We start from the raw sequence: 55765 nt of genomic DNA on the forward strand, positions 1-55765 counted from the left end.
CCCGCACCCAGGAACAGTCCGGTTCCGATCGCGCCGCCGATCGCGATCATCTGCAGCTGGCGCGGGCGCAACGCCTTGTGATAGCCCGCATCCTCGACGTGCAGCGCGTCCGCGGGCGTAGACAACTCGGGATCGGGACGAACTGTCGCCATCGGTTGGTCTCCTCCGGTGACGGGAATAAATCGTTAATCAATGTACCGTCGAATATTGGCACGATCAATAGAGGTGTGAATTCGCCCAGGTGAGACCCCATTTCCCAGGCACAGAGACTGGCGCGGCTTTGCCGCCGACGTCAGCGGCCCAGCCAAAACGCTGGCCGCGCAACGCGAATAGGGCTGCGGGCGGCCAGCAGCGCAACCATCGCCATGCCGACACGAAAGCTGCCCAAGACCCGGACCACACCTAAATCCGTTGGGCATCAAAGTATTTCGTTGTCAATGACACCGGCTTGCTTCGCCTCGGCCGGCACAGCCCGGCGCCGGATGCGCCGGGCGCGAAAGCCGAGCCTAGACAGGCGGCCGATACGTGACTTCCCGAGTGACGGCTTCGTCGACCTGCTCAGGGGTCAGCAGCGCCACGGTGTGCGATATCGCCGCACCGGAAGCAGCGGTGCGGATGGCGAGTGCCGCGGCCGAAACCTCGTCCGGGACATCACCGATTACGAACAGGTCATCCTCACCGAAAGCGAAATAACAGACGTCCACATGGCCGCCCACACTCTCGACCATTTCGGTGATGGCCGCTCGGCGTGCGCTGCCGCCCTGCGCGAGCAAACCGCGCGCCCCCTCCGGTGAGTAGCCGACCCGCCACAGGTACTTCGACATGTCCAGTCGCCTCCTTCTCGCAGAACGATCTCGGCGAGACGACCCTACGGTCTCGCCGACCGCCGGGCGGCAACCGAGGAACAGCGTCCCAGCAATGATGCAGCAACGTAACAGTGGCGATGCCGCAACTGACATTCATGCGGACAAGTCGTGCGCACCGCAGCGGCTCACCAAGTGGATCATGATTCGTCCAAACGGCCTTCCCTATGCAAACGCGCCCGCCTCGGCGAACCGCTTGCCGCCCGCCCGATGCGAGGGAGTGAGACCGGCTCCGGCGTCTACCGGTTACACGGCGACCGCGGTCTTCGAACCGGCAGGCGGGTGCACGACGCCGGTGAATCTTCCGCTGGAGATGTCGTAGGTGTGCTGGCGCACGGCGTCGCCGGAGTTGCCTTCGATGGTGGTGATGCTGTTGCCATTGCGGGCCACCACCACGCCGATGTGATTTTGGCCAGCGAAGACGACGAGGTCGCCGGGGCGGGCATTCGCCATGCTGCTGTCGGCCCAGCCTTTGCCCACGGCGTCGGACCAGACGCTGGGCACGTAGTTCTTATTGCTCCAGTCCACGTTGATGCCGGACTGTTTCCAGACCCAGGTGGCGAAGGACGCACACCATGCGTCATCGATGTTGTACGGCCGGTTCACGTGGTTGGTTCCGATTTCGGCGACGCCGAGTTCGTTCTCGGCGAATCCCTTGATCTTCTCGATGGTGCTGGCATCGGCGGGCGGCACATAGCTGTGACCCGACCACGCGGTTGTCAACGCCCTTGTCGTCCCGCCGTAGTAGCCGCTCGTCGGATTTTCGGGTGCGTAGTAGTTGATGTGGTCGGCATGCCGCTGGATATCGGTCGCGGCGTCGCGCATCCGCTGCTCCACCGTTGCAGCGGCGGAGGCGCATGCGGTCCGCAGTGGGCCCTCCACCGATTCCGGCCAGTACTGATTGCCCGTAATCCGATCGGTGCTCGGTCCCGGCGCCTTCGCTGCGTCGTCGATGGCGCCTTGGAGTTGCTTGACCGCTTTCTCGATGTCGTCGTATGCGTCGCCCGCCACCGAGTAGGTTCCATAGGTCGAGCTGTCGACGCCTTCGTCGTTCTCTTCCATCGAGGCTTCGATGTCTCTCAGCGCGGCGACGGTTTCGTTGTGGTTGGTCGTCGCGATCGACTGGTTCTTATCATCGATGAGGTTCTTGTCCTGTAGCAATTTCACGAATTTCGGAGCCCTGGACGGCGTGCCCGCGCCCAGCCTGTCGACATTGGCCTGAACCGCCGCATGGGTGGCATTGACGATGCCCTTGAGTGTGTCCGATGCGTAGCCGGGAACGGTCAGCGACGGGATGATCCGATAGTGATCAACGGTCGGGCTCATCGCAGACCCCGATCGCCACTCAGCTGTGGACTCACGAACAGCATCATCCGTAATCCTCTACGCGCCAGGGACATACGCGATTCGAGTATTACCCATTCCCAGAATTGGGGACAGTCTCGGTCACCACCCTCACTCGCTACCGATGGCTTCGTCGGGCGGCATCGATCGGGTGTCATTGCGCGCCTCGGCGCGACGCAACGAGGCCTGGGTTCCGGACGAATGGGCACCGAGTCGACCACCGGGGACCGACGAAAGATCAGTTCGCTGAAGACCCGGTTGTGATCAGCAATGTTGCAGGCAATATATCGTATCTCACATTGTAGCGGCAGATACTGATCAAACGTAAGAGAAGTTGCTGTTCAGCGCAGCATCCTACTCGCTTGCACCCAATCGGAAATGAGATACGATATCTCGAACAGCCGCTGCTGCTGTATCCACTCCGGCGCGACAAGAGGACATCCATGCGATTGGCCAGCATCGTGCGAGATGGGCGAGTGCACGCCGCAGTCGTCACCGACGACGGCGTGGCCGCGATGGCGGACATCGCGCTCATCTCCACCGGCACGCCCGGTGCGATCGCCGCCACGGGCGAGGATGCGGCCGAGGCCGTCATACCCGGGGTCGGCCATCTGAACACGACGGTCACAGCAGAGGTATGACCGGAGCCGCAGTCCGGGACATATTCACGATCTCTCAACTTCCAGGAGCAATTGGTGGATCTCGAACTTCAGGACAAGGTGGCGCTGGTGTTCGGCGCTGGCGGCGGACTCGGCAGCGCGATCGCCGACGTGCTCGCTACCGAAGGCGCCAAGATCGGCCTCGCCGACATCAACAAGGAGGCGTTGGACGCGGCGACTGAGCGAGTCGGCCCGCAAACCGATACCGCAGCCGTTCAGTGGGACCTGAGCGATCTCGATTCCATCCCGGACAACATCGCCGCTGTCGAGGACAAGCTCGGACCGATCGACATTGTTGTCAATATGACCGGCGGCCCGCCGCCGACCCCGATCTCCGGCCAGAGCCGGTCGGCCTGGTCGGAGCACTTCGAAGCGATGGTGCTCTCGGTCATCGGGATCGTCGACGCCGTCGTACCGGGTATGCGTGAACGTGGCTGGGGTCGCATCATCACCAGTACGTCCAGCGGCGTCGTCGCCCCGATCCCCAACCTCGGACTTTCGAACGCGCTTCGCTCCACATTGGTGGGCTGGAACAAAACCCTGGCGCGTGAGGTCGGCCCGTACGGCATCACGAGCAACATCATCATTCCGGGCCGGATCGCGACTGCCCGAATCACCCAACTCGACCGGGCCAAGGCCACTCGCGAGGGCCGGTCGGTCGAAGACGTCGCGGCCGAGAGTGTCGCCTCGATCCCTGTCGGCCGCTACGGTCGCCCGTCGGAGTACGCGGACTTGGTTGCCTTCCTGGCCAGCCAACGGGCCAGCTACATCACCGGCAGCATGATTCGCGTCGACGGCGGCCTGATCGCTTCCGTGTGAATCGCAACGGTGCTGCATCGAAAGGAACCGTCAACCGAATGAACGCCGCACTCGATCTCGACCGGCCAGCGGCACGACTCGCCGAGATCACCCCCTCTTCGATTCGCGCGATCTTCGATCGTGCCAACGAATTGGAACGCACCGGGGAACGCGTCATCCACTTGGAAATCGGACGCCCGGACTTCGATACACCCGACGTCGCAAAGCAGCACGCGATCCAAGCGATCGCGGATGGCAAGGTCCACTATGGCCCCAACTCCGGACTGCTGGAGCTCCGCGAGGCGCTGTCACGGTATCTCGGCCGCCGACACGGTCTGTGCTACCGCCCGGAGGACGAGCTGCTGGTGACCATCGGCGCCAACGAGGCGGTCTTCCTCGCCATGATGGCGTTCTGCGGGCCAGGCGACGAGGTCGTAGTTCCGGTTCCTGCATGGTCGGCCTATGTAGCCTGCGTGCGGTTGGCCGGGGCCACCCCGGTATTGCTGCCACTGCGTGCGGAGAACGGCTATCAGGTGGACCCCGATGAGCTGGCATCCGTTATCACCCCGCGGACCCGCATGGTGGTGTGGTGCACGCCGCACAACCCGACCGGCGCCGTGACGGATCCGGAGCGGTTGGCGCGGATCGGCGAAGTTCTGCACAGTACGCGCGCCCTGCTGCTGTCGGATGAGATCTACGGCGAGCTCGTCTATGCGGGCCGTCGGCACGTCTCCCCCGCATCGATCGGCGACCTGCGGCACCGCACATTCGTCGTCGGCGGGTTCGCCAAGGCCTATGCCATGGACGGCTGGCGTCTGGGGTGGCTGGCGGGGCCGCCGGAACTGATCCGACCTGCATTGCGGATCCGCCAGTTCACCACCATCTGCCCGACAACGTTCGCCCAGCTCGGCGCCGCCGCCGCACTCGAGGAAGCCGACGCCGATCGAGAAGCGATGCGCCAGGAATTCGAGCGCCGTCGCAGTGCGGCGCTAGATCTGCTCACGCAACAGAATCTGCTGTCACCCGGTCAGCCGCACGGGACGTTCTACCTGTACCTCTCCTACCCCGAACAGCTCGGGCCATCCGACGAGATCGCCTGGGAGCTGCTCGAAGAACACCGCGTTGCGGTCGTGCCCGGTACCGCTTTCGGGGCGGCCAGCGGCAAGCACGCACTACGAATCTCCTACGCCTGCGGCATCGAAGACCTCCGCGAAGGTTTGACCCGAGTCATCACCGCGATGGCCGACCGCAGCGGCAGTCGGTCAGGTTGAGCCGAGAAGCCGACCACATAGCTCTTCTTCCGGCCGCAACATAGCCGACGCTCGGTGATCCGCCCCAGCCGAAAAGATAACCGTCTCTATCCGGGGCACTGGATTGGCAACCGAACAGCACATGCCGGATTCGCCGCCGGCCTGTGCTGTTCGCGCTGCGGCTGATGCTCAGGGGTTGAGCTCCGGCTGACCGTCGTCTGCCACCGGCCGCGCGGCGAGCACGATCGCCATCACATGCAACACGTGCTCCGACATCAGCTCCCCCGCCTTCTCGGCCTGCCCGGCGAGAATCGCCTGGGCAATTGCGACGTGCTCATGGGCGCAGTTGATCGAGTCCTGCGAGGGCGGAACGTCGCGCTCTCGGAGAACCGAGGTCAATACGAGTGAATCGTCGACGGCCTCGGCGAGCACCGAATTCCCGCTCGCCTGCGCGATGGCGCGATGAAACGACCGGTCGTGGCCGCGGAAGGTCGCGGCATCGTGCGCCTCGGCGGCCTTCACGGACTTGTGTGCCAGCATCACGAACTGTTCCCGCGCCTCCGCATCCGCGCGATTGGCGGCGTAGAAGCTCGAACTGCGTTCGATCCCAGCGCGGAACTCATAGGCATCGCGAATGCCTCGGATCGACGGGCGGACAACTCGCAGCCCACGCTCACACGGTTCGACGAGACCGACATGCCGCAGTCGGAGCAACGCCTCGCGGACGGGCGTCTTGCTGACATTCAGCATCGACGCCACCTGCGCCTCGCTGACCCGGCTTCCGGCGGCCAACGCCCCGCTGACGATGCTGTCCCGAATCGCGTGAAGTACCCGATCGGTCAGGTTTTCCGGCCGATCAATATAGGGGAGCGGCGATGCGTTCATTGCCGCGATGGTATCTGAGATATCGACCGCAAACCAAGATGGCGTGCGCCGTTCAGGGCAGACGCGCGGCACCTGCTGTCACGGCAGGTCGGTCCGCCGCGGCGTATGGGAGTGCCGTGCCGTTGGTAGCGCCGGTCGGACTACGCATTCCGGTGCCCGGTTTCGCTACTGCCCGTCCAGATAAATCGCTGCGCTACCCACTCCGACTGCTCGCCGAGCGCAGTCGTATGGCGGTCGATACGGCCCTGCGCGACCACCATTCGGCGACGTTCGACAGACCCAGGCCCCTGGGGCTGGATAGGGCAGGAGCCAGCGGGATGCGGCGCTAGGCATGCTGCGTCGGGATGTCATATTCCATTGTTGGATGGACAGCACCCTTGCGATCTTCTCGAGCTACTCGATCAGAGTCTCTTCAGTGCGGTGAACTGGCGCTTCCTTTCATATGTCTCCGACGCTCCTGGATTGATATACGATATATTGGCAGCGCTTGTTGCGGGTATCCGACTGGTCTGCCGGGCGACGGTACGCCGCTATTGGCGTACACCGGCGAGAAGAATGAATGGAGTTGGTGAGTGAGCCGCGGTGTATTGGTAACCGGTGCATCTCGAGGAATCGGGCGAGCCGTGGCGGCTGCGTTCGCGGAGGTCGGTGATCGGGTTGCGGTGCATTACTCGTCGCGTCGCTCCGATGCGGAGGCGACGCTGCGCGGGCTGCCCGGCGACGGGCATGTCCTGGTCTGCGGAGATATCGCGAATGCGGCGGATGCCGCGGCGATCGTCGACGCGTCCGTGGCTGGGCTCGGAGGGATCGACGTCTTGGTCAACAACGCGGCGGTCAATCTGCCGCATCCGCTGCCGTCGACCGATTATGAACAGTGGCAGCAGGTTTGGCGCCGGACGGTGGACGTCAATCTGCTCGGCACCGCCAACGTCTCCTACGGGGTGGCGCGGCACATGATCGAGCGCGGCATCTCCGGACGCATCGTCAATGTGGGCTCGCGCGGCGCGTTTCGCGGCGAACCCGACCATCCCGCCTATGGCGCGACTAAGTCCGCGGTGCAGGCAATGGGGCAATCGCTGGCAATATCATTGGCGCCCTACGGGATTGTGGTGGCCTCCGTTGCACCAGGGTTCGTCGCCACCGAACGGGTCGCGGATCGGGTCACCGACGAGGTGCGCGCACAAAGCCCCTTCCACCGGGTAGCCGAACCTGCCGAGATCGCCGCAGCCGTGCGCTATCTCGCCACACCGGAGGCGGCATGGAGTTCGGGCGCCGTTCTCGATGTGAACGGTGCTTCGTATCTGCGGTGACGTATCTGATCAGGTCACACGGTTCATCGCAGACCTTCGGCGCGTTGGCCGGAGGCAAGCCGGGCGACGCGGTTGTTCTCGAACTGCTCCGTACCGTCCTCACCGAAGGAATCGAGGCTCTCGCGGTCGAGGCATCGACACCGCACTCGGCCGACTGCTGACCACGCACTCCTTGCAGAAAGTACAGATCAAATGACGAAAACAACGTTGCCCCGGGAAGCCAGCGGTGTCTACACCATCGCTCCCACCCCCTTCACCGACGACGGCGCGGTCGACGAAACCTCGCTGGACCGCCTGATCGACTTCTATGCCGAAATCGGCGCGAACGGAACCACGATCCTCGGCCAGCTCGGCGAGGCCCCCAAGCTGGATCAAGACGAAGCCCTGGGGATTGTGCGCCGCGTGGTGAAACGGGCGCAGTTTCCGGTCGTGGTCGGAGTCTCGGCACCGGGATTCGCGTCGATGCGCTCGGTGAGTTCGGCAGCGATGGACGCGGGAGCCGCTGGCGTCATGGTCGCGCCACCCCCGTCGCTGCGGACCGACGACCAGATCGTCAACTACTACGCCAACACGGTCGAAGCGATCGGCGCCGACGTGCCGTTCGTCATCCAGGACTACCCACTCACCTTCTCGGTTCAGATGGCCCCCGCCGTGATCCGGCGCATCGTCGCCGACCACCCGAGCTGCGTGATGCTGAAACACGAGGACTGGCCGGGCCTCGAGAAGATCACGGCATTGCGCGGCTTCGAGGCAGACGGATCGATGCCACATATTTCCATCCTGTGCGGCAATGGCGGGCTGTTCCTGGATTTCGAAACCGAACGCGGCGCCGACGGCGCCATGACCGGCTATTGCTTTCCGGAGCTCCTCGTCGACGTCGTGCGACTGACTGCCGCGGGAGACCGCGACGCCGCACACGATCTGTTCGACGCCCACCTGCCGCTGATCCGCTACGAGCAACAGCCCGGCGTTGGGCTCGCCGTGCGCAAGTATGTCCTGGCGCGGCGCGGCATTCTCGCCAGCGCCGCACAACGCCGCCCGTCCACAGCGCTCAGCGACCGAGCCCGGGCCGAAGTCGACTACCTGCTCGCCAGGACAGCTCGCTACGACGGCCGCGCGCAGCTCGGCTGAGCGTCGGAGCCTCGTTCCGCGGGCAGCGGTTCGATCCGACGCGTCGCCGATCCGGCAGCCCGCGACTCCAACAGCCGCCGAGGATGACGACGGCTTTGGCCGCGAATTACGGGTCGCGGTGGGAAATCCATGACCGGCGCTGCCACGGTGCGAGGGCATCGCGGGCCAGCCAGCGCCGGATCGTGGCCGCCGAGATCGACTCGCAGATCCCCTGCGCCCCGCGAATTCGATGTGGGAGCACCTGTCATCTGATTGTATCTGCTCTCAGATAGACGTAGGCTGACTGCATGAACCCACAGGCGTCTATGTCGACGGCCCCAGGACCGGCGGGTCACAACGTCGCCGGGCTGGGCTCCACCCGGTCGGAGGTGTTTACAGCGGCACGAGTGGAGACGCGCCCGACCCGCATCGGGAAGGACAACGGCGTCGTATGGCCGGTGCATGATGCGCGACCACTTCCACCAGCAACGAAGGAGTGAAATGACATGAACGACCAGCATGCCGAAACCTCGATCGTCGCCGACTATGTTGTCGTCGGTACCGGATCGGCCGGCTCGATCATCACAGAACGGCTCAGCGCCAACTCCCGCAATCGGGTCGTGGTGTTGGAGGCCGGTGGAAAAGACACCGACCGGCGTATTCACATGCCGGTCACCTGGTTACAGCTGTTCCGCAGTGACGTCGATTGGAACTATTCGACCGAGCCGCAGTCCGAGTTGGACGGGCGACGGATCCATTGGCCGCGCGGTAAAACCCTGGGCGGCTCGTCTTCGACGAACGCGATGATGTGGGTGCGCGGGTTTGCGGCCGACTACGACGAATGGGCGCAACATGCTGGTGAGCAGTGGTCGTTCAACAATATCGTCGGATACTTCCGCGCAATCGAGGACGTACAGGCAGCGCGCGAACCCGATGAGGGTGTCGGCGGGCGGATGCACGTCTCACATCAGCGCAGCCCTAATCGTCTCACTGCGGCCTGGCTACAGGCGGCTCGACAGTCGGGCTATTCGACCGAACGCGCCAACCTTCCTCAGCCGAGCGGGTTCACCCAAACGGTCGTTACCCAGCATCGAGGCGCCCGATGGAGCACGGCTGATGCCTACCTGCGACCCGCCATGCGACGGGAAAACGTCACCCTCATTACCGACGCCACGGTCACCCGCGTGAGGTTCGTCGACAAACAGGCCGTTGGCGTGGAGTTCGAAAAAGACGGCCGAATCCAATTCATTCGCGTCAGCCGCGAAGTGATCCTGTCGGCGGGCGCGGTGAATTCGCCGCAGCTGCTGATGCTTTCCGGTATCGGGGATCATCGCCAGCTGGCGCGCCTTGGCATCGACACACTGCACCACGCTCCGCAAGTAGGCCGAAACCTCTGCGATCACTTGGTGTCGGTGCTCGGATTCGACGTGAACGAGCCGACGTTGGTCCGGGCCGGACGACCGTTGCACATCGCTGATTATCTGATCCGACGCCGCGGCATGCTCACTTCTCCGGCTCCCGAGGCCTACGGATTCGTACGCAGCGACCCACGCCTGAGGCTGCCCGACCTGGAGCTGTTCTTCGGGCCCGGCCCCTTTTTTGACGCCGGACTCGGTGAACCGTATGGACACGACGCGGTGTCCCTCGGATCGATTCTCGTCAAACCACACAGCACCGGGCACATCACCTTGGCCTCGTCGGACCCGAAAGCAAAACCGATCATCGATCCCCAGTATTTGTCCGACAGTGACGGAGCTGACCGCGCCGCAATGATGGAAGGTCTGCGGATCTGTGCGAGGATCGCCCACGCACCGGCATTGAGCAGCGTGCTCGGCACGATGGCGCGCCCGGTCGGTGCCACCGACACCAGCGAAGCCACCCTCGAACGCTCACTCGAGAGCGAATCCCACAGCATCTACCACCCCGTGGGCACCTGTCGGATGGGCAGCGATGCCGACAGTGTGGTCACACCGGAATTGGAAGTTCGCGGGGTGCGGGGACTGCGCGTCGCCGACGCTTCCGTCATGCCGACCATCATCCGAGGCCACACGAACGCGCCGAGCATCCTCATCGGCGCCAAGGCGGCAGATCTCATCACGACAGCCAAGGCAGCGTGACAAGCTCGAGTCCACTCACCATCTGATGCAACTGCCATCAGATGGTGAGTGCCGCTACTTTTCAAATGATGTAACCAACGTCGGCGGACACGTCATCAGCCGTAGCTTCGCGGCTCCGCACATCATGCCGAGTGAATATGGAGACACCGATGAGAGACTACGACGGGAAAACCGCGGCCGAGCGCACCGCCGAGCGGCGCCAACGCTTGATCGACGCCGGTTTCGAGCTGTTCGGCGAACACGGCTATGCCGGGACATCGATCCGCGCGGTGCTTCGCCGAGCCGAGCTGCGAGACCGCTACTTTGCTGAGAGCTTTCCCGACCTCGACTCACTGTTGGCCGCCGTGTATTCCCAACTCATCGAAGAAGAGATCACCGCGTGCCGTGCCGCAATCGACGCCGAGAGTGGTTCATCGGACGGAGGAGCCCGCGCGATGATCGCCGCGCTGGTTCGATCCCTGGAAGGGGATCCGGGACGAGCTCGAATCAAATTGCGGGAAGCTGCCGCCGGCGGCCCGGTCTCACGAAGGCGCCGACAGGACGGGCTACACAAACTCGCCGAACTAGTCGCCAGCTTGCTACCACCATCGAAAACTCGCTCAGCAAAAGACCAGCTGTTGCTGTCGGTCGGCATGGTCGCTGCCGCCGACGAATGGCTCACCATATGGATCGACGGCGAACAGAACCTCACTCCTCGCGACGTGGTCAACCTCGTCATGACGATGTTCGTCGCTCTTGCTGAACCAGATGCAACCGACGCCACCCACGACTGACCAGCTCGAGGGCGAATGCACGCCGAACCGGACCTGCGACATCACCCGATGACACGACACCGCCGCCCGTGCACGTCGGCATGTGGCACTGGTGCGGGGTTGTCCCTGCATGAAACGTACATCCGAGCCAGCTGCAACGCCCCGAAGTAGCCGGATCCGGGGACGAAATCCGGTGCGGGCCTATTGCTCCGCGGTTGTCGGCGATCCGGTGCGCGCCCAAACATCGTGTCGCGCAAGATCGCCGGTGTCGGCTACCGCTTGGGAAAAGGCCCGGATCAGTGGGCTTTCGGCGGCCGTGCGCCACACCAGCGCCCACCGGCAGATCGGTGCGTCGCGAATCGGAACGAATGCCAGGCCCGGCCACGGGTAGAAGAGCGCGGCCTCTGCGGCGACGGCGGAAACGCCCCGTCCGGTGGCCACCATATTGAGAAGCTCATGCCACGTAGAGATCGCGGGTCCGCGCGCAATCGGTCTACCCGTTGGCGTGTGGAAAGGGTTGAGCGCTTCCTCCATATAGGGCGGAATCGACCGGCCCGCCACGATGACGCACTCGCCGAGGTCTTCCAGACAGATCGACTCACGCGCGGCATACCGGTGACCGACATCGACCATCAGCACCATTGACGAGGTATGGGTGACCGGCCCGACCGTAAGGTCGGGCTCACGCACCGGCATCCACACCAGCGCGACGTCTACCTCGCCGGACCGCAGCAGTTCCAGTGGCGCCGGCGGCTGGATCTCACGATGGTTCAGCTCGACCGACACATGCCGGGCTTGAAATAGCTCGATGGCGTCGACCAGCACCGATGGATGTGGGCCCATACAGCCCACCGTCAGCACACCCGCTATACCGCGCGCTACGGCGGACACGCTCTCGACACCATCCATGATCTGCCGGTATCCGGCTCGGAGCTCCCGATGCAGTTGTTCGCCGAGCGGCGTGAGCCGCACAGCTCGCGTCGAACGGTCGAACAGCAGCCCGCCGATACGGCGCTCCTGCTTCTTGATCGACTGGCTGACCCGAGCCTGGGTGATGTGCAGGCGTTCCGCGGTACGGCGAAAATGCAGCTCCTCGGCCAACGTCAAGAAGATCTCGATGTCCCGCAGCTCCACACCGCACTCCACACGCCAATGGCCGATTCCTCGAAGGAATCAACTATAGGGAGCTGATCGTTCCAAAACATCGGTCAGGTCGTTCCACAACATCGGTCAGGTCGTTCCACAACATCGGTCATGGCGCCTTGTGCCGCAATACCTCTGACAAAACCACCCCTCGAAGGAACGCACCATGCGGTCCGGCCGCCGGATCCCGCCGTCGGCGCGATCCGCCAACCGCAGCCCAGTCAACCGGTGGTGCGGACTTCCGTCTCGCCGATCTGCATTTGCCCGAGGTTTGCGACCCGGCTTGCTCACACCCGCGGTGGGTGTTTACTGAAAGAGCGTCTCAGTTGGCCCACCCTCCAATGGCAGTTCGAGGTGCGTATGCCGGTATGGCGACTGCGTGAATTCCGCGACGATGATCTGGATCAGGCAATCGAGATCTGGGAACAGAGCCGGGCGATCGGCGAGGAGCCGGTGTTCGCGTTGGCGGAGGTGCTGGCGTCCGCGCGAGCAGGGCAGCCAGCTGTGGTGGCCGAGGTCAGCGAAGAAATCGTCGGAATGGCGGTCGCCCAGATCCAGAACGAGCGTGCCTGGGTCCTGTTGGTGGCGCTGGGTACGCAGTGGCGGCGGCGCGGTATCGGTAGTGCGCTGCTTACCGAACTGGAGCGGCGGCTGCGGTCGAATGGCGTGCGGCGGATCTGCACGCTCCTCCCGCAGGATGCCACCGGGTCGGTCGCGTTCGAGAATTCCGGATATCTGCGCAGGACGGGTTTGGTCTACTACGAACTGCTGGAGCCGTTGGCGCCCGCGCAGTCATCTTTGCTGACCGAGTTGGGTGGGCGGCTGCTGCCACCCGGGTTGTGGCAGTCGATGGGAGGGATGGACCGGGAGAAAGAAATCATCGAACGACGGATCGTGTTGCCGTTGGCGAACCCGGATGTCGCCGAGCGCTATCGGGTTCGGCCGCCCAAGAGCGTGATTCTGTTCGGTCCGCCGGGCACCGGAAAGACCAGTTTCGCGAAAGCGGTCGCCTCGAGACTGGGGTGGCCGTTCGTCGAGTTGTTCCCGTCTCGGTTGGCCGCGACGGCAAGCGGCGGGCTCGCGGCGTCCTTGCGTGAGGTGTTCGCGGACTTGGCCGAACTCGACGAACTTCTATTGTTCATCGACGAGGTGGAGGAGATCGCGGGCGCCCGCGAGGGGACGGCGACCAGCGCGGCACACGGAGTAACGAACGAGCTGCTCAAGCTGATTCCGGCATTCCGGGAGGATTACAGCCGCCTGCTGATCTGCGCCACCAACTCGGTTCGTTCGCTGGACTCGGCGTTCCTGCGGCCGGGCCGCTTCGACTACGTGATACCGGTCGGTCCACCCGACGAACCCGCCCGCGAGGCGATCTGGCGGCGCTACCTCGGCCCCGTCGCCGAACACATCGACCTCGACCATCTGGTGCGCGCTACCGCCCACTTCACCCCCGCCGACATCGAATACGCCGCCCGTGCCGGTGCGCAATCGGCGTTCGAACGCGCGATGCGCGAGAAGACGAACGAACCCGCCAATCTCGCGGACTACCTCACCGCCACTGCCAACACCCGCCTGACCTTGACACCGGACATCCTGACGGCGTTCGAACACGACCAAGCGAACTACACCAGACTCTGAGACCCGCCGCCTCAGTTCATGCTCGCGGTCATCCAACGCCGATGAGCAGGCGACGGTCCGGCAGGTCGGGGCGCCGGGAGTTCTACCACGGGACTGTCTCCCCGTGGCGATCGAGGAACTGCAGGCCGGGGGCGCCGGCCTGCGCTTCGATGACGTCAGCGACGGCGGGGATGCTCTCGCGGGGTGTGAGGGGCGCGTCGGGTCCGCCGAGCCGGGTCCGATTGTGGCCGGGGTCGATGAGCAGCTTGGTCTGTCCGTCGTCGGCATGGCGGGTGGCGTAACTGCGCATCAGCTGGTTGAGCGCGGCCTTGCTGGCCTTGTATAGCTCAAAGCCGTCCTCGGTGTTTCGCGAGATGCTGCCCTGCTCAGAGGACATAACCGCGACGGTCCCGCCGGGCGCGACGAGTCCGCGCAGGGCCTCGAGGGTGCGCAGCGGGCTCAACGCATTGGTGGTCATCACCTCGGTGAACATGTCGGTCGAGACCTCGCTGATCGGCAGATTGCCTCGGTCGATCGCAGCGTTGACGAAAAGCAGATCGAACCGACGGCCGGCCAGGCGCTCGGACAGCTCGGCCAGCTGAACGGAGCTTGTCATCTCCAACGATTCGACCTCTAGCCGTCCCTGCGAGGCATCGGCATTCGCCTGCAGCTCGCCGCCGCCGCGGCGCGTCGTGGCGATGACTCGCCAGCCGCGTCGAGCGAGCTCGTTGGCCAGGACGAGCCCCAGCCCGCGAGAGGCACCGATGATGAGAGCTCGGCGGTCGGACGTGGTGGACACATTCACTCCTATTAGTCTAGACGCAACGTTGCGACTAGACTACATCCCGACAGCACGGATGAGTATGGTGTCTCGCATGCCCGCCGCGAACTCCCAGCCCCGCAGGGCGCATTCCGGCCCTCGACGCGATGAGGCCGCGCGCCTGGCTGTGCTTCATGCCGCCGACGATCTGCTGGTCGAGCACGGATTCGGCGCTCTCACCATCGAGGCGATCGCGCGTCGCGCCGGCGTCGCAAAGCAGACGATCTACCGCTGGTGGCCCTCCAAGGTCGAGATCCTGCTCGATACGCTCATCGAAGACAGCAACAAACACCTTGCCGTCCCGACGGAAGAGCCCACGGCCGAAAGCATCCGTGGCTACCTGCGCCGCTTCGCGCGATTTCTTGCCCAAGACCCCGCCGGCAAGGTCCTGCTCGCCCTCATCGCCCAGGCGCAGCATGATCCCGACACGGCCGAAAGCTTGCATAAGCGCTATCTCGGTCCACGCCGTGACCAGGAGCGCGACATGCTCACGCGCGGAATCGACGCCGGCGAGATCTCGCCCTGCCTCGGCCCCGACGCCACGATCGACGCTCTTGTCGGTCCGATCGTCTATTGCACCCTGACGGGGTCGAGCATCCCGCGTGAACTGGTGGACACCCTCGTCGAGAACCTGCTCAGGCCCCGCGGAACTCGAGTGTCCGCTCAGCAGCTCGCCGAGCCGAACAGCGAATCACCGCAGATGAACGCGCCAACAGAAGGCGCCAGGTGACCAAACTGGCCCGATGTCGAGACGTACGACACGCGGCAGCGGCTTGTCTGCTCCCTACCGGCTGATCTGACGCGGAACCGCCACCGCGACGAGTTTGTCCGGGTTGCGGATGGCGTAGAAGTTGGTGATCTTGCTGTCGGCGATCTCGATCAGGAAGACCCCTTCGAGGCGGTCGTCGCTGTAGACGACCATCGCGGGGGCGTTGTTGTAGTTGACCGTCTCGATTCGTAGGTTCGGCGTCCTCCTCGCGCTGTGGAACAGGTCCACGAGGCATCGGGCCACCTTCTCCGCGCCCACCATCGGCCGGCGCGCCGCGATGGCCTTGCCGCCGCTGTCGGCGGTCCAGGTGGCGTCCGGGGCGAGGAGCGAGAGCAGCCCCTCGGTATCACCGGTGGCCGCCGCTGTCATGAACTGCTCGGTGATCTGCGTGATCTGCGCCGCGTCGACGGGCTCGAAGCGTTTACGCCGCGCCTGCACGTGCGCACGGGCGCGGTGCGCCACCTGGCGCACCGTCATCACGGATTTGCCCACCGCTGCGGCGATGTCGTGGTAATCGAATCCGAATACTTCGCGCAGCACGAACACCGCGCGCTCGTCGGGGGACAGTGTTTCGAGCAGCACGAGCATCGCCATCGACACCGACTCGGCGAGCACGACGTCTGCCGACGCGTCGTGCTCGTCGAGCAGCAGCGGCTCGGGCAGCCACGGGCCGATGTAGTCCTCACGTCGGCGCGCGCTGGCGCGCAAGGCGTTGAGCGCCTGACGGGTCACCAGCCGTGCCAGATACGACTTGGTGTCCCGCACCGTCGCGAGGTCCACCTCGGCCCACCGCAGATAGCTGTCCTGCAGCACGTCGTCGGATTCGGTTGCCGCGCCGAGGATTTCGTAGGCGATCGTGAACAGCAACGGCCGCAGCACGGTGAACCGCTCGGCATGCTCGTCGGTTGTCACGAGGAGGCGACCACCGGCGCAGCGGCGGCCGGCTGCTCGGGCCGCGGGCCACCCTTGGGCCAGATCAGGGAACCCGGCTTGCGGGCCTCGCGGCGGATCTTCCCTACCCCGATCCGGCAGGTCACCTCCTTGATCCTCGCGCCCATGCGGCCGCCGATGTAGAGGTTCACCGAGGTGTCGTCTTTGCGGGCGAGCTGTCGGATGCCGACGCGCCGGCCGAGGCTGATACACGTCCCCATGACGGCCAAGTTGATCACCGCGGGTTCGGTCCCCGCAATGTGGCTCAGCACTGTGTTGGCAGCCTGCGCCCCGAGCGCCCCCGCAGCCTGGGAACTCATCCGAAGCGGCTGGCCCGACGGTGCGGCGGCGTCGCCGGTCGCGACGATGCGGTCGTCGTCGATACTGGTCAGCGTCTCGTCGGTGAGCAGTCGGCCGAGTGCGTCGGTCTGCAACCCGCTTGCGGCCGCCAGCTCCGGCACGCCGAAACCGGCCGTCCAGATGGTGAGTGCGCTCGGACGCACCGCTCCGTCGGCGAAGACGACCGCATCCGGCCGGACCTCGGTCACCACGTCGGCTTCGAGCACGGTGACACCGTGCCTGGACAGCCACTTGGCGACGTACCGGCGACCCGGCGCACTCAATGACGGCATCAGGGTTCCGCCGCATACCAGCGTGACCGTGCGTCCTTGTTCGGCAAGTTCGGCGGCCGTTTCGATGCCGGTTGGTCCGCCGCCGACCACGGTGAGCGACGCATCGAGGGGCAACTCTGCCAGATCGGCGCGCAGCCGCTGTGCGGACTCGAATTCGGCGATGGGGAAAGCGAACTCGGCCGCGCCGGACACAGACGGTATCGCTGCGGTGCTGCCGACCGCGTAGATGACATGGTCGTAGTCGAGCACACGACCCGACGTCAGCCGCACCGTACGGGTGGCGGTGTCTATGCGCGTGGCGCTGTCGACAACCAACTCGATGCCCTCGCCGAGCAGCGTGCCATAGTCAATTGTCGCATCGCCGGTGCCGGATACGAACTGGTGCAACCGGATTCGATCGACGAACTTCGGGCGGGGATTGACCAGCGTGATATCGACATCGGTGCGCAACCGCAGATGGTTGGCTGCGAGTGTTCCGGCATAACCGCCGCCGATAACGACGACCTTGTGGCGTGTGTTGTGCTCAGTCATGCCCTCAAGACACCGCGGATCGCTGAAACATGACACGATCCGACGTGACGTGCATCACTCCACTCGAGCGGCTTCCAGCCGAGCACCCGATGCGCCTTCTCGCTCTACGCGACACTGATCGCCGGGTCGCCCGACCGTCGGTCACCGACTACCACCGGGAAGTCACTACCGCAGCCGATCGCTGTCAGCCGTCGCCGAAGTTGGTGTCTGGCAGCGCGTTCGGATTCGGGATGCCGAAAGACAGAAGTCGCCAGGCATCTCCCGGGACCATCTGGCGGAATCCGAAGATTCGCGGGTCGCCGCGGGCGAGCATCGCCGTGCGGGCTCGGTCAACGCATAACCCGCATGGTCCGCTCAGTAGAGCAGTGGGCCGAGCCGAGCGGCACAGTCGCGCGCTGAATCACGATGGGTTTCCAGCACGGTGAGGCGATTGCTCGGCCCGCTCAGGCACAGCGCTCCGGTCAGCGTGCCGGAGGGTTTGTAGATCGGCAGCGCGAGGCAGGCGATGCCGGGAATGAGTTCGTCGATGGCTGTGGCATATCCGCTCTCTCGGATGAGCTGCAGATCACGGGCGAGCGCACCGTGGTCGACCTTGGTGCGTGCGGCAATCCGCACCGGGGTGGCGACCATGGTCCGCCACTCCGTGCGGGAGGACAGCAGCAGCTTGCCCGCGGCGGAGGCGTGTAGGTGCCGTGCCAACTCACGTGCACCCGGAATGGGGTGGTCCGGGTCTTCGCTGATTACTTGGACGGCGGCGGGTCTGAAGTTCATGAGGTGCACCGCGAATCGGGTCGAGTCTCGGAATTCGTCGAGCAGCGTGCGCGCTGCGGTGGGCACCACCGGGACGTTGATGGCGGTAGCGAGCCCGCGCAGGCGCGCGCCGAGAGCGAAACCACGCAGATCTGCAGTACGAACCAGGTACTCATCGGCCACCAGCGAATTGAGCAACCGGTAGGTCGTCGCCGGGGCCATGCCGAGGCGCTCGGCAATTTCCTTGGCGGTCACACCGGCTCCGCAGTCGGCGACGGCCTCCAGTATTGCGATCGAGTTGGTTACGGTATTCGTTCGCCGGGAGTCTTTCATGCGCCGCCTACCGAAAGATCGTGCTCTGTAAAAGATCGGTCGGCAGCGGTTCGTCGTAGATCCCGATGCCTCGCAACCGATCCGGCGCGAAGACTCGCAGGCCGAGTGTGAAGACCGCCGAAGCCAGCAACACGACGATATATACGCCTACCAGCACGATATTGTTGCTCTGCGTCGAGAATGCGGACGTGATCATGAGAGCGCCGAGTACGACTGCGGTCACAGCACCGAGAATCGTTATCCCCGTACTGGATTCACCGATCCGACGCAACAGCGCAGGGGCGGCCAGGCACGCCGGAAGGTATGAGCCGAGGTATCCGAGCGCACTCAGTGTGAGGAAGGACCGTATCCCGTCCTGCGGTTCGGCTCCCGACAGTAGATAGACGACCGCGCAACCGGCCACCGCGCCGACCGCCGCGACAATGGCAGCCGCGGGCGTATGGAACCGTGGATGCGCGCGGCCGACCGCAGCCGGGGCGATTCCCTCACGGCCCATGGTGAACAGCACTCGCACCAACGCATTGACCGAGGCAACGGTGCATGCGAAGAATGATGCGGCCACGCCGAGATCGAGTACGGCACCCAGCACTCGGGAGTTGTCCTGAACGAATAGCTCGGTGACCGGCGTCGAACTACCCGATACCGCGGCGGGCGCGGCGGCCAGCGCCACCGCCTGCGCGCACACCGCGACCAGATAGATAACCGCCGCCGCGATCGGTGTCCATATCAACGTCCGCGGCACCGAACGGAACGGCCGGTAGGCCTCGGCGGACAGCGTGGTCGCACTCTCGAACCCGACGAACGCACTGATGGCGACGACCGCTCCCATAGCGAGATCGCCGGTGCCACCACGCCATGCGAATACCCGTCCGCCACTGACATCATCTCCGGATCGGGCCAGCAGGTAGACCATGAGAGCAAGCACCGTCACCACCGAAACACATTCCACCAGCAGGGTTGCCGACGCCGAGAGACGAATCCCACGCACCATGAGGACGAGCGCCACGAGCGCGGCGACCACCAGTAGTCCAACGATGGTGGCCGTGCCACCGAATCCAGCGAGCCCGGCGGCCACAGCGATCTGATCGAGATAGGTTCCCACTGCGATCAGACCGGCGACACTCACACACCCGTACCCGACAATCGCGGACCAGCCGACCGGCACGGCGACCACCGAACCGAGCCCTTGCGCGACATAGGTATACAGCCCACCGGTCACGGCCAGCCGCTGCGCCATCGGCCGAATGACCAGCGCGACGCACCAGGCCAGCAGCGCCGCCGCCAGAAATGCGGCCACACTCGCGGCGCCTCCCGCGGCGGCGATCACGAATGCCGGTGTTACCACGGCTGTCCCCGATGGTGCGATAGCTGCCACCGACTGCGCGAACACCGGCACGAAAGGTAATTCCCGGCGCGTCAATCCACGGATCGAGGGGCGCCGGACCACCACGGGTGGACGCGGCGGAGCTGATCTCATCGGCCCTTCCTCCTACTCCGGATCTCGGGCGCGCTTGCGCCGCCCGTTCTGTCGATTTGCCATAGGGTCGCTGATCAGCGTTTCGCCGACGTTAATTCCGGTAACGCCGCTTTGTCGCGACTCGAGACAAAGCCGCTCCACACTTTCTCGTCCGCGGTCACCGTCAGATGCCGACGCCGTTACAGACCGCCGATAGCGTTCCGCGCTATCGAAAACCGAATCGCCCCGGGTCTCCGGATACCGACAACGAGTGGGTCCGATCATCGGCCACCGCTGAGCTCATCACCCGAAGATCCGAAACCCGTTAGTAGAGAGATGGATTCATGACACAGCAGATCGATCGCGCACCCAGCGCGACGCCACCCGGCGACACGCCACCCGATGGAATCCATCGGCTCAAACCGAATACGGTCGGCTTGGTCGGCGTGGTTTTCATGGCCATCGCCACCGCCGCGCCGATCACCGCCATGACCGGCAATGTGCCGTTCATGATCTCGGCGGGAACCGGGACCGGAACGCCCGCCGCATTCTTGATCGCCATGGTGGTGCTCGCAGTGTTCTCAGTGGGTTTCACCACCATGTCCAAACACATCACAGCGACAGGCGCGTTCTACGGATTCATCTCCTTCGGACTGGGCAGGTCGATCGGCTTGGCGTCGGGGCTGCTGGCAACCCTGGCGTACATGGTGTTCGAAGGGGCGCTCGTCGGCATCTTCTCCAGCTTCGGCACCGACACCGTTGCCGCGCAGTTCGGGGTGGACGTGCCCTGGTGGGTGTTCGCGGTCGCCATGCTCGCCATCAATGCGGTCGGCACCTGGTTCGGCGTGGCCGTCGCGGAGAAACTGCTGGTCATCCTGCTCGGAACCGAGTGCCTGGTGCTCGCCGTGATGGCCGTCGCGGTGGCGTTGCACGGCGGCGGGCCGCATGGGTTCTCCTTCGAGCCGCTGAATCCGATCAACGCCTTCACCGGGCCGTCGGCCGGCTTGGGCCTGTTCTTCGCTTTCTGGTCGTGGGTGGGCTTCGAATCGACCGCGATGTACGGAGAAGAGTCGCGCGATCCCAAACGGATCATCCCCAAGGCCACCATGATCGCGGTGGTCGGCGTCGGCGTGTTCTACGTGCTGGTGTCGTGGATGGCCATGTCCGGCAACGGCATTGCCGAATCAGCTACGTTGGCCGGGTCGGACAGCCCCATGGATGTGTTCTTCGATCCGACTCGAACCTATGTCGGGCACTGGGCAGTCAGTGCAATGCAGTGGCTGATGATGACCGGATCGCTGGCCTGCGGTATGGCATTCCACAACTGCGCGGCGCGCTATCTGTATGCGCTTGGACGAGAAGGGGTGTTCCCCGTGCTCAAGCGCACGGTCGGGCGCACGCACGCTCGGCATGGATCGCCCCATATCGCGGGGTTGGTGCAGAGCATGATCGCGGTGTTGCTAGTGGCCGGCTTCGGTATCGCGGGTAAGGATCCGTACACCGGGACCTACACGCTCCTGGCCATTCTCGGCACCATGGCGATATTGGTCGTGCAGGCGGCCTGCTCGTTCGCGGTGCTGAAATACTTCCGCAGCAATCACCCCGAGACCCGACACTGGTTCCGCACCTTCCTGGCACCACTGGTGGGTGGGCTGGCCATGATCGGTGTAGTGCTCCTGCTTGTCTTCAATATGGGCACCGCCGCCGGTAGTGAATCCGGGTCGCTGGTGTTGAAGGCGACGCCGTGGCTGGTCGGGCTTATTGCGTTGGGCGGCTTCGGATTCGCCGAATACCTCAAGCGCCGCGAACCCGCCCGGTACGCCCTTATCGGCCGCACAGTCCTAGAAGAGACACACGAACGCTGACCCTCCATGCCACGCCAGGGCCGTTACCCCCGCATCGAGAGTAACGGCCCTGGCGTCCAACTCCTGTCTCCGAGGCAGTCAACCGGGTCACCTGTCGGAATCACTCGCCTCCAGGACAAGCCCATCCGCTGAGTTCAGCGAGCTGCTACCAGACGTGTCCTTGAGATCGACGCCGGACCGTCCCAATCGCCGTGCTCCATTGATCAATCCCACCGCCACCTGGGCGGCCCGCTCGTACCCGAGACCATCAGGCGGATGGATGTTGGAGATGCAATTCCGCTCCGAATCCGCCCGCCCCGGCCGTGGCAGATGCGTCAGATAGATGCCCAGACTGTCCACAACGGAAAGGCCGGGCCGCTCGCCGATCAGCACCAGTACCGTCGAAACCCCCAGTGCCGCACCGATATGGTCTCCCAGTGCAACACGTGCCTGGGTAGCGATCACCGGCGGGGCCAGGGTGTATCGCTGTCCCAGTGCAGCAACGAGCGCAGCGAGCATAGGTACACCATGATCGGCAAGCGCCCGCGGCGACAACCCGTCCGCCAAGACAAATCCGATGTCCGCGCCGACCTTGGCAGCAGCCGAAAAATCTTGTTCGACAGCAGGATACGAGATGGGATCGAGGGGTTCGCCGAGCAACCGACCGAGGTCCGGCCTGCGCAAATACTCCGAACGATCGGCTGCACGGCTGCGGACGTGGAACGGCTTCCCCAACCCGACCGCTGCGAGCGCGGCGGCAAAACCGACTACTTCGAGTGGATGATGCACCGCATCCCGTGCGGCCGCATGCGCGGCTCGGAGGGCGAGCACCTCCGCGGTTGCCAGCGTGTCCCCCATCCGGCCGAGCCCGATCCGGGCCTGGGTTGTCCGCCGCAGCTCGGTCCAGAAGTTCTGCACGGCAATGTCTTCTGCACCGTCACTGCACGCGGTGCGGGGCGCCGCTGGCATCGTGTTCAAGCCACACCTCCGGAAGCCAGCGCCCGCAGCGGAGACGACAACGGTTCAACAGGGAGGATGCGACCGTCGGTGTCCATCATGCCGAGACTGTCGAGCCAAGCGCCGAACTCGGGCGCGGGGCGCAGACCGAGAACTCTTCGTGCATAGAGCGCGTCGTGGTAGGCGAGGCTCTGGTAGCCCAGCATGATGTCGTCGGCACCGGGCACGGTGATGACGAACGGACAACCCGCGGCGGCGAGCAGAGTGAGGAGTGTGTCCATATCGTCTTGGTCGGATTCCGCGTGGTTGGTGTAGCAAACGTCCACGCCCATAGGGAGGCCGAGCAGTTTTCCGGTGAAGTGGTCCTCTAGTCCGGCGCGGATGATTTGCTTTCCGTCGTAGAGGTATTCGGGTCCGATAAAGCCGACAACGGTATTGATCAACAGCGGGTCGAGGTCCCGCGCGATGGCGTAGGCGCGGGTTTCCAAGGTCTGCTGGTCGACTGGTCTGCCGCCGACACCCAAGTGTGCCCCCGCCGAAAGCGCGGAGCCCTGACCGGTTTCCAGGTACATGACATTCTCGCCGACGGTGCCGCGCCGTAGTGCGCGCCCGGCCTCGTTGGCTTCGCGCAGCAGCGAAATATTCACGCCGAAACCTGAATTCGCCCCCTCGGTGCCGGCGATGGACTGGAACACCAGGTCCACCGGCGCGCCCGCTTCAATGAGTCCCAGCGTGGTAGTCACGTGCGCGAGCACACACGATTGGGTGGGAATGTCGAAGCGCTGCCGCACCTCGTCGAGTAGGTGCAGCAGGTCCGTGGTGGCCTTCGGCGAGTCGGTCGCGGGATTGATGCCGATGACCGCGTCACCGCAGCCCAGCAACAGCCCGTCCAGAACCGCGGCGGCAATGCCGTGCGGATCGTCGGTGGGATGATTGGGTTGCAGCCGGGTGGCCAGCGTGCCGGGCAGGCCGATCGTGGTCCGGAATCCGCTGCGCACGCGCACGGCGCTCGCCACAGCGATCAGATCCTGATTGCGCATGAGTTTGCTGACAGCCGCCACCATTTCGGGGGTAAGTCCGGGTGAGACCGCCGCCAGCGTGTCGGCGGCGTCCTGCTCGGCCGCCACGGTGAGCAGCCAGTCACGCAGCCCGCCAACGGTCAGATGCGAAATCGGTTGGAATGCGGCGCGATCGTGGGTATCGATGATCAGCCGGGTGACCTCGTCGGTCTCGTACGGCACCACAGGATCGTTCAGGAAGGTGGTGAGCGGCACCTCGGCCAGGGTCCACTGGGCCGCAGCGCGTTCGGCGTCGGAATGCGCCGCGCATCCGGCGAGTTCGTCGCCGCTGCGCCGGGGTGTGGCCTTCGCGAGCAGATCGATCAGACCGTCGAAGGTATAGGTCGTCCCGCCGATTCGCTGGTGGTACACGGTCATAAAGGTTTCCTTTTCAGCGCGGACAGTCGCCGCTCGAAAAACCGATAGTCAGCACCGTGTATTTCTGCAATGTAACCGACGCCTACCTGCCGCGTTAATACACGTAACGCCGCCTGACCCGCTCCGAATTGTTGTGCGCATCCGACTCAGCCTGGCACGGGGGCCGGGGTGGCGAGGGTGGCCATGCGTTTGCGGCTCGGTTTCGCCCGCGCGGCGAGCCGGGTGCGGAACACCGGTGCCGCGTGGGCCGCGGGCTACTTCGCGCCGATGCCGTCCCGGAAGAAGTCGCCGAGCTGCTCGCCGAACGGTTTGGCGATCTGGGTGTGGTAGTCGTTCCAGCCCTCTTGCTGTGCCTGCTGCAGGTAATCGGGCAGCGGTCGGTGCAGTTCTTCGCTGACGGCCTGGTCGTGCAGTCGGCTCATCGCCTCGCGCAGGCTCCCGCCCGCCGCGGCGGTGTTGTCCAGTTCGAGTTCACCGCCGCGGGTGGAGTAGTCGTAGAGCTCGTATTCCTCCTCGCGCGACGAGTCGATCTCTGCGGAGCCCTGCATCCAGTGCGAATAGCGGACGTACTTCGCGTCGGCGGTCCGGACGGCCACCACATGGCCGGGTGCGTTGTGGTCGAACAGCACCGCGGCTTCCTCGATGGAGTGTTCGTCGGTGGTGTGCACGATCCAGGGCCGCCCCGGCGTGCGCGGGTCGCGGCAGACCGCGGCGATGTCGTGTCTGCCTGCCAGATGGGCGTAGCGGTTGTCGCCGCGCCAGCCGTTGCCGCCCGCGCCGATGGTCAGGAGCAGCGGGGCGAGGTCGACGCTGGAGGTCAGCTGGGTGCGGGTGCCGGCTGCCGGAGTGAGGTCACCGCGCGGGTCGTAGACGAACAGCGGCACCCGGATGGCCTCGTCGTAGGCCCCGCCGCCCTTGCCGTGCAGGCCGTGGGAGCCGGCGTAGTCACCGTGATCGGAGGTGAACACCACCACGGTATTGGCCGCCACCTCCGGACGGGTCGCCAGTTCCGTCAGTACCCGGCCGATCTGGATGTCCACCTGCTGCTGGAACCACAGGTAGAGATTGAGCAGGTCGATCCACTCCTGGTCGGCGTCGGGCGTGCCGTACGGGGCGACGCCGAAGGTCGCCGCCGACACCTGCACCAGGGCCATCTGCAGCCGAGGCTTGCGCGAGAGTTGTTCGAGGGTCTCGTGATTGGCGGGCAGGGTGTCGATCCAGCGCGGAATGTTGTTGAACGCCAAGGTGCGCCGGGTCCAGCGCGGCCACCACTGGACATCGTGCGGGTTGACCAGCGACACCGTCGTGCACCAGGGGCCTTGGCCCGCATCGGTATTGAACCAGTCGACGAACTGGTCGACGATCCGGCCGTCCATTTGCAGGCCCTGCTCGGGCGTGCCGTTGGGCGAAGGGTAGGTGCCGCCGTCGAAGCCGTGCCGTGCCAACCCGCCCGGCGTCGTGTCGGCGTCGTGGCCCAAGTGCCATTTGCCCCACCACGAGGTGCGGTAACCCTGTTCGCGCAGCATCGAGCCCCAGGTCGGGAAGCTCGGCGACAGCTGGGAGGTCGAGGTCGATAGGCAGCCGGTCTGATGTGAGTACAGGCCGGTCACCAGCGCGCCGCGGGAGGGCGTGCAGTCGTTGGCGGCGGTGTAGTGCTGTTCGAACGAGACCGACTTGGCTCGCAATCCGGCGATGTTCGGCAGGATGGTGTCGAGCACGGCCTGGTCCGGGAACCACATGGGGGTCCGCATCTCGTCGACGATGACGACGAGAATATTCGGCTTGTCGGGGTGAATGTCCATCCGCGGCTCGGCGGATGCGCTCGGGCTCCCGGTGGCCATGGCAGCGGTCGCCATGGCGGCGGTCGCCGCCGCTCCGCTACCGAAGAACCCACGCCTGCTGATCGACACGTGTCCTACTGCCTTTCGGTCGGGTGCTGAGAAGAAGCGTCCATGAAGTGGTTCACCACCGATGCGAGCCGAGGACCGCTGTCCTCCTGTAGAAAATGTCCCGCGCCCTCGATCACCGTGTGCGGTTGACCGGATGCTCCGGGAATCTTGCGCTGGAAGACCTTCTCGCCGCCGGCGGTGATCGGGTCGCCATCGGAGAAGGCGGTGAGAAACGGTTTGTCGAAGCGGGCCAGCTGCTCCCAGGCCCGGCGGTTCGCCGCGGCGGCCGGATCGTCGGGCCGGGTCGGGACCAGGAGGGGGAAGGCGCGGGCACCGGCCTTGTAGCTCTCATCGGGAAACGGAGCGTCGTAGGCGGCCACTGCCTCGGGGGAAAGATTTGTCCGGCAACCATTTTCGATAATGGCACCGACCGGGAACTGCGGCGTCTCCTGGGAGAACCGCTGCCAGGCGAGAAAGGCGTCGGTCAGCTTTGCCGTTCCGTCGGGAAGTCCGGTGTTGGCCGTGACCACCCTGGCGAAGCGTTCGGGATGTTCGGCGACGAGCCGCAGCCCGATCAGACCGCCCCAGTCCTGGCAGACCAGCGTGATGGACGCGAGATCCAGGTGGTCGAAGAGCGCTTCTCGCAGCCATTCGACGTGGCGGGCATAGGTGTAGTCGGCTCGGTCGACGGGCTTGTCGCTGCGGCCGAAGCCGATCAGATCCGGCGCGACACACCGCCGGCCCGCCGCGACGAGCACCGGAATCATGCTGCGGTACAGGAAACTCCAGGACGGCTCGCCGTGCAGCAGCACGACGACTTCGCCGTCTCGTGGACCTTCGTCGAGATAGTGCACCCGCAGGCGGGTGTCGCCGCCGTCACCGGCCGCAACCTCGGCATAGTGCGGCGAGAACGGAAAGTCGGGCAGGCCGGCAAACCGTTCCTCGGGCGTGCGCAGTGCGTGCATGGTCCTGACCCTAAATGTTCTTGCATCATGAGTGCAACTTTTTCTCCGGCTTGTTAAGGTGATCCGCGATGGATGGACGCACCGCTCGGGCGGCAAGGAACCGTCAGGCGGTACTCGAAGCCGTGCTGGCGCTCACCGAAGAAGGCAATCTGCAGCCGACCGCACGGGCCGTGGCCGAGCGGGCCGGAGTCGCGACCAGGTCGGTGTTCCATCACTTCACCGACCTCGAGTCGTTGTATGTCGACGCCGCGCAGACGCAAATGGAGCGACACTGGCTCCCCCTGCTCCGTCCGGTGACCGGCGATCCGGGTCATCGCATCGAGACCCTGGTCGAGCTGCGCGCCGAACTGTACGAGCGCATTTCGGGCACCCGCCGCGCCGCCGTGCTGCGCGAGCACGAATCCGTCTTCCTCGCCGAGCGTCTACACGAAAGCCGCGCCGCCCTGCGCGCCCACCTGCGCGCCAACCTCCCCGAACTCGAGCGCCTCGACCACTCGGCCCGCGAGGCCGCCTACGCCGCCGCTTCATGGGAGACCTGGGACATACTCCGCCGCCATCAAGGCCTGTCCGCGGAGACCGCCCGAGGCGCCGTCGGCGCTACCCTTACCGCCCTGCTCGCCCCCGCACCGACCACTACCGGCGAAACCCCGAAGTAGGAGCTACCGCGGTCAGGCTCGTCGACCAGGATGATCTGCAACGTTCCTGACCGCGACCACCCATGGGACTCCTCACGGCCTTCGGGGTCTTCAGCAGTGATGCCGGTTGATGGGATGGGATGGGTGTCAGACAGGTGTGATGTCCGAGATGAGCCATTGGTCGGCGACTTTCGTCATGCTCACTCGCACCCGGCTGCCATCCAGGCGTGGTCCCTGGTACTTGGTGCTGGTGGTCTCCTGATCGAGGAACAGCAACAGTGTGACCTTGCCGGGGTCGGCCGCTACCACCGACGTGCCGACGACTTTCGCGTGCGTGATGATCGAATCACGGTGTGCCGCAGGCACGATGACCCGCGAGCTGAGCTGAGCGAAATCCGCTCGGAACGGGCCGGTGAGATTGTCTGTGGCGGAGGCGAATTCACTGTCCATGGTATTGAAGTCATAGGACAGCACCCGAGGAATACGCGACTCCGCGGAATCCTTGGCCGCCTGCCCGGCAGCAACCGTCGCGCGATGATCGGCCGCACTGCGTTCCAACAGCATCGTGGCAGTTGCCAACGCGACCAACAGGATTCCCAGCACGGCAAAAGTGGCGACGGTGGCGCGGGGGCTCAGGGTCGATGCGTGCTGAAGCCATCCGCGTGGACCGCGCGGTACCGTCCTGACGGGCGCGGACTCCACACCGGTCGGAGCGGCGGTGTCGGACTCGGGTGCGTCGTCATCGCTGGAGCCGATGGCGCCGGTGGTATCGGTGGTATCGGTGCTGCTGGTGGTCATGCGACGAACTCCACGTTCGAGACGAGCCATCGACCGTCGTTGTGGTCAAGGGTCATCTTCATGCGGTAGACCCGCTGCTGTCCCTCGGGAGCTTCGGTGTTCTTGACCACGGAAGTGACAGCGGTCAGCACCGTGGCATGGTCATCGTCGATCGCGACGATGCCGGATTCCTTGATCTCGCCGGTGGATTCGACCTGACCGCTCTGCAGCACCGAGGCGAAGTTGCCGGAGATCTTGTCCCACTGGTCGCGGAACGATCCCGTCGAATCGGCCGCGATCGTGTCGAGATTCTGCTTCGCCGAGGTGTGGTTGAGTGAGACCAACTGAACTGCGATTCGACGGGCCGTGTCCGCAACGGCCTGGTCGCGGTTGTCGTCGTGCTGGTTGTCGCGGACTTCGAGCGCGAGCTGCACACTCACCACACCCAGCGTCAGCACCGCGACGGTGAGCGCGATGATCGCCCACGCTCGCCACCGTGGACCCGGCGGATTCAGCGAATTCGCCGACTCGGTAATGGATTCCACCTCGAATGGGGTCGCGACCTCAGCTACTTGATCAGTAGTGACTGCCATCCCTGGTACTCCTTTCCTTGGGTGGCGAACTGGGCTGATTGCCCCAGGACGTAGGTGAGACCGTCGGGTCCCCGGAACGTTCCATCTCCTTCGGCGTAGGGGGCGGTCACGGCCGCCGCCGGAGTGTCCGGAGCCCGCGGCGGAGCCGCGGCCGGAACCTGCGGCGGTGCCGCACCAGGAGCGGGCGGTGCCGCAGGAACCGGTTCGCCGGGACGGGCCAGCATCTCCGGCCAGGTAGAGGGCAACCCGCCGGGGCAGTTCGCGACATCGGCGGTACGGACGGCCGGATCGGTGGCACACGGCACGTTTCGAGCGCCTCGCGCGGCCTTCGGATTGTCCGGCGCGACTTTGCAATAGTTGTCGCGGGGGACTTCGGCCGGGCCGGTATCGGACGGGTCGCGCCGCTGGGTGGCTTGATACCCCTCGGTGCACGGCGGCGGGTTGAGTGTGTCGCCCAGTTTGACATCCAGTGCCGCCGCCGGCGCGCGCAAATCGTCGTCGGTCTGGAATCCAGCGCCCACGACGCTGTAGGCCGTGACGGTCGCAAGGGCTGGATAGACGACGAGGATCTGGCGCAGTTGCGGCACATTGACCCGAAGTACCTGACCGACGGTCTGCAGATCCGCCAGCAGCACCGGCAGTGGTGTGGTCAGGTCGGCGAGTGTGCCCGTGACGGTGTCGGCGGCGAGCGGCCCCTGATCCAGAATGTCGCGAAACTGGGCGTCGTTGCGCACGAGCTGTTCGGTGAAGGATGCGAGATCACGTGTCGCGGAAGGGATCTCGGTACGCACCGAGTTCCCGGTGCGCAGCAGCGGCTCCGCGTCGTCGAGTAGCGCGATGGTCGGGCCGATATCGGCTTGCGCGAGATCGAGCAACGCGGCCGAGGACTCGATCAGCGATGCCAGCGCCGGCCCGGTGCCATTGACCGCCTGGTAGGTCTCGTCGAGCGCGGTGCGCAGGGAATCGGTGGATACGCTGCGCAGCAACATCTGTGTCTTGTCGAGCACCTGCCCCGTCGGAATCGGCACGGTGGTCTTCGTGCGGCGGATGACGGCTCGGTCCTCGAGATAGGGACCGCGGTCCTCGGACGGAACAAGATCCACGTACTGCTCACCGATGGCGGACATGCTCTTGATCGCGGCCGCGGCACTCGCCGGGATATTCCGACCGTGACGCAACTGCATCCGAACCAGGACGGAACCGGAGTCCAGGTCCACACCGCTGACCCGGCCGACCTCGACGCCGCGGTAGGTGACCACCGCGGACTCGTAGATCCCACCCGCATCGGCGAACTCGGCTGTCACCGTGTACGTTCCGAGCCCGGTGACACGCTGGATGCTCACGTAGTGGATCAAACCGTAGACCAGGCTGACCACCGCGAGAATCGCGAAGACGATCAGCTGACCCCTCACCAATCGGGTTTTCATCACCGTCCCCCGTTCTGGTCGCCGGTACCCGGTCCGGGCAGGGTCGGTGCGACCAATGGATCCACCGCCCGGTTCGACATCGGTACCAGGTCCTTGAACGGGATGCTGCCGATGATCTTCTTGTCGATGGCCTCCACACTGAGGTCGAGGGTGAGGAACAGGTTGACGTAGTCACCCTTGATGGCTTTGTCGGCAACGGTGACCGGGAACGGAAAGGTCAGGCCGACGAGCAGCGCGCCGGTCAAATCCGAACCGGCAGCGGCGAGTTGGGTCAACGCTGGTTCCAGGCTGTGCAGGTCGGCGGTGAGGTCGGCCTTGCTGGTACGCAGCACCTGAGCGGCTCGGTCGCCGAAGTTGCCGACGCTGTCGAGCATGGTGACAAGTTGTGCCTTCTGATCATCGAGAATGGCCAGCGCCGGCTGGATCTGTTCGATGCCGGTGCGGAGTGTGTCCTTCTGGTCGGCGAGTTCCCGGGAGAAGGCGTCGAGACTGTCGATCGCGCGCACGATGCTGTCGCGTTGGACGTCGAGCCCGTTGACGAATGTCGCGATTCGCTGGAAGGACTCGTTGATGGCACCTTCCCGACCGCCGAACGCACCGTTCAGCTCGGTCATGATGGTCCGGATCTGTTGCAGCCCACTTCCATTGAGAACCAGCGACAGCGCGGCGAGAACCTCTTCGGTCGCGGGGTATTCCGCACTGGCGGCGAGGGGAATCACATCGCCATCGCGCAGTTGCCGATTTGTCCTGCCGTCCTTCGGGGTGGTCAGCTCGAGATACTGAGCGCCGAGCACACTGGTCTGCGCCAGTTGGGCTTTCACATCGGCGCGCAGGTGGACATCGTTGTCGATCTCGACGGTCGCCACCGCGATGTTGTTGTGCACCGCGATCGAGGTGATCGTCCCGACGGTGACGTTATCGGCTTTGACGAATGAGTTGCCGACCAAATTCTGGATGTCTCGCAGTTCCACCCGCACGGTGTACGAGCCGTTATGGATCGAGTTGCCCGGCAGCGGAATCGAATTGGCTCCGTTGAACCGGCAGCCAGCGGACAGTAGCGCGCTGAGCAGCAGTACGCCGCCAGCCCGCAGTGCTGTCGAGGGTTTCATCGTCCTGCTCCTGGAATGAGTAGCTCGGTGAGCCCGGGAATGGCTGGCAGACCGGGAATACCGGGAGCCGCCGCGGCGGGACCGGGCGCGGACCCCGAACTGCCCATTGCCGCGCGCGCGGCGGCACCGAAGAGGTCGCCGAAGTGTGCGCTGGCGCGCGAGCATTCCTCCTGTGGCGCATCGACAGTGGTGAGCAGCGCGCAGATCAGCGACATGGGGTCGGGGAAGTCCGGAAGTGCGACGTTGCCGGTCAGCGAGTTCGATTGGGGGTCGTAGATGTTGTAGAGGTTGTCCACTACGGTCGGCGCGAGATGCAGGATCTGGGCGAGGTCGTCCGCACGGTTCACCAGCAGCGAGGTAATGCGCGTGAGCGATGCGACGTCTTTGTTGAGCGCGTCGCGGTTGTCGGCGACGAAGCTGCGGATCTCCGGCAGCATCGCCTGCATCGACTGCAATGCCGCGTCGAGCTGAGTGCGGTTGTCGTTCAACAGATTCGATACTCCGGCAAGCTGGTTGACGAACATCCGAACCTGACCGTCGTTGGCTGCGAGTGCGGACACGACGGCTTGCAGGTTGCGTATCGTCCCGAACAGATCGGGACCGCCATCGGCAAGGGTCCGCATGGCCTGTGACAGGTTCGTCAAGGTGTTGTTGAGGGTTGCGCCGTTGCCGCCCAGGGCCTTGGCGGTGGCATCGGTGAACCGGGTCAACGTGCCGGTGGGGTCGCCGTTCTTGGGGCCGAGTTGGTCGGCGAGGTCGGTGACCTGCCGCTTGATCTGGTCGTATTCGACGGGCACCGCGGTGCGCTCGAGTGGAATCACCGCTCCGTCCCGAAGTTCCGGCTCGGTCCCGTGCTTCGGCATGAGCTGGATGTAGCGACCCGACACCAGCGTCGGTGCAACGATCACCGCGTGCGTGTCGGCGCTGACCGGATGTGATGAGTCGAAATGCATGGTGATGCGGACACGGTCACCGATCGGTGTGATGTCGTCGATTTCCCCGACCGGAACGCCACGGATCGTCACCCGGTCACCGGGATAGACGCCGACCGAGTTGGTGAAGTACGCGGTAACCCGCACCGTGGCGGCCCGGGCCAGCCAGGGTGTGGCGCCGACAGCGATGACCGCCAAGGCGATCAGGACGGCGAGAATCCGTCCGGGCAAGGGTACGCGGGACAGGCCCGCGCGCAATGCTGTCATCGGTGACTGTCTCCTCCAGGGCTTCCCGGCTGTTGTCCGTTGAGATTCGCGGGAGTGATGTTGTGCAGCAGTGCCCCGAAGAACGGCCCGCTGGCCACCGCCTCGCCGAGCTGGGTGATGTAGGGCCGCAACCCGAGGATGGCGGCGTTCAGATTGTCGTAATTGGTGTTGAGCAGTCCTAGAACTCGATCTACCTCGGCAAGCATCGGAGCGGTAGTGCCCTTGTTATCCCGGGCCAGTCCGTGCAGTTCGTCGCTGACCGCACGGACATTGGCCAGCAGTGTCCGGATCATTGCGGCGCGGTCGTTGAGCGCGGCGAACAGCGATCCGCCGTCGGTCATCAGTGCGCTGAGGTTCTGGTTGCGTTCGGCGAGAATGCCGGTGACCGAATTGGCGTGGGCCAGCAGATCCCGCAAGGCACCGTCGCGGGAGGCGATGGTGGCCGACAGCCGCGAGACACCATCCAAGGACGAGCGCAGATTGTCCGGGAGAGTATCGAGCACCCGCGACACACTGTCGACCGCATCGGCGAGCTGCTTCTTGTCGGTGCCCGCCAACCGGCTGGTCAACTGGTTCAGTGATTCGGTGATGTCGTAGCCAGAGGTGGTGTGGTCCAACGGAATCCGGTCACCGATGCCACCGTCACCGTCCGGACGCAGCTCCACGAACCGGCGTCCGAGAGCGGTTTCGACCTTGATCGCCGCAGTGGTTCGCCTGCCGAGGGTTCGACCGTGCGTGTCGAGCCGCATCGCGATATCGACGTGGTCGTCGGTCAGCGTAATGTGTTCGATCCTGCCGACTTCGATACCCGAAATCTGCACGGCGTCACCAGGTTTCAATCCGCTGGCATCCGCAAATTCGGCTACCATCGACTTCGCGCCGGGCCATCCTGGGATGCTCTCGTAGTTGAACGCCAGGACGAGCAGCGCGAGGACGACACCGGTTCCGATGAGACTCATCCGGACCGGGTTGCGTTCCGAGAACGGTTTCATGGCTTGCACCTTTCGGCGGGCGCGGTGAACATCGGCGTGTCCTGATGGCCGCCGCCGATGGCCGGGTAGCGAATCGCGAGTCCGCAGACGAACCAGTTCACGAAATTTCCGTAACTACCGACGCGGGTGATCAGCGGGTACGTCGTGGGCAGCTTGGACAGCAGCAGCGACAGCGTGTCCGAATCCGCGTTGAGATTGCCGGCCAACTGCTGTAGTTCGGTGATGTCGCCGGCAATAGCGGGCCGGTTGTCCGTGAGAATCTGCGCCACCTCGGCCGTGCCAGCGTCGATCCGCTCCAGGCCCGTTATAAGGGTGGCGCGGTCGTTGTCGAGGCCGCTGACCAGCGACTGCAGGTTGACGACCAGTTTGTCGAATTGATCACCGGTCTGATGGATCGCACCCAACGCGGTATCGAGCCTCGCAATGGTCTCGCCGATGACCTGGTCGCGGTCTGCCAGCGAATTGCCGAGTGTGCCGATCTGTTCCACCAGTGCGGCGATGTTCTGTTCCTGGCCGTTGAGCACGGCGATCAGCGACCCGGACAATTTATTGGTCTGGTCCGGGTCGAGACCTTGCAGCAGGGGTTTGAACCCGTTGACGAGGCTGTCGATGTCGAGGGCAGGTTTGGTTTGCGCCGCCGGAATCGGATCGTGCTCGGATCGGATACCGGAACCGTCCGACTTGACGGTGACCTCGAGGTAGCGGTCGCCGATGAGGTTCTTGTATTTGATGGCGACGGTGGAACTCTGGAGCACATCGATGTCACGGGAGACGGTGAACGCGACCTCGATCAGCTTGTCGTGCGCGAATGCCACCGACTTCACCTTGCCGACCGGGACACCGGCGAGCTTCACATCGTCACCGGACTTCATGCCCGAGGCCGAGGTGAACAGCGCAACGTAGCTGCGTGTGGGGACGAAGCGCAGGTCACCTACGACCACGACGAGCACGGCGGTGATGATCGAGGTGATCGTCAGGAAGATCACGAGCTTGATTCCGGAGTGACGGGCGTTCATCGGGTGAGTCCGTAGATCAGTGCGGCGAACGGGTTGCCGAGCAGGTCTTCGGGTGCCCGTACCGGACCGTAAACTGTGGTGCCGGTGTTGAAGTCGGTGTGGCCGGGGGGCGTGCTGCCGGGCCCATACGGGTATCCGAAGCAGCTGGGCGGGTTGTCGGCACCGTTCACGGGGAGGTCTTTCTGGTAGGTGTACGGCGGGTCGCCCATCAGGATCGTGCCGAGGGCGTTCAGGCCGGGCCTGCCGCCGCCGAATGCCCGCTCGAGATACTTTCGGTCTTGGTTGAGGGCGGACAGGAAACACGGGAACGACGGCGACTGCTCGGCGAGCAGCCGAGTGGTCGGTTCCAGTGCCTCGACGGCACCGACAAACGGTGTGGCCGAGGAGTCCAGGAACTTCTCGCCGGTATTGCCGAAGTTGGTGAAGGAGAGCAGGAATGCGGTCAAGCTCGCCTGCTTCTCGACGATGGTGTTGCTGGTGGTCGACAGATTCCGCATCGTGGCCAGGAAATCGGGTGTGGCCGCGGCGAAGGTATCCAGGTTGTCGGCGAGCAACGGAACATCGCGCTGTAACACCGGGATCGAGTCGTTGAACTGTCCGAGGTATCGATCCAGGGCGACCATCAGGTCACCGAAGCGGCCGCCATGCCCGTCGAGTGCGGTGCTGAGCGCGGTAAGGGTGGCGTTCACCTTTTGCGGCTCAACGGTTTTCAGCACTGTCAGCAACGCCTGGAAGATGTCGTTGATCTCGACGGTCACCTTCGAGCCGTCGATCACCGAGCCGGCGGACAGGTTCGCCGAGACCGGTTGCTCGGGCCACATCAGGGTGACGAACTTGCGCCCGAACAGTGTGGTCGGCGTGATTTCGGCGCCGACATTGGCCGGAATCTGTTGCGCCAGGCCGGGATTCAGATCAAGGGTCAGCTTCGCCCGCTCGTTGTCGAGGTCGACCGCACTGACCCTTCCGATAACGACGCCGTGCACCTTGACGTCCGACCCTGGCGCCATCAACAATCCGGCCCGATCGGCATACATATAGACGCGCATACTCGCGACGAACGTCCCACTGCAGGACGCGACGGCGCCGGATACGGCAAGGACGAACGCGGCCAGCGCGCTGATGCCCAGCAGAAGTGCGCGACGACGGGAGACCTCGAGCTTCATCCGGACACCCGCACAGTGGAGTGGATACCGCCGTAGACGGCGATGCCGATGATCAGGTCGATGATCATGATCGAGATGAGCGAAGTGCGCACCGCGCGACCGACGGCGATACCGACACCGGCGGGGCCGCCGGAGGCGTGATAACCGTGATAGCAGTGCACGGACATGATGACCAACGAGAACGCCACCACCTTGACCAGCGACCACAGCACGTCGCCCGGCACGAGGAAGATGTTGAAGTAGTGCGTGTAGGTGCCCTGGGATTGATCGGAGAGCACAATGCTGACGAATTCGGTTGAGGCGTATCCCATGAACAGCGCGATGCCGTATAGCGGCACGATGGCGATGAGGCCGGCCAGAATTCGGGTGGTCACCAGGTACGGAACGGCGGGTATCGACATCACCTCGAGCGCGTCGATTTCCTCGCTGACCCGCATCGCCCCGAGCTGCGCGGTGAAGCCGGCGCCGACCGTCGCGGTGAGCGCGACACCGGCGACCACCGGGATGGCCTCGCGGGTGTTGAAAAAGGCGGAGATGAACCCGGACATCGCCTCCATGCCGACCCGGCCCAGTGAGTCACTTCCCTGCTGTCCGACCTCGTATCCTGCTGCGGCGGTGAGGAATCCGACGATCACGATGGTGCCACCGATCACCGCGAGCGCACCGGTGCCCAAGCTGACCTCGGCAACGAGGCGGACGACTTCGCGACGGTAGCGGCCCAGCGTCCGCGGAATCCAGCCGATGCCGTGCAGATGAAACGACAGCTGGTCGCCGAGTCCGACGACGCCCTGCACCGGACTCGCCGCGGCCCGAACGGCTTTGCGTCCCAATGATTTCCGACTGAGCGCCGCTACGGCACCGTATTCGCTATTGGTGGTCATTTCGTTGATCCGTTCAGCGCAGCGACAGGGTGGTGATAACGGAGTTGGCGAGGAATAGCAGGACAAAGCTGAAGACGACGGTTTGGTTCACCGCGTCGCCGACGCCCTTTGGGCCGCCCTTCGCATGCAGCCCCAAATGACAGGCGACCAGTGCGGCGAGCAGCCCGAAAACACCGGCCTTGAGCTCGCTGATCAACAGGTCGGGGATCCCGGTGAGGATCGGGATCGCGGTGATGAACTGCCCCGGAGTCGCACCCTGGAGGAACACCGCATAGAGGTATCCGCCGGTGAGGCCGACCGCGGTCACCAAGCCGTTCAGGAAGAGCGCGACCACCGTGGAAGCGAGCACCCGCGGCACGGCCAGCCGCTGCAGCGGGTCGATGCCCAGCACTCGCATCGCATCGATCTCCTCGCGAATGGTGCGTGAACCCAGATCGGCGCAGATCGCGGTGGCACCGCACCCCGCGACCACCAGTACCGTGGCCACCGGGCCGATCTCGCGGATGACGGCCAAGCCCGCGCCTGCACCGGACAGATCGATGGCGCCGACCTCGTTGAGCAGCACATTGATCTGGAAGATCACCATGACGCAGAACGGAATCGCGATCAGCAGAGTGGGCACAATCGAGACGCTGGCGATGAACCACGCCTGGTCGATGAATTCGCGCAGCTGGAAAGGGCGGCGCGGGACCATCCGCAAGGTGTCCAGTGTGGTGCCGTAGAACTGCCCCACCGCCCGTGGGGCGATCTTCGCCTTCGCCAGCATCGTGTCCCAGCGCGTCTGCGATGACGTCTCAACGGACGCAGAGCTGTTCACCGTCATCGAGCCTTTCCGCTCCGACTGTGGGTCGATCGACCGACAGTTTCATTTGCTATTGACTGGAATCAGCCCGCGGGGCGGCCCCGGTTCCGATAATCGAAAATCTCGACTCCGGCGCCGCCCGCCCGGGCGTATGGGATGTCGGTCCGCATACGCCACCTCGACCTCCGCCCCGCACGGCGACTCGTTCGGTCCTCGGCACACCTGGCCGATGCCCAGCTGGGCGAATATTCACGGAAGTCGCCGACGACATTCCCGGGACGCGCGGAGCTGCGCCGCGGTCAGTAGGGTTTCGCGCCCACGATCACGCGCGCATCTACTGAGTTCTGTCGAGCTCGCCGACCGGTTCCCGCAGGAACGGCACGACGAACTTCGCGACCTTCTCCGGTTGCTCGAGCCAGGCCCAGTGGCCGACGCCGGGCAGCGTCTCGATGCGTCGTTCCGCACCGCCGAAGCCGGGCATGTCCGGAGCGATGACCCGCGCGAAGGTCGCGACCGGTGTCAGAAGCGACATCCAGTCCCTGCCGGCGTCCGGATTTCTGTGCACGAACACCACCGCCTCGTCGGTGCCGTCCGGGCCACCGACCAACACGGGTGAGCGCGCATCGCCGACGACGAGTTGCCGCTGCTCGAGCATCGCGGCATCGGTCATCGGCCGACGGGCCATGGGTCGGTCGCGATCAGATGGGTGCTCTCCAGCGCTGCCGCCCGGTAGGGGTGGGCCTTTTCCTGGTAGTCCTGGCTGGTCACCATGGTGACGAACGCGGTCCGTGAGGGGTACTGGACGACGACGATCGCATCCCACCACGCCTTGTCGACGTCGCCGGCTACGACGTGGCTGGCGTCGCCCGCATACAGAATGGTGGCGCCGACGGCGTCGAGATGGGGCTGGACGGCCTCGGCGTATTGCTGATAGGTAGCCGCACCGTCGTTTTCGTCGAACTTCAACAGGTTGATCATCACGACCGGGTCGCTGTTGTCGGACGCGGCCGAAAACAGGGTTGCGATCTGGTTCGGGTTCGGTTCGATGGCGCTCATCGCTCAGGCCTCCCAGCTGCGCAGATCGCGCGGGTAGTTGACGTCGAGTTGTTGCACGGACTGCATGATGGCCCTCCATTGGGTGCGCCGCGGGGCCGAGCGGCCCGCTGCGCAGCAACGTTAAGAGACCCAGGTCACATTCTCTCAGCGCCGGGCAACAACGTTCGCCGCGCTCGTTGTGCTGACGTCACAGTTCGTCGGGACGGGAACGCGCGAGGCCGGGTCGAGCGGGGAGCATCGCCAGCGCGACCTGAAGGTCCAAGGAGTCGTTGGCAACGCTGCGTCCGAGCAGCGCCTCGGCCTGGTGGACTCGGTAGCTGACCGTGTTGGGATGAACCATGAGACGCTCGGCCGCGCGACTGCGGCTGCGATTTTCGTCGAGATACACCGACAGCGTCATCGCCAGCCGGGAGGTGGCCTCGTCGGCGGCGGCCAGCGGCCCGAGCACCCAGGTAATGAACGACAGTGCGTGATCGCGGTCGGCGGTGCCGAGCGCCGCAACGGCGACGCTGCGGTAGCGAGTGATCGCTGCCCCACGTGGCCCCACCAGCGATGCAACCCGCCGCGCATGGTCTGCCTCGAGGTGCGTGCGGCGAAAGCCCTCCAGGCCTCGGCCCGCCTCGCCCACCGCGATCCGCACGCCGGGGATCACACCCGGGACTTGTTTGCCACGATCCACCGCATCGAGGCTGTCGGCGGTGAAGGTGTCTCTGCGGCTCATCCAGCTCGCGACCGCAAGCGAGCCCAGGGAATGGATGAGGGTGCTCTCGGCACCCAGCGTCTGGGCGAGCCCCGCGAGAGCCTCGCCCAGAGCTGCCTGGGTTTCGCCGCCCTCGGAAGCCTGCTCGACCCACGCGATGGCCCCGACATGGTGCCGATTCACGTCGTAGCGCAGTCTTTTCGATGCCCGCTGTGCATTGCGCTCGCGGTCGGCCAGAATCTCCTCGACCGCGGCCGCGCGGACCGCGGCCGCGCTGCGCAGCCAGGCCTCGCGCTCGACCTCATACGCTTTCTCGGCTCGGACCATCGCCTCATCGACATAGGCGAACAGCCAACCCGTGGCCAGATCCAGCGCTACCGCCTGATCGGCTGCGTCCGACGCCTTATCGACAATGTGTGCGAACATCCACTGCCATACCCGTTCCTGAGCCAGCCGGTAAAGCCGCATCAAATCCGCGAGTGCGACCTGTCGGTGCACCGCTGACCGTGCGATGGCCAGGGTTGACGGCGGCAACTCGACCTGCCGAGGGTCGCCGGCGAGTTCGATGATCTGAGCCAGCTGCCGCAGGCTCGCCTCGGTGCTGACCAGGTTCTCCTGGACGGTCTGCGGATCGGAGAACAGTTCTGGCAACTCGGTCTGCATCCGGGCGACCGACCGTCGCGCGAGGTCACTGGCGGAGGCACGCATCTGCGTGCCCATCGGCCGCAATATCTCCCGCCAGACCCGTTGCGCAGACGGCTCACGCACCGGCGGCCATTCGACCTCCATGCCGGCCGAATATAGTCACAGTTATCGCTCCGCGACAATCAGCCGCGACCAAGCTGGCATCGAGTGCCCTGCCCCAACTGTGATCGCGCCGGGTAGGACAGCTCGGCCATCCGCTACCCCCGCCGGTGACCATGGGCCTCGGTTACGACGCGACCGGTTGCGTTCGGCCGGTGAAGGGGTTGTAGACCGGGAGCGGCTTGATGAGCGGGTTGAGCAGTCTGCCGGACTGCTCGACGGTGAGGACCTCACTCGGGTCGAGCGGGATGACTTCACGCAGCGATTCGTCGTATTCCCAGACGTCCTCGCCAACCAAGCGGCCCTCATCGTCGTAGGGCCAGATCATGTGCTCGCGGGTCTTCATCAAATAGGTGGCGTTCGGGTCCACGTCCGCGCCGGCCTCAGCGAGGATGCTGCCCGGTGTCTGCTGGTACAGCGTGGCCGACGAGACGATCATGTCGTCGCTCACCGCCAACTTCTCGTCGCCTCCGGTGTAGAAGACGCACTGAGCCGTGCCGGTCCACTCGCGATAGACCCCCTTGACGGCCTCGGCCCCAACGAGCGTGGTGATCGTGCCGAACAAGTTGAAGTGGTAGACGGGCTCGGCGACCGTCATATCGGGCGCGAAGATCTCTTCGAAGCGGCCCGCCATCTCCAGATAGCGGTGGCGGTTATAGGCGTGCAGGAGATAGAGGTGGCGGGGGTTCTCCGTGGTCTCGATCAGTCGCTCCACGGCGATGTTGGTCTGGGTGATATCGAAGCGGCTCATTTATTGATTCCTTTGTGCCAGATCATTGTTTGTTGTTGAGCCCGGGTCAGGCCGATGGACCGGCCGCCAAGAACTCGACGATGTGCCCGGCGAGTTCCTCACCGGAGTCCTCCTGCAGGAAGTGACCGGCTCCGTGAATAACCGGGTGTTCGATGCCTTGAGCGCCACGCATCTCGCTTTGCAAGACGCCCGCCATCGGACCGGTGATCGGATCGGCGTCGCTGAACGCCACCAACATCGGTGTCGTGCTCTGGCTCAGCACCGCCCAGGCCGCCCGGTTGGCCGGCGCGGCCGGGTCGTCGGTCGAGGTGGGCACCAGGCCGGGCATTACCCGCGGGCCGGCGCAGTAGCTGTCGTCGGGGAACGGTGCGTTGTATCCGGCGCGTACCGCGTCGCTCATCACCTTGGTGCAACCCCACTGGATGAATTCGCCGATGTCGATCGTCGGTTGGCTCTGGATGGCCTCCCGGAACTGCCACCAGATCTCGGGCATCGGGAAGTCACCGGCCGGCAGACCACTGTTGGCGACCACGATGCGCGAAAACCGTTCCGGGTGTTCGGCGGCCAGCCGCAACCCGATCAGCCCACCCCAGTCCTGGCCGACCAGGGTGACGTTGTGCAGGTCCAACGCGTCGAAAGCGAGCGCGCGCATCCATTCGACATGCCGGGCGTAGGTGTGATCTTCACGGCGGGTCGGTTTGTCGGAGCGACCGAAGCCGACCAGATCCGGGCAGATGACCCGATGGCCGGCGGCGGCCAGGATCGGGATCATCCGCCGGTATAAGAACGACCACGACGGCTCGCCGTGCAGCATCAGGATCGGGTCTGCGTCTTCGGGCCCGGCCTCGACCCATGCCATCCGCAGCGATCCGCCCTCGGTGTCATCGACCTCGCAATACCGAGGTTCGTAGGGAAAGTCGGGCAGCTCAGCGAACCGCTCCTCGGGGGTGCGCAGCGTCAGCATGGCCGAACCTGACCGGCGTGCTTGTCCACGGTATGCATCGAATCTCCTTACTTCTGTTTCACGGCGGCTGTTGGCCGCGGACCCGAAGTTAGGTGGCCGCACACCGGTTGTCTCGGCGCTCTGCGCCAAAGTTCGGTGCCAAGGTTGTGCCCGCGCCACTAGCGCCAGCGGATTTGGGTGAAATGAGGTTCCCCGCTCTAACGGAGGCTCTGATCGTGGTCAGATAGGACAGGAAGAAGTCTTTCGCGGCAGCTCCCGCGGCTCGGACCACACCGCCATCCGATTCGCAAATAGGTTGGCCGACAACGGAATTGCGCAATCGATGGAGTCGGTCCGCGACCGTTCAGCGGGGAACCTCAACATCACCGGGCAAGAGGTTGCACGTCGAAATTCGGGATCTAGATGTGAGCATGGCCGTAAGTTAGAGCGCTGTCGTATTGGTGGCTCGTGCGCCCACTCCAGTAGTTACGTCCTCCATTGTGAGCCTGCCACAGTTCCTAGCGGGAATTGGCTGGCCGGCCGGGCGCAGATGTGTGATGCGAGCACAATTGACATCGGGAAGCTTGTTGTCTCGCGACGAGCAGATTGTGAACTGCATCTCTTACTGTGGCGTGTCGTGGCCGATCGGTCACGTTCCCTTCGGAGGTCGCACGCAGATGTCCTGCGGCCCGCAGACCTTCGCATTACGCCGCGGATCGGTGGCAGGAAGGAACCGCGACATGAGCCGGTTCGACATCACCAAGACCAACCTCGCTGTGGAGCGATTGATCGAGGTCACTGACAACCCGCGCCACCTGTACCTGCTGCACGCTTACAACAGGCACCGCTACCTGGAGATGGCCGGCCGCTGGCGAGAGATCTTCGACCCGGAGATGACCGTCGCGCACCCCGTCTACAACTTCAATGTGTTCGGTATCAGTACCGTCTTGGACGGTGCCGAAGCAGTGCAGGCCGTGTACAACGAGTGGTCCGGCACCGGACAGTGCATCTTCTACGTCGATGACGAAAAGCTCGCGGTCGGCGACAACACGATCTGCTCGACCGCGGCGATCTATCAGCAGACACCCGGCGTCATCCTCGCCGAGGCCGGCGCGGACGTGGACCCGGACGCCACCTATCTCGTCAAGAACGTCGAGCACATGATCTGGCCCTACGACGACCAGGGCCGTCTGATCGGTGAGGACGTGTGGGAGATCGACGAATCCAAGCGCGAGATCATCAAGCTCGACCCGTCGGAGGTGCTCACGGTTGAGCAGTCCGAAGTCCTGCTGGCCCCGCTGATCAAGCCGCTGCCCGTCCGCACATTCTGAACGCAGACGACAGGCCAGCCGAGGAAGTCATCGCGTCAGCGGGCGTTCCCCCGGTGGCCCGTTGCGCCCAGATCATTCAGGAGTTGTACGTGATCAATGGACTGACCATGGATGACTATCCGCTGTCGCTGACCGCGGTGGTGGAACGCGCCGAGCGCTTCCACGACAGAGCGAAGGTCGTCTCACGCCGCCCCGACGGCAGCGTTGAGCGCACCACGCTCGGGGCGTGCGCCGTACGCGCGCGCCAGCTGGCCTCGGCCTTGGCAGAACTCGGAGTTGGCGACGGCGACCGGGTCGCGACGCTGTTGTGGAATCAGTCCGAGCACCTCGAGCTGTACTTCGCGGTTCCTGCGATGGGGGCGGTCGTACACACCCTCAACCCCAGGCTGCATCCCGACGAACTCGCCTTCATCGTGGGAGACGCCAGGGACCGGGTGATCGTGGTCGACGAATCCCTCCTCGAGGTGTTCGAGACCTTCCGCCACGCGCACCCGTTCGAGCACATCATCGCCATCACCCGCGATGCCCCGACACCGGACGGGATGCTCGGCTACGAGACGTTGATCGACGCCGCGGAGCCGATGGTGTGGCCGCTTCTCGACGAACGACGCGCCGCCGCAATGTGTTACACGTCCGGCACCACGGGCCGACCGAAAGGGGTGGTGTATTCGCACCGGGCGCTGGTGCTGCATTCGCTGGCCGCGGCACTCCCCGATGCGCTGGGGGTATCGGCACGGGACACACTGCTGCCGGTCGTGCCCATGTTCCACGCCAACGCCTGGGGTCTCCCCTATGCGGCCGCGCTGCTCGGGGCGGGGCTGGTACTGCCCGGATCGCGGCTGGACTCGGCCAGCGTGCTCGATCTGCTCGCCGCCGAACGTGTCACCATGACGGCGGGGGTCCCGACCGTGTGGATGGCGATGCTCGACGCACTCGACGCCGAACCGCAACGCTGGGACCTCAGCTGCCTCGACCGCCTGATCGTCGGCGGTGCCGCGGTGCCGCGCAGCATGCTCGAGGGATACGACCGCCACGGCCTCACGGTCGTGCAGGCGTGGGGAATGACCGAGACCGCGCCACTGGGCGCCGTCAGCCGTCTGCCCGCCGACCTCCAGGAGAGCAGCACGGATGAGCAGTACAAGTTCCGTGCCCGGCAGGGAGTCGCTATGCCGTTCTTCGACATTCGCGCACGTAGCGAGACAGGTGAGTTCATCGAGTGGGACGACCGCGCCATGGGTGAACTGGAAGTGCGCGGACCGTGGGTGGCCGCCGCATATCACGGCGGCAAGGGAGCGGACAGTTTCACACCGGATGGCTGGTTCCGCACGGGGGACATCGTCCGCATCGACCACCGTGGCTGCATCTGGATCTGCGACCGGGCCAAGGACCTGGTGAAATCCGGTGGCGAGTGGATCTCCTCGGTAGACCTGGAGAATCACCTGATGGCGCACCCGGCGGTGGCGGAGGCGGCGGTGATCGCCGTTCCCGACTCGCGGTGGGGCGAGCGCCCGCTGGCGGTCATCGCGCTGCGCGACGGTGCGACGACGGATCCGGACCAGTTGCGCGAGCATCTGGCGGCGGAATTCGCCCGTTGGCAGCTGCCGGAACGATTCGAGTTCGTTTCCGCGATTCCCCGGACGGCCACTGGAAAGTTCAAGAAAATCGCTTTGCGCGAAAGGTTTTCGGCTGCCGATCGGCCGTGACCTGCAATCCTGTTCCATGGTCGGCACTCGGCAGGTGACGGTCGGCTCGGCGCCGTCCGTCCGCCCGCGGTGGCCGGTCGCCACTGCGGGCGGCCTCCGTCGGCGCCGCAGCAGGTGGCTACCGCATGTCCCGCTGGGCCGCCACGACCTCGCTGATGGTGCGCTCGGCACTGGAGCCGCGCTGTGCCTTCTCCGCCAAGCCGGGGAACTGCCCGGCGAGGGCGCTGAGTATCTTCAATTCCACCGGCGCGACATTGATTTCGCACCGATCGCGTTCAACGGCCCGTACCACCCCCGTCACCACCTGGCGCGGGGAGACCATGCGTACGCCGGTCGGCGGGGTGGCGCCCGTGGCGGCGAACATGCCCACGTCGCGTACGGCGCCGGGCTGGACCAGAGAGACCCCCACCCCCGTACCGTGCAAGTCCTGGCGGAAAGAGAGCGCGAAGCCGCGCAGCCCGAACTTGGCAGCGCTGTAGAGCGAGGAGTACTTGGTGGCCGCCTTCCCGGAGATCGAGCCGACGAGGACAATATGTCCCCGGCCCGCCTCGACCATCCGGGGCGCGAGCGCGCGGGCCAGCATGACGGGGGCGCGCAGGTTCACCGTCAGCGCGCGGTCGATCTGCTCGGGCGTGTAGTCGAGTAGATCGCCGGTGGAGGGCATAGCGGCGTTGGCGATCAGAATGTCCGTGTCGGGGACGGCCTTGGCGAGGTGGTCGAGCTGATCCGGGTCGGCCATATCGGCGGTGACCGCTCGCGCACCGAGCTCGTCGGCGAGCGCCTCCAGGGCGTCGGCGCGGCGCCCGGAGAGGACCAGCTTGGCTCCCTTGGCAGCCAGTTCTCGGGCGATGGCCTGACCGATGCCGCCCACGGCACCAGTGAGGAGAACGGTTGATCCTGCAATGCGCATGTGATTAGCCTCCTGAAAACTGTTCGTTCGAACGAACGAACAGTACGAAAGTTGGGTGACCGTGTCAAAAGCAGCTCACGCGTCCGCCAGCCACCGCGCGATCGGCGGCATCCGCAGCGCGTACAGCATCCCGCTGACCTCGGCGACCGCCGTCCGAATCCCGCCGCACCGGTGGCACAATGGCCGCTATGTCCAAGTCCTCCGGAACCCGGCAGAGCATCATCGACGCCGTCCTGCGCATCATCGGCGAGGACGGCGTCGCCGGGGTCACCAACCGGCGGATCGCCGAGGAGGCCAAGGTCTCCCTTGGTTCGGTCACCTACCACTTCACGACCCAGCACGAGATGCTGCGTGAGAGCCTGCTGCACTTCGTCGCCGAGGAGACCCGGCGCTTCACCGAGCTCGCCGACCAGTGCGGGACCGAAGGGATGGACATCGATCGTGCCTCCGCCACGGTCGGCCAGGTCGCCGGGTGCACGCAGTCCGACGGCAGGTACATCGCACCCTTCGAGCTCTATGTCCAGGCCGGCCGCGACGAGCGGTTGCGCACGGCGGCCGCGCAGTGCTTCGCCGCATACGACCAGCTGGCCGCGCGGATCCTCACCGGTCTCGACGTACCGGACGCCGAGCGGCTGGCGAGCACCGCTGTCGCGCTGGTCTTCGGACTGCAACTGCGCAGCCTCGCCACCGGCCTTCCGGCAGAGGAACTGGTCGACGCCCTGTTGCTGCTGGCACGCGGGGCGCAGCAGGCCTGACCCGCCTGCCGGTTCCGGTCACACCAGGCCCGCGGAGCGCGTCGCACTCGCAGCTCGTTCCATCCCGCGGCAGTCGGCAGTGTTGCCGCCGCCGGTCACGCCTTTGCCGTCGCGTCGTTCGCGACGTTCGTCATCGCTGTCATAGCGGCGAGTGTCGTCTTCCTGCTGCCAAGCGGCCAGCGGCCCAATCCTGAGCGCCAGTCATGGCCGGGGCTGCGGATGAAGCGGCCCCAGCCGTGGCGACGTCCGGGCAGGTCGGTAGCCCGGACGTCCGTCCAGGAAATCACCGAATCCTCCAGTGCCCGAACGGCAATCACCGTCGATCGAGCCGATTTGCCAACGACGGCGACGAACCCGCACGGCGTCACAGGCAGCTGCGCGACCATTTCGGCCGACCGCGCACGATCATCGATCCACTCGGTCATCGGATCATTGACCGGCACAGCGCAGTGCGGCGATCAGCATCCGCTGTCGCGCATAAGAATCGACCCTCGAGACGTTGACGACGCACCCCAGGATGTCCACCACCGGACGCCGCACGATCGGCGCACGGCAAAAGGGTTCGCCCCGTGCGTTCGGGTTCAGTAGCTCTGCCCGGGCGGCGGTATCCGCCACTGACCGGAGGATGGCGGTAGCACCGCGGTGTCAGCGGTCGGGTCGGCCCGCAGGAAGCGGATGAACCCATCCACGGTGAAGCCGGCGGCAAGGATCTCTGCGAGCAACCGCGCCGCGGCGTTCCTCGAATCCATGCGGTACATAGTCACCCGAGCACGCCCACCGCAACCAGGAAATCACGCGAATAACAATAAAATTCCACCACACAGGTGGCGGCGGGTAATGATTCGGCAACCCCGGCGCTGGTAGCACGAAGGCGCCCACCTCCAGGCAGCCGGAGGGCTCCGAAACGCGCGCGCTGGTCATGGCGGGCGTGCTGCGGCGCGGACATAGTGGTCCCGTCTTTCGCGCAGAGATGGCCGTTGTCCGGGTGGACAATGGGAAGATGCACCCGCACGGGACGGTGCCCGGCTCGGGAAAGGGTCTGAGCAGAGCCGAACTGCTCGCCGCGATATCGCTTGCGATCGACCTCGGTCTGGGTCAGCCGATGGAACACATGCTTCGGTCGTCCTTGATCGCGACCCGGATCGCCGAGCGGATGAGGCTCGACCTGCAACAGCGGGCGACCGTGTACTACGCCGACCTGGTCGCGTGGATCGGTTGTCACGCCGACTCCCACGAACTCTCCGCGCTCTTCGGCGACGACATTGCCTTCCGAGCCGACACCTACACGGTGGACACGACCGGCCTGCCGTATCTGCGGCTGATGATGAGTCATGTCGGACGCGGATTGCCGGGCTGGGAGCGCGGCATCCGTGCCACAGCCTTTCTCGTCACGGCTCGCAGCCGGGTCGCCACACTGATCCAGTCGCATTGCAGTTCCGCCGGGGTTCTCTCCGATCGGATGGGCTTGGACGAGCAGGTCGGAAAGGCGCTGGCCTACGCCTTCGAACGCTGGGACGGCCGGGGGTTGCCCAACGGTTCTCGCGGAGACGATATCCCGGTCGAGATCCACATCGCGCACGTCGCAGACGTCGTCGAGGTGCACCTGCGCACGGGTGGGCTCGAGCACGCGAAGGATGTTCTCCGTTCTCGGCGCGGCAGTCAGTTCAGCCCAGCCGTGGCAGCGGTGTTCGATCGCGACGCGGCGGCGATCGTGGACGGGTTGCTCGAAATCGACGTCTGGACCACAGCGTTGGCCCAAGCACCGGATCGTGACCGAACCATGACGGCCGAGGAGAGCGACGAGTTACTCGAGGCCATGGCTGATTTCGTCGATCTCAAATCTCCGTTCACTCTGGGGCATTCGCGTGGCGTCGCGAATCTGGTGGCCGGAGCGGCCCGACACCTGGGCATGTCGCCGTCGGACATCACGCATCTCTACCGTGCCGGCCTAGTGCACGGCCTCGGCAAAATGGGAGTGTCCAACCGGATCTTGGAGAAGAAGGGGCCGCTCACTACGGCTGAATGGGAACGGGTACGGATGTATCCGGATCTGACCGGCCGGATACTGAGTCGGGTCAACGGTCTGGAGTCGGTGGTGCCCATCGCGATGAAGCACCGGGAACGGATCGACGGGTCCGGCTTTCCCCGGGGGATCGCCGGCGCAGAGTTGACCGCGCAGGACCGGTTGCTTGCCACGGCGGAGGCTTATCAGGGACTGCTCGAGCCGCGTCCCGACCGGCCGCCGCTCGATCCTCGCGGCGCTGCCGATCAGTTGCGAAAGGAGGCGCGCGCCGGACGCTTCGACGCCGAGTCGGTTGCGGCCGTGCTTGCGGTGGCCGGTCCGCGGAACTCGCGGCGAACGCCCTGGCCGGCCGGGCTGACCGACCGCGAGGTCGAGATCCTGCGACTCGTCGCGCAAGGCCGATCGAACAAAGAAATCGCCGCCGAACTGTTCATCGCCGAGAAAACGGCACGCAACCACGTCGAACGTGTCTACGCCAAGCTCGGCGTCAACAACCGCACGCAGGCCAGTCTCGCCGCGATCGATCGGGGTCTGGCAGGGTTCCCGGTCAATGCGGCCGTCCGAAATTGAAACATCCACTGCGCCAGGTACTTCAGCTCGGCAACCACCAATGATGCTGCCCGGGTGCGCTATTGACGTCACATGGCTCAGCGGCGTCATCGATGCCCGTCCGGTGGACGGGCAAGTGGGGATGCGGAGCGCGCCGGAGACCCGGCTGATTACGCACAGTCGGGACCCGGTAACGGGTTGGCCGAGCCGACAGCGGGACCGACTGCGCGGGGCCTTCATCGCCGGGATGCGCTGGGCCGGGACCGCCGGTCCAAGACCCATATCGTGGCCAGCATGAGGCCAACGGCAAACGAGGCGAGCGCGATGAGACTGGCGCCGGTGCCTCCGTGGAAGGTATCGCCGTAGGCGGACATGGCCGGCAGCTTGGCGGTGTACCGATCGAGCTCCAGGTCGCGACCCAGCGCTTCGAATGCGTGGCGGTTGGACAGGCCGAGACTCATCAGGCGTCCCGGTAGAGCCATCTTGTCAACGGGGACTATGGCGCCACCGAACAGAACCTGCGGGAAGCAGAGCATCGGCAGGGCGAGGGCGGCCTGCGCGGCATTGGAGACCGCGGCCGAGGCGAGCAATCCGAGGGCCAGTGCCGAGGTCGCCTCGATCACAATCGTCACGAACAGGAAGGCGGACACGTCCCATCCGACAGCGGGGAGCCGACCGAGCGCCCGCAGCACACCGAGGAGCACCGCGCTCACTCCGGCCAGCACCGGAAGCAGCGCTGTCACCTTGGATGCCACGTAGGCGCCGACGCTGAGCCCGGCCAGGCGCTCCCGCCGGAAGACGGCCATCTCCCCGACGATCTGGAGCAGTCCGTAGGTAAGGCCGAAGAAGAAGCCCGCGAATGCGATCCAGAACACGATCTGGGCCGGGCCGAGGTCGGCTTCGCCACGCGGATCGAACGCGTCTCGCTTGAACAGCGTCGCCATCATCGCAGTGACCAGCACCGGTGAGCCGAGCAGGACCGCCAGGGTCAGCCGGTTACGTAGGAGAACATCAACATTGCGTCGGGTGAGTAGCCACCATTGCCGGACCATGTCTGTGCGCTTGACGTCTGAACGGGCGGCGGGGCTGGGCAGTAGAGCCGAGTCGGGCTGGGTCATCGACTTCCCGCTGTCCGCGAATCGCTCCGCCCAGATCTGCGGGGTGTGCTCACGAGCCAGCCGGTCGTACACCTCGGCGAGATCCTCGACGCCGAAGTAGCGCCGCGCCTCGGTCGGGCTGCCGGTGAAGGCCAGGTGGCCGTCGCGTGCCAGGAATACCACCCGGTCACACCGGTCGATGGAGTTCGGCTCATGCGTCGTGAGGACGACTGTGACCCCGCGCTGGCTGAGTCGGCGCAGCAGGCGCATCACGTCGGCTGCGGTCGACGGATCGAGCCCGGAGGTGGGTTCGTCGAGGAAGAAAAGGTGTGGCCGGGTCAGTAGCTCCACGGCGATACTGGCCCGCTTGCGCTGGCCGCCGGAGAGCGCACGGACCGGCACCTCGGCCCGATCAGCCAGGTCGAGGTCATGCATGGTCTCTTCGACTACCCGGTCCGCCTCGGCCGCCGATGTGCCGGCGGGCAGCCGCAGCCGCGCCGCGTAGCGCAGCGTGCGGCGCAGGGGCATCTCGAGGTGGATGATGTCCTCTTGGGGCACGTAGCCGATACGGGAATCGGCGCTGACTCGGGCCCCGCGAACGACGCCGTCATGCCGAACCTCCCCGGCAGACGGTGGTCGCAGTCCCGCGAGGATCTCCAGCAATGTGCTCTTTCCTGCGCCACTGCCGCCGGCAATGGCGACCAACTCGCCCGGTTCGACCGACAGCGACAGCTGCTGGAGAATCTGCCGCGACCCGACCTGTCGGCTTACGTTGACCGCATCGATTCGCCCGCCGTTAGGTGCGTGATCTGAAGTGCGCGTACCGAACCACTCGACGGTCGGTGGTTCGAATGTCAATTCGGTCATGACGGTAACCTCCGTGATTCCTGAACTCGCTTCGTCATGCCCTGATCATCGGTCCGCCGCCTCCGTGGTCGCATGAGGCGTTTGCCTCAAATCGCGACCACCGCGAAGCGATCGCCGCACCCGGGCAGCGGGGCCACGCGGTGGCCCGGGCAGCAGGAATGCGCGAGGCGACCGTGTTACACCGTCATCCGGACAGACCCCAGCGCGACGCGGGACCGGTGCCACGGCTCCTGCACCACGCCATGCCGACCTCAGTCGCCGAGCGTGGCGACACCCGCGCGGGCGTATTTCTCGTCCAGATCACCACTGGGTGCACCCGCTACACCGATGCCGGCGATCGGTGTGCCACCCGTGGCCACCGGGACACCGCCCCCCAGGAACAGGGTGCCGGGAATGTCGGCCAGCCGCGGGGTCTTGTCCAGACGCTCGGCCAGCTGAGCGGTCGACGCGTTCCAGGAAACTGCGGTGAAGGCCTTCCGCTCCGCGGACTCGTAGGACTGCGGTCCCGCGCCGTCCCCGCGCAGCAGCACGATGGTATTGCCGTCACGGTCGACGACAGCGACGCTGACTCGCTGATTCTCCTGGCTCGCGGCGGCGAGCGCGGCCTGCGCGGCCTCGGTGGCGGCAGCAAGCGTGAGGTGATCGGTCTGCCGCAGGTCGGCTGGCTCGACCCTGCCGGCGAGCACTGGTTGCGCCGCCGGGCCCGTGTCCACGCCGCCTACCGCCAATGCGCCGATGGTGCCCGCGGCGACGACGGCGAGTGCTCCGCCGATGAGGGCACCGGTGCGCTTGCCTGTCTTCTTGCGAATGTCCATGGGTACGTTCTCCTTTGGTTTATCGATGGCGGCTGGGGAGTGAGATGGCCATCTGCTGGCTGATACCGTCCGTCGCCATCACCGGCTGCTTTCGGTGGGCTGTTCGGACGGCATGGGCATTGCGGTTCAGTTGGCGGTTGGCGCGCCGGCGACGCGACGCTCGCCGCCGTTCGCCTCCTGCCAGAGGCGGTACACATCCACCGCTTCGTCGCGGGGCTCATGGCGCATGGGCAGCCGTCGCTGGTCCCAGGGTTTGGCGAACTCGTCGTAGAAGGTGTTGAGCTCGAAGTACTTTCGGTCGTCGACGTAGTGCGGTTGGTAGGCGTCGCGGGTGGTGAGGAAGACGACCTCGTCGGGTGAGCAGTAGTACAGCGCGCCCAGGCACATCGGGCAGGGCAGGGCGAGGATGTAGATCGTGGTGCCGGTCAGGTGCTCGGTGCCGAGCTTGGTGCATGCCTCGCGGATGGCAAGGATCTCCGCGTGCGCGGTGGGATCGTTGGTCTGCGCGACCCTGTTCGGGCTCTCCGCCAGAATCTGGCCGTCCTTGACGACAACGGTCGCGAACGGACGCCCGCCCTCGGCGACATTGCGGCGCGCGAGGTCGATGGTGTGGCGTGCGAAATCGGTCATCGGTTGTCCTCGTTTGTCAGAACGGCTTGGTGGGCAGGTACTTGCCGTCGAGGGTGATGACGGCGCGCTCGCCGCCCTCGGGGTCTGCGACCTTCTGCACGTCGAGCTTGAAGTTGATCGCGCTGATGATCCCGTCCCCGAACTGCTCGTGGACCAGGGCCTTGAGGGTGGTGCCGTAGACCTGCAGCATCTCGTAGAAGCGGTAGATCGTCGGATCGGTCGGGACACCTCCGGGGATGGATCCGCGGGTCGGGATCGTCTGGAGCAGCATCGCTGCGTGGTCGTCCATCCCCAGCAGTTCGGCAACCGCCGTCGCGGCCTGCTCGGGGAGGGCGTGTTGGCCGAGGACCGCGGCGGTCACGAAGGCCACCGAGTAGCCGGCGGCATCCGCGATCTGCTGCCAGGTGAGATGTTTCGCGGTCTTGGCCTCCACCGCCGCGGCGGCCAGTGCCAGGCGGGCGGTGGGGTCGAGCTGTGCGTGCACCATCTGTGTGCTTCCTTTCTGGTCGAATACCGACCCGACGGCAAGGGTGGGTCGGCGTTGTGGAGGGTGATTCCCGCGCGGCGCGCGGAGACCATGACTATGCGGTCAGGGCTTCGGATCCGGAGGCGTCGAACACAGTGACCGCGCCGGTGCCGATGTCGAACACCCATCCTTCGACGGTCACGGTGCCGGCATCCACGCCGCGGGACACCGATGGATGGGTCGACAGGTTGGCCAGCTGCGCAACGACATTCGATCGCACGAGCATCGAGACGCGGTCATCCGGCTCGGGCCCCGTGGCCGACGCGTCGGTGGCATCGACTTGTTCGAGCCATTCGGCGATGGCCGGTGTGCCGCTGAGGTCATGGCGTTCTGCCAAGGCGGTCATCGCGCCGCACCCGGAGTGGCCGCACACCACGATGCGGGAAACCCCCAGCACCGCAATGGCGAACTCGATGCTCGCCGCGACGCCGTCGGCTCCGGATGTGTGGACCGGGACGAGATTGCCTGCCGTGCGGATCACGAACAAGTCACCCGGCTCGCTGTTGGTGATCAGTTCCGGAACGACGCGTGCGTCGGAGCAGCCGATGAACAGGGTGTCGGGACGGTGGGTCGTCGCGAGGCGGGCGAACAGATCCGCCTTGGCGGGGAAGACATCGCGTTGAAAGTGCATGACTCCGGCGGCGAGGTCGTGCATGGATCGCTCCCTTCGAGGGTCGCTCGGCCGGTTGGTCCCGACCGATCCCACCATGCACAACCTGTCGCTATAGAGTCCAATACTTGATGCCCATCGTGATGATTGGTCTCATCTATAGTCGATCCGACGGCGATCCGACTTTTGTTGGTACGGCTCGCTCAGTTCGACCGTGTGGCTGCCTGGGCGATCGCGGCGAAGGCGCGTGCGGCTGCCGAGTGATAGGTGCTACTGCGACGCAAGAGTTCCACGGTTCGGGTGGGCAACGCGGGGGTGAGCGCGGTGGGCAGCAGGTCCGGCTGGGCACGCGTGATGGCGTCGGGTAGGACGGTGGCGAGCCGACCTCGGCGAACGAACTCGATCAGTGCGCCGATGGAGTTGGCCTCGACCCCGATGCTCGGCCTGATCTCGCATTGATCGAAGTAGGCGTCGATGTGGGCTCTGGTTGCGAAGTCGCGACTGAGCAGCGCCAGCGGATGGTGTGCGAGTTCCTGAACCGGCAGCGGCTCCGATCGCGCGGCGAGGGGGTGACTCGATCCGACCACCAGGCTGAGATTCTCGGTGCACAACGCGGAGTTCTCGATCCCGGCGGCGTGGGTGCCGGTGAATGCGATACCGAGATCGATGCGGTCGGCGAGCAGGTCCGCCTCGATCCGATCCTGGGTGGTCTCCACGACGGTGAGGGTCACGCCCGGGTGCGCGACATGGAACTGATGCACCAGCGGGCCGATGAGGTAGGCGGTGATGGTCGGCGTCATCGCCACCCGCAGGTGTCCTCGGGACAGGTCCTGCACGTCGTGAATCGCGCGCTCGCCAGCGTCGAGGTCGCGCAGGGCGAGTCGCGCGTGATGCGCGTAGGCCGCGCCGGCTTCGGTGAGGCGTACGGTGCGGCCGGACCGGTCGAGCAGCTCCACTCCTAGCGCCCGCTCGGCCTGCCTGACCTGCTGCGACAAGGTGGGTTGGGAGATGTGCAACGCCTCGGCCGCGCGGGTGAAGTTGCCGTGATCGGCGACCGCCAACAGGTACCGGATGTGGCGCAGCTCCATGATCGTTCCTATAGATGCAATCTATCGTGATGATGGAAAGTAAGTCTTGGACTCTATCGGACGCGCTGGGCATTGTGGAAGTCAGCAACGAGTCAGGAGATCTCAGGTGAACAGGCGTCCCCTCCGAACAGCGCCGCGCTGGACCGCCGTGCACGAGGCGATCGTCTACGGAGACGGATCCGCGCGATACCAGCAGGTCATGACCGCCCTGCTCGACGCCGGCGCCGACCCGTCGATCCGCGACGGAGCCGGCCGCACCGCGCTCGACAACGCGCAGCGCCGGGGGCAGACCGCGATCGTCTCGATTTTGCGTGGCCACGCATGAGCGAAGGAACGGCATGATCAAGAACGAGGAAACCCATCTGCGGCGGGCGATCTCGCTCGCCGAGCACGCCGGTCACGAGGGCAATCGCCCGTTCGGCGCCGTCATCGTCGCGGGCGGAGCGGTGATCGCCGAGGGTCGCAACCAGGTGGCCAGCGCAGGCATCGTCACCGCTCACGCGGAGCTGGTCGCCATTACGGCCGCGATCGAGGCCGGGCACGCCGGGGAGCTGATCGGCGCCACGATCTACGCGAGTGGTGAGCCCTGCCCCATGTGCAGTGCCGCGATCGTCTGGGCCGGGATCACACGCGTCGTCTTCGGCGCCGCCGAGCCGGATTTCACCGCGATCATCGGCGGGCACCCACGATTCACCCTGCGCTGCGCCGAGGTCATCGGGTCCAGCGACACGTCGGTCACCGTCTCCGGCCCGAATCTCGGCGATGCGGCGCTCGCGCCGTTCCAGCGCCACGCAGCGAATCCATGACCGCGCTACCGAGTTCGACTGCGCGCCTTGCGATTCGCACATCCACG

55 protein-coding genes and 2 pseudogenes are annotated in these 55765 nt (G+C 65.4%); 18 read left to right on the forward strand and 39 right to left on the reverse strand.

Going from position 1 to position 55765, the window contains the following annotated elements; translation table 11 throughout:
• From ABZ293_RS18210 to ABZ293_RS18220, 3 genes and pseudogenes are all read right to left on the reverse strand, one after another.
• Positions 1-152, reverse strand: a pseudogene (locus ABZ293_RS18210) (L-asparagine permease); the annotation flags it as partial.
• 354 nt (positions 153-506) lie between these two features.
• Positions 507-824 carry a GYD domain-containing protein gene (locus tag ABZ293_RS18215; RefSeq protein ID WP_355181947.1) on the reverse strand — a complete coding sequence of 106 codons (318 nt, stop codon included), beginning with the start codon at positions 822-824 and terminating at the stop codon, positions 507-509.
• A gap of 285 nt (positions 825-1109) precedes the next feature.
• Positions 1110-2189: a CHAP domain-containing protein gene (locus tag ABZ293_RS18220; RefSeq protein ID WP_355181949.1), complete on the reverse strand. Its 1080-nt coding sequence runs from the start codon at positions 2187-2189 to the stop codon at positions 1110-1112.
• Positions 2190-2650: 461 nt separating this feature from the next.
• Here ABZ293_RS18220 and ABZ293_RS18225 point away from each other — a divergent pair, with 461 nt between their 5' ends.
• Genes ABZ293_RS18225 through ABZ293_RS18235 form a run of 3 tightly spaced genes read left to right on the forward strand, consistent with a single transcriptional unit; the run spans position 2651 to position 4935 of the window.
• Complete coding sequence (locus ABZ293_RS18225) at positions 2651-2848, forward strand: hypothetical protein (RefSeq protein WP_355181951.1); 198 nt, start codon at positions 2651-2653, stop codon at positions 2846-2848.
• A gap of 54 nt (positions 2849-2902) precedes the next feature.
• Positions 2903-3685 (forward strand): SDR family oxidoreductase, encoded by a 783-nt coding sequence (locus ABZ293_RS18230; RefSeq protein ID WP_355181953.1) that lies wholly within the window; start codon positions 2903-2905, stop codon positions 3683-3685.
• Between the two features lie 38 nt (positions 3686-3723).
• Positions 3724-4935, forward strand: a complete 1212-nt coding sequence (locus ABZ293_RS18235; RefSeq protein WP_355181955.1) for a pyridoxal phosphate-dependent aminotransferase — start codon at positions 3724-3726, stop codon at positions 4933-4935.
• Between the two features lie 168 nt (positions 4936-5103).
• Here ABZ293_RS18235 and ABZ293_RS18240 read toward each other — a convergent pair whose 3' ends face one another.
• The gene (locus ABZ293_RS18240; protein WP_355181957.1) at positions 5104-5799 is read right to left on the reverse strand and encodes a GntR family transcriptional regulator; all 696 of its coding nucleotides are present in this window, start codon (positions 5797-5799) and stop codon (positions 5104-5106) included.
• Between the two features lie 572 nt (positions 5800-6371).
• Between ABZ293_RS18240 and ABZ293_RS18245 the strand changes: the two genes are divergently transcribed.
• The 5 genes from ABZ293_RS18245 (at position 6372) to ABZ293_RS18265 (ending at position 11109) form a co-directional block, all read left to right on the forward strand.
• The gene (locus ABZ293_RS18245) at positions 6372-7109 is read left to right on the forward strand and encodes an SDR family oxidoreductase (RefSeq protein WP_355181959.1); all 738 of its coding nucleotides are present in this window, start codon (positions 6372-6374) and stop codon (positions 7107-7109) included.
• Positions 7106-7270: a hypothetical protein gene (locus tag ABZ293_RS18250; RefSeq protein WP_355181961.1), complete on the forward strand. Its 165-nt coding sequence runs from the start codon at positions 7106-7108 to the stop codon at positions 7268-7270. Before ABZ293_RS18245 ends, ABZ293_RS18250 begins: the two co-directional genes overlap by 4 nt.
• A gap of 31 nt (positions 7271-7301) precedes the next feature.
• Positions 7302-8240, forward strand: coding sequence for a dihydrodipicolinate synthase family protein (locus ABZ293_RS18255; RefSeq protein ID WP_355181963.1), 939 nt, complete (start codon positions 7302-7304; stop codon positions 8238-8240).
• Positions 8241-8725: 485 nt separating this feature from the next.
• A complete protein-coding gene (locus ABZ293_RS18260) occupies positions 8726-10336 on the forward strand; it encodes a GMC family oxidoreductase N-terminal domain-containing protein (protein ID WP_355181965.1) in 1611 nt (536 codons plus the stop codon).
• Between the two features lie 149 nt (positions 10337-10485).
• A complete protein-coding gene (locus ABZ293_RS18265; protein WP_355181967.1) occupies positions 10486-11109 on the forward strand; it encodes a TetR/AcrR family transcriptional regulator in 624 nt (207 codons plus the stop codon).
• A 180-nt stretch (positions 11110-11289) separates the two neighbouring features.
• Here ABZ293_RS18265 and ABZ293_RS18270 read toward each other — a convergent pair whose 3' ends face one another.
• On the reverse strand, positions 11290-12222 hold the full coding sequence (locus tag ABZ293_RS18270; protein WP_355181969.1) for a LysR family transcriptional regulator: 933 nt from the start codon (positions 12220-12222) through the stop codon (positions 11290-11292).
• A 369-nt stretch (positions 12223-12591) separates the two neighbouring features.
• Between ABZ293_RS18270 and ABZ293_RS18275 the strand changes: the two genes are divergently transcribed.
• Positions 12592-13869, forward strand: a complete 1278-nt coding sequence (locus tag ABZ293_RS18275; protein WP_355182303.1) for a GNAT family N-acetyltransferase — start codon at positions 12592-12594, stop codon at positions 13867-13869.
• An 82-nt stretch (positions 13870-13951) separates the two neighbouring features.
• Here the strand turns inward: ABZ293_RS18275 and ABZ293_RS18280 are convergent, their stop codons facing one another.
• Positions 13952-14647: an SDR family NAD(P)-dependent oxidoreductase gene (locus tag ABZ293_RS18280; protein ID WP_355181971.1), complete on the reverse strand. Its 696-nt coding sequence runs from the start codon at positions 14645-14647 to the stop codon at positions 13952-13954.
• A gap of 76 nt (positions 14648-14723) precedes the next feature.
• On the opposite strand from ABZ293_RS18280, the gene ABZ293_RS18285 reads away from it, so the two are divergent.
• Positions 14724-15398 (forward strand): TetR/AcrR family transcriptional regulator, encoded by a 675-nt coding sequence (locus ABZ293_RS18285; RefSeq protein WP_355181973.1) that lies wholly within the window; start codon positions 14724-14726, stop codon positions 15396-15398.
• A 54-nt stretch (positions 15399-15452) separates the two neighbouring features.
• Here the strand turns inward: ABZ293_RS18285 and ABZ293_RS18290 are convergent, their stop codons facing one another.
• The 5 genes from ABZ293_RS18290 to ABZ293_RS18310 all read right to left on the reverse strand — a co-directional run bounded on the left by ABZ293_RS18290 (position 15453) and on the right by ABZ293_RS18310 (position 20090).
• The gene (locus tag ABZ293_RS18290) at positions 15453-16349 is read right to left on the reverse strand and encodes an RNA polymerase sigma-70 factor (RefSeq protein ID WP_355181975.1); all 897 of its coding nucleotides are present in this window, start codon (positions 16347-16349) and stop codon (positions 15453-15455) included.
• Positions 16346-17530, reverse strand: coding sequence for an FAD-dependent oxidoreductase (locus ABZ293_RS18295; RefSeq protein ID WP_355181977.1), 1185 nt, complete (start codon positions 17528-17530; stop codon positions 16346-16348). Before ABZ293_RS18295 ends, ABZ293_RS18290 begins: the two co-directional genes overlap by 4 nt.
• Positions 17531-17634: 104 nt before the next feature.
• The gene (locus tag ABZ293_RS18300) at positions 17635-17811 is read right to left on the reverse strand and encodes a hypothetical protein (protein WP_355182305.1); all 177 of its coding nucleotides are present in this window, start codon (positions 17809-17811) and stop codon (positions 17635-17637) included.
• Positions 17812-17884: 73 nt separating this feature from the next.
• Entirely contained in the window at positions 17885-18613 is a 729-nt protein-coding gene (locus ABZ293_RS18305; RefSeq protein ID WP_355181979.1) for an IclR family transcriptional regulator C-terminal domain-containing protein, read from the reverse strand.
• Between the two features lie 7 nt (positions 18614-18620).
• Entirely contained in the window at positions 18621-20090 is a 1470-nt protein-coding gene (locus ABZ293_RS18310) for an APC family permease (protein ID WP_355181981.1), read from the reverse strand.
• Between the two features lie 323 nt (positions 20091-20413).
• Between ABZ293_RS18310 and ABZ293_RS18315 the strand changes: the two genes are divergently transcribed.
• Positions 20414-21934: an APC family permease gene (locus ABZ293_RS18315; protein ID WP_355181983.1), complete on the forward strand. Its 1521-nt coding sequence runs from the start codon at positions 20414-20416 to the stop codon at positions 21932-21934.
• An 87-nt stretch (positions 21935-22021) separates the two neighbouring features.
• Here ABZ293_RS18315 and eutC read toward each other — a convergent pair whose 3' ends face one another.
• The 4 genes from eutC to ABZ293_RS18335 form a co-directional block, all read right to left on the reverse strand.
• Positions 22022-22882: an ethanolamine ammonia-lyase subunit EutC gene (gene eutC, locus ABZ293_RS18320; RefSeq protein ID WP_355182307.1), complete on the reverse strand. Its 861-nt coding sequence runs from the start codon at positions 22880-22882 to the stop codon at positions 22022-22024.
• A gap of 5 nt (positions 22883-22887) precedes the next feature.
• The gene (locus ABZ293_RS18325) at positions 22888-24306 is read right to left on the reverse strand and encodes an ethanolamine ammonia-lyase subunit EutB (RefSeq protein WP_355181985.1); all 1419 of its coding nucleotides are present in this window, start codon (positions 24304-24306) and stop codon (positions 22888-22890) included.
• Positions 24307-24560: 254 nt separating this feature from the next.
• Positions 24561-26147, reverse strand: a complete 1587-nt coding sequence (locus tag ABZ293_RS18330) for a sulfatase-like hydrolase/transferase (RefSeq protein ID WP_355182308.1) — start codon at positions 26145-26147, stop codon at positions 24561-24563.
• A 74-nt stretch (positions 26148-26221) separates the two neighbouring features.
• Positions 26222-27160, reverse strand: a complete 939-nt coding sequence (locus ABZ293_RS18335; RefSeq protein ID WP_355181987.1) for a haloalkane dehalogenase — start codon at positions 27158-27160, stop codon at positions 26222-26224.
• Positions 27161-27228: 68 nt separating this feature from the next.
• On the opposite strand from ABZ293_RS18335, the gene ABZ293_RS18340 reads away from it, so the two are divergent.
• Positions 27229-27816: a TetR/AcrR family transcriptional regulator gene (locus ABZ293_RS18340; protein WP_355181989.1), complete on the forward strand. Its 588-nt coding sequence runs from the start codon at positions 27229-27231 to the stop codon at positions 27814-27816.
• Positions 27817-27942: 126 nt separating this feature from the next.
• On the opposite strand, the gene ABZ293_RS18345 is transcribed toward ABZ293_RS18340, so the two are convergent.
• The 15 genes from ABZ293_RS18345 to ABZ293_RS18415 form a co-directional block, all read right to left on the reverse strand.
• The gene (locus ABZ293_RS18345; protein WP_355181991.1) at positions 27943-28593 is read right to left on the reverse strand and encodes a hypothetical protein; all 651 of its coding nucleotides are present in this window, start codon (positions 28591-28593) and stop codon (positions 27943-27945) included.
• Positions 28590-29165: a hypothetical protein gene (locus tag ABZ293_RS18350; protein WP_355181993.1), complete on the reverse strand. Its 576-nt coding sequence runs from the start codon at positions 29163-29165 to the stop codon at positions 28590-28592. The genes ABZ293_RS18345 and ABZ293_RS18350 overlap by 4 nt, the downstream gene beginning before the upstream one ends.
• Positions 29141-30592, reverse strand: coding sequence for an MlaD family protein (locus ABZ293_RS18355; RefSeq protein WP_355181995.1), 1452 nt, complete (start codon positions 30590-30592; stop codon positions 29141-29143). Before ABZ293_RS18355 ends, ABZ293_RS18350 begins: the two co-directional genes overlap by 25 nt.
• Entirely contained in the window at positions 30592-31701 is a 1110-nt protein-coding gene (locus tag ABZ293_RS18360; protein WP_355181997.1) for an MCE family protein, read from the reverse strand. Before ABZ293_RS18360 ends, ABZ293_RS18355 begins: the two co-directional genes overlap by 1 nt.
• Positions 31698-32900, reverse strand: coding sequence for an MCE family protein (locus tag ABZ293_RS18365; protein ID WP_355181999.1), 1203 nt, complete (start codon positions 32898-32900; stop codon positions 31698-31700). The genes ABZ293_RS18360 and ABZ293_RS18365 overlap by 4 nt, the downstream gene beginning before the upstream one ends.
• A complete protein-coding gene (locus ABZ293_RS18370; protein ID WP_355182001.1) occupies positions 32897-33892 on the reverse strand; it encodes an MCE family protein in 996 nt (331 codons plus the stop codon). Before ABZ293_RS18370 ends, ABZ293_RS18365 begins: the two co-directional genes overlap by 4 nt.
• Complete coding sequence (locus tag ABZ293_RS18375) at positions 33889-34908, reverse strand: MCE family protein (protein ID WP_355182003.1); 1020 nt, start codon at positions 34906-34908, stop codon at positions 33889-33891. The genes ABZ293_RS18370 and ABZ293_RS18375 overlap by 4 nt, the downstream gene beginning before the upstream one ends.
• Positions 34905-36071, reverse strand: coding sequence for an MCE family protein (locus tag ABZ293_RS18380; protein ID WP_355182005.1), 1167 nt, complete (start codon positions 36069-36071; stop codon positions 34905-34907). Before ABZ293_RS18380 ends, ABZ293_RS18375 begins: the two co-directional genes overlap by 4 nt.
• Positions 36068-36952: an ABC transporter permease gene (locus ABZ293_RS18385; RefSeq protein WP_355182007.1), complete on the reverse strand. Its 885-nt coding sequence runs from the start codon at positions 36950-36952 to the stop codon at positions 36068-36070. Before ABZ293_RS18385 ends, ABZ293_RS18380 begins: the two co-directional genes overlap by 4 nt.
• Before the next feature lie 13 nt (positions 36953-36965).
• Positions 36966-37718: an ABC transporter permease gene (locus tag ABZ293_RS18390; RefSeq protein WP_354957960.1), complete on the reverse strand. Its 753-nt coding sequence runs from the start codon at positions 37716-37718 to the stop codon at positions 36966-36968.
• 370 nt (positions 37719-38088) lie between these two features.
• On the reverse strand, positions 38089-38424 hold the full coding sequence (locus ABZ293_RS18395; RefSeq protein WP_355182009.1) for a hypothetical protein: 336 nt from the start codon (positions 38422-38424) through the stop codon (positions 38089-38091).
• The gene (locus tag ABZ293_RS18400) at positions 38421-38810 is read right to left on the reverse strand and encodes a DUF1330 domain-containing protein (protein WP_355182011.1); all 390 of its coding nucleotides are present in this window, start codon (positions 38808-38810) and stop codon (positions 38421-38423) included. The genes ABZ293_RS18395 and ABZ293_RS18400 overlap by 4 nt, the downstream gene beginning before the upstream one ends.
• 187 nt (positions 38811-38997) lie before the next feature.
• Positions 38998-40299, reverse strand: a complete 1302-nt coding sequence (locus tag ABZ293_RS18405; RefSeq protein WP_355182013.1) for a helix-turn-helix domain-containing protein — start codon at positions 40297-40299, stop codon at positions 38998-39000.
• A 142-nt stretch (positions 40300-40441) separates the two neighbouring features.
• On the reverse strand, positions 40442-41065 hold the full coding sequence (locus ABZ293_RS18410; protein ID WP_355182015.1) for a hypothetical protein: 624 nt from the start codon (positions 41063-41065) through the stop codon (positions 40442-40444).
• A 46-nt stretch (positions 41066-41111) separates the two neighbouring features.
• Positions 41112-42029 (reverse strand): haloalkane dehalogenase, encoded by a 918-nt coding sequence (locus tag ABZ293_RS18415; protein ID WP_355182017.1) that lies wholly within the window; start codon positions 42027-42029, stop codon positions 41112-41114.
• Between the two features lie 479 nt (positions 42030-42508).
• On the opposite strand from ABZ293_RS18415, the gene ABZ293_RS18420 reads away from it, so the two are divergent.
• The gene (locus ABZ293_RS18420; protein WP_355182019.1) at positions 42509-43339 is read left to right on the forward strand and encodes a hypothetical protein; all 831 of its coding nucleotides are present in this window, start codon (positions 42509-42511) and stop codon (positions 43337-43339) included.
• An 89-nt stretch (positions 43340-43428) separates the two neighbouring features.
• Positions 43429-45042 carry a long-chain fatty acid--CoA ligase gene (locus ABZ293_RS18425; protein ID WP_355182021.1) on the forward strand — a complete coding sequence of 538 codons (1614 nt, stop codon included), beginning with the start codon at positions 43429-43431 and terminating at the stop codon, positions 45040-45042.
• Between the two features lie 118 nt (positions 45043-45160).
• Here the strand turns inward: ABZ293_RS18425 and ABZ293_RS18430 are convergent, their stop codons facing one another.
• Positions 45161-45952, reverse strand: a complete 792-nt coding sequence (locus ABZ293_RS18430; protein WP_355182023.1) for an SDR family NAD(P)-dependent oxidoreductase — start codon at positions 45950-45952, stop codon at positions 45161-45163.
• Positions 45953-46140: 188 nt separating this feature from the next.
• On the opposite strand from ABZ293_RS18430, the gene ABZ293_RS18435 reads away from it, so the two are divergent.
• Positions 46141-46707, forward strand: coding sequence for a TetR family transcriptional regulator (locus ABZ293_RS18435; RefSeq protein WP_355182025.1), 567 nt, complete (start codon positions 46141-46143; stop codon positions 46705-46707).
• A gap of 95 nt (positions 46708-46802) precedes the next feature.
• Here the strand turns inward: ABZ293_RS18435 and ABZ293_RS18440 are convergent, their stop codons facing one another.
• Positions 46803-47132 carry a hypothetical protein gene (locus tag ABZ293_RS18440; protein ID WP_355182027.1) on the reverse strand — a complete coding sequence of 110 codons (330 nt, stop codon included), beginning with the start codon at positions 47130-47132 and terminating at the stop codon, positions 46803-46805.
• Between the two features lie 156 nt (positions 47133-47288).
• Complete coding sequence (locus ABZ293_RS18445; protein WP_355182029.1) at positions 47289-47456, reverse strand: hypothetical protein; 168 nt, start codon at positions 47454-47456, stop codon at positions 47289-47291.
• A gap of 251 nt (positions 47457-47707) precedes the next feature.
• On the opposite strand from ABZ293_RS18445, the gene ABZ293_RS18450 reads away from it, so the two are divergent.
• Positions 47708-49300, forward strand: coding sequence for an HD domain-containing phosphohydrolase (locus ABZ293_RS18450; RefSeq protein WP_355182031.1), 1593 nt, complete (start codon positions 47708-47710; stop codon positions 49298-49300).
• Between the two features lie 215 nt (positions 49301-49515).
• On the opposite strand, the pseudogene ABZ293_RS18455 reads toward ABZ293_RS18450, so the two are convergent.
• The 6 genes and pseudogenes from ABZ293_RS18455 to cynR all read right to left on the reverse strand — a co-directional run bounded on the left by ABZ293_RS18455 (position 49516) and on the right by cynR (position 54912).
• Positions 49516-51281: pseudogene (locus ABZ293_RS18455) on the reverse strand (ATP-binding cassette domain-containing protein).
• Between the two features lie 213 nt (positions 51282-51494).
• The gene (locus ABZ293_RS18460) at positions 51495-52058 is read right to left on the reverse strand and encodes a heme-binding protein (protein WP_355182033.1); all 564 of its coding nucleotides are present in this window, start codon (positions 52056-52058) and stop codon (positions 51495-51497) included.
• A 126-nt stretch (positions 52059-52184) separates the two neighbouring features.
• The gene (locus ABZ293_RS18465) at positions 52185-52688 is read right to left on the reverse strand and encodes a nucleoside deaminase (protein WP_354957932.1); all 504 of its coding nucleotides are present in this window, start codon (positions 52686-52688) and stop codon (positions 52185-52187) included.
• Positions 52689-52704: 16 nt separating this feature from the next.
• Positions 52705-53175, reverse strand: a complete 471-nt coding sequence (cynS, locus tag ABZ293_RS18470; RefSeq protein ID WP_355182035.1) for a cyanase — start codon at positions 53173-53175, stop codon at positions 52705-52707.
• Positions 53176-53269: 94 nt separating this feature from the next.
• Positions 53270-53869, reverse strand: a complete 600-nt coding sequence (locus tag ABZ293_RS18475) for a carbonic anhydrase (RefSeq protein WP_355182037.1) — start codon at positions 53867-53869, stop codon at positions 53270-53272.
• Positions 53870-54027: 158 nt separating this feature from the next.
• Positions 54028-54912, reverse strand: coding sequence for a transcriptional regulator CynR (cynR, locus tag ABZ293_RS18480; RefSeq protein WP_355182039.1), 885 nt, complete (start codon positions 54910-54912; stop codon positions 54028-54030).
• A 106-nt stretch (positions 54913-55018) separates the two neighbouring features.
• On the opposite strand from cynR, the gene ABZ293_RS18485 reads away from it, so the two are divergent.
• Positions 55019-55237, forward strand: a complete 219-nt coding sequence (locus ABZ293_RS18485; RefSeq protein ID WP_355182041.1) for an ankyrin repeat domain-containing protein — start codon at positions 55019-55021, stop codon at positions 55235-55237.
• A gap of 13 nt (positions 55238-55250) precedes the next feature.
• Positions 55251-55718: a nucleoside deaminase gene (locus ABZ293_RS18490; protein ID WP_355182043.1), complete on the forward strand. Its 468-nt coding sequence runs from the start codon at positions 55251-55253 to the stop codon at positions 55716-55718.
• The last annotated feature ends 47 nt before the right edge of the window (positions 55719-55765 follow it).

Origin of the sequence: Nocardia sp. NPDC005998, from assembly GCF_040614395.1 — a bacterium.
In the GTDB taxonomy this organism is placed as follows: Bacteria; Actinomycetota; Actinomycetes; order Mycobacteriales; family Mycobacteriaceae; genus Nocardia.

Excerpts from the sequence above, each read along its gene's own strand:
- ABZ293_RS18215 (WP_355181947.1), bottom strand. The coding sequence starts at position 824 with ATGTCGAAGTACCTGTGGCGGGTCGGCTACTCACCGGAGGGGGCGCGC.
- ABZ293_RS18220 (WP_355181949.1), bottom strand. The coding sequence starts at position 2,189 with ATGAGCCCGACCGTTGATCACTATCGGATCATCCCGTCGCTGACCGTT.
- ABZ293_RS18225 (WP_355181951.1), top strand. The coding sequence starts at position 2,651 with ATGCGATTGGCCAGCATCGTGCGAGATGGGCGAGTGCACGCCGCAGTC.
- ABZ293_RS18235 (WP_355181955.1), top strand. The coding sequence starts at position 3,724 with ATGAACGCCGCACTCGATCTCGACCGGCCAGCGGCACGACTCGCCGAG.
- ABZ293_RS18240 (WP_355181957.1), bottom strand. The coding sequence starts at position 5,799 with ATGAACGCATCGCCGCTCCCCTATATTGATCGGCCGGAAAACCTGACC.
- ABZ293_RS18255 (WP_355181963.1), top strand. The coding sequence starts at position 7,302 with ATGACGAAAACAACGTTGCCCCGGGAAGCCAGCGGTGTCTACACCATC.
- ABZ293_RS18260 (WP_355181965.1), top strand. The coding sequence starts at position 8,726 with ATGAACGACCAGCATGCCGAAACCTCGATCGTCGCCGACTATGTTGTC.
- ABZ293_RS18265 (WP_355181967.1), top strand. The coding sequence starts at position 10,486 with ATGAGAGACTACGACGGGAAAACCGCGGCCGAGCGCACCGCCGAGCGG.
- ABZ293_RS18275 (WP_355182303.1), top strand. The coding sequence starts at position 12,592 with ATGCCGGTATGGCGACTGCGTGAATTCCGCGACGATGATCTGGATCAG.
- ABZ293_RS18285 (WP_355181973.1), top strand. The coding sequence starts at position 14,724 with ATGCCCGCCGCGAACTCCCAGCCCCGCAGGGCGCATTCCGGCCCTCGA.
- ABZ293_RS18295 (WP_355181977.1), bottom strand. The coding sequence starts at position 17,530 with ATGACTGAGCACAACACACGCCACAAGGTCGTCGTTATCGGCGGCGGT.
- ABZ293_RS18305 (WP_355181979.1), bottom strand. The coding sequence starts at position 18,613 with ATGAAAGACTCCCGGCGAACGAATACCGTAACCAACTCGATCGCAATA.
- ABZ293_RS18310 (WP_355181981.1), bottom strand. The coding sequence starts at position 20,090 with ATGAGATCAGCTCCGCCGCGTCCACCCGTGGTGGTCCGGCGCCCCTCG.
- ABZ293_RS18315 (WP_355181983.1), top strand. The coding sequence starts at position 20,414 with ATGACACAGCAGATCGATCGCGCACCCAGCGCGACGCCACCCGGCGAC.
- eutC (WP_355182307.1), bottom strand. The coding sequence starts at position 22,882 with ATGCCAGCGGCGCCCCGCACCGCGTGCAGTGACGGTGCAGAAGACATT.
- ABZ293_RS18325 (WP_355181985.1), bottom strand. The coding sequence starts at position 24,306 with ATGACCGTGTACCACCAGCGAATCGGCGGGACGACCTATACCTTCGAC.
- ABZ293_RS18330 (WP_355182308.1), bottom strand. The coding sequence starts at position 26,147 with ATGGCCACCGGGAGCCCGAGCGCATCCGCCGAGCCGCGGATGGACATT.
- ABZ293_RS18335 (WP_355181987.1), bottom strand. The coding sequence starts at position 27,160 with ATGCACGCACTGCGCACGCCCGAGGAACGGTTTGCCGGCCTGCCCGAC.
- ABZ293_RS18340 (WP_355181989.1), top strand. The coding sequence starts at position 27,229 with ATGGATGGACGCACCGCTCGGGCGGCAAGGAACCGTCAGGCGGTACTC.
- ABZ293_RS18345 (WP_355181991.1), bottom strand. The coding sequence starts at position 28,593 with ATGACCACCAGCAGCACCGATACCACCGATACCACCGGCGCCATCGGC.
- ABZ293_RS18350 (WP_355181993.1), bottom strand. The coding sequence starts at position 29,165 with ATGGCAGTCACTACTGATCAAGTAGCTGAGGTCGCGACCCCATTCGAG.
- ABZ293_RS18355 (WP_355181995.1), bottom strand. The coding sequence starts at position 30,592 with ATGAAAACCCGATTGGTGAGGGGTCAGCTGATCGTCTTCGCGATTCTC.
- ABZ293_RS18360 (WP_355181997.1), bottom strand. The coding sequence starts at position 31,701 with ATGAAACCCTCGACAGCACTGCGGGCTGGCGGCGTACTGCTGCTCAGC.
- ABZ293_RS18365 (WP_355181999.1), bottom strand. The coding sequence starts at position 32,900 with ATGACAGCATTGCGCGCGGGCCTGTCCCGCGTACCCTTGCCCGGACGG.
- ABZ293_RS18370 (WP_355182001.1), bottom strand. The coding sequence starts at position 33,892 with ATGAAACCGTTCTCGGAACGCAACCCGGTCCGGATGAGTCTCATCGGA.
- ABZ293_RS18375 (WP_355182003.1), bottom strand. The coding sequence starts at position 34,908 with ATGAACGCCCGTCACTCCGGAATCAAGCTCGTGATCTTCCTGACGATC.
- ABZ293_RS18380 (WP_355182005.1), bottom strand. The coding sequence starts at position 36,071 with ATGAAGCTCGAGGTCTCCCGTCGTCGCGCACTTCTGCTGGGCATCAGC.
- ABZ293_RS18385 (WP_355182007.1), bottom strand. The coding sequence starts at position 36,952 with ATGACCACCAATAGCGAATACGGTGCCGTAGCGGCGCTCAGTCGGAAA.
- ABZ293_RS18390 (WP_354957960.1), bottom strand. The coding sequence starts at position 37,718 with ATGCTGGCGAAGGCGAAGATCGCCCCACGGGCGGTGGGGCAGTTCTAC.
- ABZ293_RS18395 (WP_355182009.1), bottom strand. The coding sequence starts at position 38,424 with ATGACCGATGCCGCGATGCTCGAGCAGCGGCAACTCGTCGTCGGCGAT.
- ABZ293_RS18400 (WP_355182011.1), bottom strand. The coding sequence starts at position 38,810 with ATGAGCGCCATCGAACCGAACCCGAACCAGATCGCAACCCTGTTTTCG.
- ABZ293_RS18405 (WP_355182013.1), bottom strand. The coding sequence starts at position 40,299 with ATGGAGGTCGAATGGCCGCCGGTGCGTGAGCCGTCTGCGCAACGGGTC.
- ABZ293_RS18410 (WP_355182015.1), bottom strand. The coding sequence starts at position 41,065 with ATGAGCCGCTTCGATATCACCCAGACCAACATCGCCGTGGAGCGACTG.
- ABZ293_RS18415 (WP_355182017.1), bottom strand. The coding sequence starts at position 42,029 with ATGCTGACGCTGCGCACCCCCGAGGAGCGGTTCGCTGAGCTGCCCGAC.
- ABZ293_RS18430 (WP_355182023.1), bottom strand. The coding sequence starts at position 45,952 with ATGCGCATTGCAGGATCAACCGTTCTCCTCACTGGTGCCGTGGGCGGC.
- ABZ293_RS18435 (WP_355182025.1), top strand. The coding sequence starts at position 46,141 with ATGTCCAAGTCCTCCGGAACCCGGCAGAGCATCATCGACGCCGTCCTG.
- ABZ293_RS18440 (WP_355182027.1), bottom strand. The coding sequence starts at position 47,132 with ATGACCGAGTGGATCGATGATCGTGCGCGGTCGGCCGAAATGGTCGCG.
- ABZ293_RS18445 (WP_355182029.1), bottom strand. The coding sequence starts at position 47,456 with ATGGATTCGAGGAACGCCGCGGCGCGGTTGCTCGCAGAGATCCTTGCC.
- ABZ293_RS18450 (WP_355182031.1), top strand. The coding sequence starts at position 47,708 with ATGCACCCGCACGGGACGGTGCCCGGCTCGGGAAAGGGTCTGAGCAGA.
- ABZ293_RS18460 (WP_355182033.1), bottom strand. The coding sequence starts at position 52,058 with ATGGACATTCGCAAGAAGACAGGCAAGCGCACCGGTGCCCTCATCGGC.
- ABZ293_RS18465 (WP_354957932.1), bottom strand. The coding sequence starts at position 52,688 with ATGACCGATTTCGCACGCCACACCATCGACCTCGCGCGCCGCAATGTC.
- cynS (WP_355182035.1), bottom strand. The coding sequence starts at position 53,175 with ATGGTGCACGCACAGCTCGACCCCACCGCCCGCCTGGCACTGGCCGCC.
- ABZ293_RS18475 (WP_355182037.1), bottom strand. The coding sequence starts at position 53,869 with ATGCACGACCTCGCCGCCGGAGTCATGCACTTTCAACGCGATGTCTTC.
- cynR (WP_355182039.1), bottom strand. The coding sequence starts at position 54,912 with ATGGAGCTGCGCCACATCCGGTACCTGTTGGCGGTCGCCGATCACGGC.
- ABZ293_RS18490 (WP_355182043.1), top strand. The coding sequence starts at position 55,251 with ATGATCAAGAACGAGGAAACCCATCTGCGGCGGGCGATCTCGCTCGCC.